The organism is Pseudomonas sp. Marseille-Q1929 (genome assembly GCF_017316265.1).
Taxonomy (GTDB): domain Bacteria; phylum Pseudomonadota; class Gammaproteobacteria; order Pseudomonadales; family Pseudomonadaceae; genus Aquipseudomonas.
The window spans coordinates 115,344-173,014 of record NZ_JAFLWU010000010.1 but is presented as its reverse complement, the minus strand read 5'-3'; the positions used below and the strand labels follow the sequence as shown (position 1 = coordinate 173,014).

30 protein-coding genes and 1 pseudogene (2 of these 31 cut by a window edge) are annotated in these 57,671 nt (G+C 61.9%); 25 read left to right on the top strand and 6 right to left on the bottom strand.

Going from position 1 to position 57,671, the window contains the following annotated elements; all coding sequences use genetic code 11:
• Window positions 1–6,514: the 3' portion of a non-ribosomal peptide synthase/polyketide synthase gene (locus tag J1G37_RS13780; protein WP_207042488.1), read on the top strand. Its footprint begins 4,412 nt before the window's first position; the window shows 6,514 of its 10,926 coding nt (coding positions 4,413–10,926); its start codon lies off the left edge, out of view; the stop codon is at window positions 6,512–6,514.
• Window positions 6,515–6,517: 3 nt separating this feature from the next.
• Window positions 6,518–20,071 carry a non-ribosomal peptide synthase/polyketide synthase gene (locus tag J1G37_RS13775; protein ID WP_207042486.1) on the top strand — a complete coding sequence of 4,518 codons (13,554 nt, stop codon included), beginning with the start codon at window positions 6,518–6,520 and terminating at the stop codon, window positions 20,069–20,071.
• A gap of 232 nt (window positions 20,072–20,303) precedes the next feature.
• Here J1G37_RS13775 and J1G37_RS13770 read toward each other — a convergent pair whose 3' ends face one another.
• Window positions 20,304–22,670, bottom strand: coding sequence for a TonB-dependent siderophore receptor (locus J1G37_RS13770; RefSeq protein WP_277990746.1), 2,367 nt, complete (start codon window positions 22,668–22,670; stop codon window positions 20,304–20,306).
• A 154-nt stretch (window positions 22,671–22,824) separates the two neighbouring features.
• Window positions 22,825–24,477, bottom strand: coding sequence for a cyclic peptide export ABC transporter (locus J1G37_RS13765; protein ID WP_207042482.1), 1,653 nt, complete (start codon window positions 24,475–24,477; stop codon window positions 22,825–22,827).
• Between the two features lie 199 nt (window positions 24,478–24,676).
• Here J1G37_RS13765 and J1G37_RS13760 point away from each other — a divergent pair, with 199 nt between their 5' ends.
• Window positions 24,677–25,501, top strand: a complete 825-nt coding sequence (locus J1G37_RS13760; RefSeq protein WP_207042480.1) for a N(5)-hydroxyornithine transformylase PvdF — start codon at window positions 24,677–24,679, stop codon at window positions 25,499–25,501.
• 139 nt (window positions 25,502–25,640) lie between these two features.
• Here the strand turns inward: J1G37_RS13760 and J1G37_RS13755 are convergent, their stop codons facing one another.
• From J1G37_RS13755 to pvdM, 3 genes are read right to left on the bottom strand one after another with little or no spacing between them, the layout of a single operon-like run.
• Window positions 25,641–26,513: a formylglycine-generating enzyme family protein gene (locus J1G37_RS13755; protein ID WP_207042478.1), complete on the bottom strand. Its 873-nt coding sequence runs from the start codon at window positions 26,511–26,513 to the stop codon at window positions 25,641–25,643.
• Between the two features lie 31 nt (window positions 26,514–26,544).
• Window positions 26,545–27,813 (bottom strand): aminotransferase class V-fold PLP-dependent enzyme, encoded by a 1,269-nt coding sequence (locus J1G37_RS13750; RefSeq protein WP_207042477.1) that lies wholly within the window; start codon window positions 27,811–27,813, stop codon window positions 26,545–26,547.
• A gap of 18 nt (window positions 27,814–27,831) precedes the next feature.
• A complete protein-coding gene (gene pvdM / locus J1G37_RS13745; RefSeq protein ID WP_207042475.1) occupies window positions 27,832–29,181 on the bottom strand; it encodes a pyoverdine-tailoring dipeptidase-like protein PvdM in 1,350 nt (449 codons plus the stop codon).
• A gap of 142 nt (window positions 29,182–29,323) precedes the next feature.
• Here pvdM and J1G37_RS13740 point away from each other — a divergent pair, with 142 nt between their 5' ends.
• From J1G37_RS13740 to J1G37_RS13670, 15 genes and pseudogenes are all read left to right on the top strand, one after another.
• Complete coding sequence (locus J1G37_RS13740) at window positions 29,324–30,955, top strand: PvdJ/PvdD/PvdP-like protein (RefSeq protein WP_207042473.1); 1,632 nt, start codon at window positions 29,324–29,326, stop codon at window positions 30,953–30,955.
• A 468-nt stretch (window positions 30,956–31,423) separates the two neighbouring features.
• A complete protein-coding gene (gene tssB, locus J1G37_RS13735) occupies window positions 31,424–31,921 on the top strand; it encodes a type VI secretion system contractile sheath small subunit (protein WP_017735585.1) in 498 nt (165 codons plus the stop codon).
• 33 nt (window positions 31,922–31,954) lie between these two features.
• Entirely contained in the window at window positions 31,955–33,493 is a 1,539-nt protein-coding gene (tssC, locus tag J1G37_RS13730; RefSeq protein ID WP_207042471.1) for a type VI secretion system contractile sheath large subunit, read from the top strand.
• A gap of 23 nt (window positions 33,494–33,516) precedes the next feature.
• Window positions 33,517–34,865: pseudogene (tssK, locus tag J1G37_RS13725) on the top strand (type VI secretion system baseplate subunit TssK).
• The gene (gene tssL / locus J1G37_RS13720) at window positions 34,862–35,539 is read left to right on the top strand and encodes a type VI secretion system protein TssL, short form (protein ID WP_207042468.1); all 678 of its coding nucleotides are present in this window, start codon (window positions 34,862–34,864) and stop codon (window positions 35,537–35,539) included. The pseudogene tssK and the gene tssL overlap by 4 nt, the downstream one beginning before the upstream one ends.
• A gap of 7 nt (window positions 35,540–35,546) precedes the next feature.
• Window positions 35,547–37,262 (top strand): OmpA family protein, encoded by a 1,716-nt coding sequence (locus J1G37_RS13715; protein ID WP_207042465.1) that lies wholly within the window; start codon window positions 35,547–35,549, stop codon window positions 37,260–37,262.
• A 22-nt stretch (window positions 37,263–37,284) separates the two neighbouring features.
• On the top strand, window positions 37,285–37,776 hold the full coding sequence (locus tag J1G37_RS13710; RefSeq protein WP_207042464.1) for an Hcp family type VI secretion system effector: 492 nt from the start codon (window positions 37,285–37,287) through the stop codon (window positions 37,774–37,776).
• Between the two features lie 101 nt (window positions 37,777–37,877).
• Entirely contained in the window at window positions 37,878–40,508 is a 2,631-nt protein-coding gene (tssH, locus tag J1G37_RS13705; RefSeq protein ID WP_207042463.1) for a type VI secretion system ATPase TssH, read from the top strand.
• 2 nt (window positions 40,509–40,510) lie between these two features.
• Entirely contained in the window at window positions 40,511–42,874 is a 2,364-nt protein-coding gene (vgrG, locus tag J1G37_RS13700) for a type VI secretion system Vgr family protein (protein ID WP_207042455.1), read from the top strand.
• A gap of 31 nt (window positions 42,875–42,905) precedes the next feature.
• A complete protein-coding gene (locus J1G37_RS13695) occupies window positions 42,906–45,548 on the top strand; it encodes a hypothetical protein (RefSeq protein ID WP_207042453.1) in 2,643 nt (880 codons plus the stop codon).
• Entirely contained in the window at window positions 45,545–46,336 is a 792-nt protein-coding gene (locus J1G37_RS13690) for a hypothetical protein (protein ID WP_207042451.1), read from the top strand. Before J1G37_RS13695 ends, J1G37_RS13690 begins: the two co-directional genes overlap by 4 nt.
• 502 nt (window positions 46,337–46,838) lie before the next feature.
• A complete protein-coding gene (locus J1G37_RS13685) occupies window positions 46,839–47,093 on the top strand; it encodes a hypothetical protein (protein ID WP_207042449.1) in 255 nt (84 codons plus the stop codon).
• 38 nt (window positions 47,094–47,131) lie between these two features.
• Window positions 47,132–47,395, top strand: a complete 264-nt coding sequence (locus tag J1G37_RS13680; protein ID WP_207042447.1) for a hypothetical protein — start codon at window positions 47,132–47,134, stop codon at window positions 47,393–47,395.
• Between the two features lie 19 nt (window positions 47,396–47,414).
• Window positions 47,415–47,732 carry a PAAR domain-containing protein gene (locus J1G37_RS13675; protein WP_347402345.1) on the top strand — a complete coding sequence of 106 codons (318 nt, stop codon included), beginning with the start codon at window positions 47,415–47,417 and terminating at the stop codon, window positions 47,730–47,732.
• A gap of 65 nt (window positions 47,733–47,797) precedes the next feature.
• Complete coding sequence (locus J1G37_RS13670; RefSeq protein WP_242551576.1) at window positions 47,798–48,853, top strand: hypothetical protein; 1,056 nt, start codon at window positions 47,798–47,800, stop codon at window positions 48,851–48,853.
• Here J1G37_RS13670 and J1G37_RS29000 read toward each other — a convergent pair.
• Entirely contained in the window at window positions 48,839–49,348 is a 510-nt protein-coding gene (locus J1G37_RS29000) for a hypothetical protein (RefSeq protein WP_242551575.1), read from the bottom strand. The genes J1G37_RS13670 and J1G37_RS29000 overlap by 15 nt on opposite strands.
• Before the next feature lie 327 nt (window positions 49,349–49,675).
• On the opposite strand from J1G37_RS29000, the gene J1G37_RS13665 reads away from it, so the two are divergent.
• The 7 genes in view from J1G37_RS13665 to J1G37_RS13635 are tightly spaced (at most 24 nt apart) and all read left to right on the top strand, a layout consistent with a single transcriptional unit that may run on beyond the window.
• Window positions 49,676–52,177 carry an ImcF-related family protein gene (locus J1G37_RS13665; RefSeq protein ID WP_242551574.1) on the top strand — a complete coding sequence of 834 codons (2,502 nt, stop codon included), beginning with the start codon at window positions 49,676–49,678 and terminating at the stop codon, window positions 52,175–52,177.
• Window positions 52,174–53,739 carry a type VI secretion system protein TssA gene (gene tssA, locus J1G37_RS13660; protein WP_207042438.1) on the top strand — a complete coding sequence of 522 codons (1,566 nt, stop codon included), beginning with the start codon at window positions 52,174–52,176 and terminating at the stop codon, window positions 53,737–53,739. The genes J1G37_RS13665 and tssA overlap by 4 nt, the downstream gene beginning before the upstream one ends.
• Window positions 53,740–53,763: 24 nt before the next feature.
• Window positions 53,764–55,533, top strand: a complete 1,770-nt coding sequence (tssF, locus tag J1G37_RS13655; RefSeq protein ID WP_207042428.1) for a type VI secretion system baseplate subunit TssF — start codon at window positions 53,764–53,766, stop codon at window positions 55,531–55,533.
• Window positions 55,497–56,585 (top strand): type VI secretion system baseplate subunit TssG, encoded by a 1,089-nt coding sequence (gene tssG, locus J1G37_RS13650; RefSeq protein ID WP_207042423.1) that lies wholly within the window; start codon window positions 55,497–55,499, stop codon window positions 56,583–56,585. Before tssF ends, tssG begins: the two co-directional genes overlap by 37 nt.
• On the top strand, window positions 56,566–57,093 hold the full coding sequence (gene tssJ, locus J1G37_RS13645; protein ID WP_207042421.1) for a type VI secretion system lipoprotein TssJ: 528 nt from the start codon (window positions 56,566–56,568) through the stop codon (window positions 57,091–57,093). Before tssG ends, tssJ begins: the two co-directional genes overlap by 20 nt.
• A 3-nt stretch (window positions 57,094–57,096) precedes the next feature.
• The gene (tssE, locus tag J1G37_RS13640) at window positions 57,097–57,507 is read left to right on the top strand and encodes a type VI secretion system baseplate subunit TssE (RefSeq protein WP_207042420.1); all 411 of its coding nucleotides are present in this window, start codon (window positions 57,097–57,099) and stop codon (window positions 57,505–57,507) included.
• 10 nt (window positions 57,508–57,517) lie between these two features.
• On the top strand, window positions 57,518–57,671 hold the start of the coding sequence (locus J1G37_RS13635; protein ID WP_207042419.1) for a type VI secretion system ImpA family N-terminal domain-containing protein. It continues 899 nt past the right edge of the window; only the first 154 of its 1,053 coding nucleotides appear in the window; the start codon lies at window positions 57,518–57,520; its stop codon lies beyond the right edge, outside the window.

The following is a 57,671-nucleotide window of genomic DNA, read 5'->3' as shown; positions in this document are numbered from 1 at the left end:
GGTGTACGGCGGTGAACTGAGCCTGAGCTGGGGCTTCAGCCGCGAGATGTTCCAGGCTTCGACCATTCAACGCCTGGCAGACGACTACCAGCAGGAACTGCTGGCACTGATTGCCCACTGCCTCAACCCGCAACACGGCGGCCTGACCCCGGCCGACGTGCCCCTGGCCCGCCTGACCCAGGCGCAACTGGATGAGTTGGCATTGACCCCCCGTGGTGTGCAGGACCTGTACCCGCTGTCGCCGATGCAGCAGGGCATGCTGTTCCACAGCCTGTACCAGCAAGGCCAGGACGACATCTACGTCAGCCAGCTGTGCGCCGACATCCACGGCCTCGACGTGCCGCGCTTCCAGCGGGCCTGGGAACAGGTGCTGGCCCGGCACGACATGTTGCGTACCGGGTTCCTCTGGCAGGACGCGCAAGCGCAAGCGTTGCAAGCGGTCCATCGTGATGTTGCCTTGCCGTTCGCCGAATACGACTGGCAGGCGCGCCCCGACCAGCAAGCAGCGCTGGACGAACTGAGCGAATCCACCCGCGCCCAGGGTTTTGTGCTGGAACAGGCGCCGCTGCTCAGCCTGAAACTGGTGCGCACCGGCCAAGACCGGTTCCATCTGATCTACACCAACCACCACATCCTGCTGGACGGCTGGAGCCGCGCGCAGTTGTTCGGCGAAGTCTTGCAGCACTATGCCGGCCAGCCGTTGCCGGCGATCCATGGACATTACCGCGACTACATCGGCTGGTTGCAGACGCAGGACGCGTCCCTTGGCGAAGCGTTCTGGAAAGGCCAGTTGGCAACGCTGCACACCCCGACGCAACTGGCGCGCGGCGTCTCGACGGCGCCCGCAGCACCCAAGGGTAGCCAGCATCTGCACCTGAGCCCGGCGCACAGCACCCAGCTCAAAGCCTTCGCGCAGTCGCACAAAGTCACCCTCAACACCCTGGTGCAAGCGGCCTGGCTGCTGTTGCTGCAACGCCACACCGGCCAGGCCACGGTGGCCTTCGGCGCTACCGTTTCCGGGCGTCCGGCCGGTTTGCCGGGGGTGGAGCAACAGGTCGGCCTGTTCATCAACACCTTGCCGGTGATTGCCACGCCGAGCCCGCAACTGTGGGTGGGCGAGTGGTTGCAACAGGTGCAGGCCCTCAACCTCAGCCTGCGCGAACACGAGCACACACCGCTGTTCGACATCCAGCGTTGGGCGGGGGCGGGCGGTGTGGCGTTGTTCGACACGCTGCTGGTGGTGGAAAACTATCCGGTCTCCGAGGCGTTGGCCCATGGTGCGCCGGCGGGGCTTGCGTTCAGCAATGTGCAGAACCTGGAGCAGACGCACTATCCGCTCACCGTGTTGCTCGGCGCGGGGGCGACGCTGGCGTTTGAGTTCAGCTTTGACGTGCAGTTGTTTAGCGAAGATGAGATCTGCCAACTGGCCGAGTCCTTCCAGCACCTGCTGCACGGCCTGAGCCAGCCAGCACCTCAGCGCCTGGGGGATGTGCCCGCGTTGACTGACGCCGTACGCCAACAGGTGCTCTACGCCTGGAACGCCACCGCCCGCGACTACCCATTGCAAGCGTGCGTGCACCAACTGATCGAAGAGCAAGCTGCCCGCACACCGGATGCGCCGGCGCTGGTCTTCGCACAGCAACGCTTGACCTACGCCCAGCTGAACCGCCGTGCCAACCGCCTGGCCCACCGCTTGATCGAAGCCGGCGTGGGCCCGGACGTGCTGGTCGGCCTGGCAGTGGAGCGTTCGATTGAAATGGTCGTGGGCCTGCTCGCCGTGCTCAAGGCCGGTGGCGCCTACGTGCCGCTGGACCCGGAATACCCACGCGAACGCCTGGCCTACATGCTGGAGGACAGCGGGGTCAAACTGCTGCTGACCCAGGCGCATCTACAGGCACAGCTGCCGATTCCACCGACCCTCGAAACCCTGGCGCTGGGTGAATCAACCTTCGAAGGCTACAGCGACATCAATCCGGGCATTGAATTGCACGGCGAAAACCTCGCCTACGTGATCTACACCTCAGGCTCCACCGGCCAGCCCAAAGGCGCCGGCAACCGCCATGCCGCCCTGGCCAACCGCCTGCACTGGATGCAGGAAGCCTACGCGCTGGACGTCAGCGACAGCGTGCTGCAAAAGACCCCGTTCAGCTTCGACGTATCGGTGTGGGAGTTCTTCTGGCCGCTGCTGACCGGCGCACGCCTGGTGGTTGCAGCGCCTGGCGATCACCGCGATCCGGGGAAGCTGGTCGGCCTGATCAACGCCGAACAAATCACTACGTTGCACTTTGTGCCGTCGATGTTGCAGGCGTTCCTGCAAGAGCCGACCGTTGCCACCTGCCACACCTTGCACCGCATTGTGTGCAGCGGTGAAGCCCTGCCGGTGGACGCCCAGCAGCAGGTCTTTGCCAAGCTGCCCCAGGCCGGGCTCTACAACCTCTACGGTCCGACTGAAGCCGCCATCGACGTGACCCACTGGACCTGCGTAGATGAGGGCCGCGATGCGGTGCCGATTGGCCGGCCGATCGCCAACCTCGGTTGCTACATCCTCGACAGCAACTTCGAACCCTCGCCCGTTGGCGTGCTGGGCGAGCTGTACCTCGGTGGCGTCGGCCTGGCGCGCGGGTATCACCGTCGCCCGGCGCTGACGGCCGAGCGTTTTATCGCCCATCCGTTTGTTGCCGGTGAGCGCCTGTACCGCACGGGTGACCTGGCGCGTTACCGTGACGACGGCGTGATCGAATACGCCGGGCGCATCGACCATCAAGTCAAACTGCGTGGCCAACGCATCGAACTGGGGGAAATCGAAGCGCGCCTGCTGGAACACGACGCGGTGCGTGAGAGCGCTGTGCTGGCGGTCGGTGGCCAATACCTGGTGGCGTACGTGGTGCTGCATGACGCCGCTGATGACTGGCGTGAAGTACTGGGCGCGCATCTGGCCGAGCATCTGCCGGACTATATGGTCCCGGCGCAATGGCTGGCGCTTGAGCGTATGCCGCTAAGCCCCAATGGCAAGCTCGACCGCAAGGCCCTGCCGAAAGTCGACGTGCAGGCGCGTGAATACCTCGCGCCTCACACCGAGCGCGAACAACAGGTCGCCGCGATCTGGGCCGAGGTGCTCGGCGTGGCGCAGGTCGGCCTCAACGATCAGTTCTTCGAATTGGGCGGGCATTCCCTGCTGGCGACCCAGGCCGTGTCGCGCATCCGCCACGATCTCGGCCTCGAGGTGGGCTTGAAAGCCCTGTTCGATCAACCTGTGCTCGGCGATTTTGTCCGCGCACTGGGTGAAACACAGGTTCAGATCAGCCAGATCCAACCCATCGAACGCGACCAGCCGCTGGCCCTGTCCTACGCCCAGGAACGCCAGTGGTTCCTCTGGCAACTGGACCCCCACAGCGCCGCCTATCACGTGCCCAGCGCCTTGCGCCTCAAGGGCCCGCTGGATCACGCCGCCTTGCAGCGCGCCTTCGACACCCTGGCCGCGCGTCACGACAGCCTGCGTACCCATTTGCAGCAGGACGCCGACCGCACCGTACAAGTGATCCGCCCGCACGTGGCGATCGAACTCACGGTGGTGGAGGCCGATGAGGCACGCTTGAAATCGTTGGTCGAAGCGCGCATCACCGCGCCGTTCGACCTGCGCCACGGCCCGCTGATGCGCGTCAGCCTGCTGCGTCTGGCGGCGGACGAACATGTGCTCGTGCTGGTGCAGCACCACATCATCTCCGATGGCTGGTCGATGCAGGTGATGGTGGATGAACTGGTGCAGCTCTACGCCGCCTACAGCCAGGGGCAAACCCTGCAACTGCCGGCGCTGGCGATCCAGTACGCCGACTACGCCGTGTGGCAACGCCAGTGGATGGAGGCGGGGGAGAAGGCCCGTCAGCTCGATTACTGGCGCGAACTGCTCGGCGGCGAACAGCCGGTGCTGGAACTGCCGTTCGATCACCAACGCCCGGCGGTGCCAACCCATCGTGGCGCGCGCCTCAATGTACCGCTGCCAGCGCCCTTGCTGGACGGCCTCAAAGCCCTGGCCCAGCGCGAAGGCGTGACGCTGTTCATGTTGTTGCTGGCGTCCTACCAGGTGCTGTTGCACCGCTACAGCGGCCAGCAGGACATTCGCGTCGGCGTGCCCATCGCCAACCGCAACCGGGTCGAGACCGAGCGCCTGATCGGCTTCTTCGTCAACACCCAGGTGCTCAAGGCTGACATCGACGGGCACACCACCGTGCGTGAACTGCTGGCCCAGGTCAAACAGCGCGCCCTTGAAGCCCAGGCCCATCAGGACCTGCCGTTCGAGCAACTGGTGGAAGCCCTGCAACCGGAGCGCAGCCTCAGCCTGAGCCCGCTGTTCCAGGTGGCGTTCAACCACCATATCAGCCTCGCGGGCGGGCATTTGCAGCGCCTGGGCGAGTTGGATATCAGCCCGGTCGCTTGGGATGAAGCGGTCGCTCAGTTCGACCTGACGCTGGACATCGAAGAGTCGGCGGCGCAACTGCGCGCCTCGCTGAGCTACGCCACCGACCTGTTTGATGTCACGACCATCGAACGCATGGCGCGGCATTGGCAGAACCTGTTGCAGGCGATGGTTGCCGATCAGCAGCAAAGCGTGGCGCAGTTGAACCTGCTCGATAGCGACGAGCAGCAGCACATCCTGCAACTGTGGGATCGTAGCGAGTCCGGCTTCTCAAGTGCCCGTTTGGTGCATGAACTGTTTGCTGATCGCGCCCATGAAAACCCCCAGGCCGTGGCGGTCAAGTTCGACTCGCAGACCCTCAGCTACGGCGAGCTGGACCGTCAGGCCAACCGTCTGGCCCACGCGCTGATCGACCGTGGCGTCGGCCCGGAAGTGCGCGTGGCGATTGCCATGCCGCGTTGCGCCGAGAGCCTGGTGGCGTTCCTCGGCGTGATGAAATCCGGCGGCGTGTATGTGCCGCTGGATATCGAATACCCGCGTGATCGCCTGCTGTACATGATGCAAGACAGCCGCGCGAAATTGCTGCTGACCCATAGCAGCGCGTTGCAGCAGCTGCCGATTCCTCAGGGACTTGAGGTGCTGTCGATTGACCACACCGAGGACTACGCCGAGACGGCGCCGGAAGTGGCGTTGGACGGCGATAACCTGGCCTACGTGATCTACACCTCGGGTTCCACCGGCATGCCCAAAGGTGTGGCGGTTTCCCACGGGCCGTTGGTGGCGCACATCATCGCCACGGGTGAGCGTTATGAAACCGGCCCAGCCGATTGCGAACTGCACTTCATGTCCTTCGCCTTCGACGGTTCCCACGAAGGCTGGATGCACCCGCTGATCAATGGCGCCAGCGTGCTGATTCGTGACGATAGCTTGTGGTTGCCGGAATACACCTACGCGCAGATGCATCGGCACAACGTGACCATGGCGGTGTTCCCACCGGTTTATCTGCAACAGCTGGCCGAGCATGCCGAGCGCGACGGCAATCCACCGGCCGTGCGGGTCTACTGCTTCGGCGGCGATGCAGTGGCGCAGGCCAGTTACGACCTGGCCTGGCGTGCGCTCAAACCGACGTACCTGTTCAACGGCTACGGCCCGACGGAAACCGTGGTCACGCCGCTGTTGTGGAAAGCCCGCAAAGGCGATCCCTGCGGCGCAGTGTATGCACCGATTGGCACACTGCTGGGCAATCGCAGCGGCTACGTATTGGATGCCCAACTCAACCTGCAACCCATCGGTGTCGCCGGTGAGTTGTACCTGGGCGGCGAGGGCGTTGCGCGAGGTTACCTGGAACGTCCGGCGCTCACCGCCGAACGCTTCGTGCCCGACCCGTTCGGCGAACCCGGCAGCCGCGTGTACCGCAGTGGCGACCTGACCCGTGGCCGCCCGGACGGCGTGGTGGATTACCTCGGTCGCGTCGATCACCAAGTAAAAATCCGTGGCTTCCGCATCGAGCTGGGGGAAATCGAAGCACGCCTGCGCGAACAAGACAGCGTCGGCGAAACCGTGGTGGTGGCCCAGGACGGCCCGACCGGCAAGCAACTGGTGGCCTACGTGGTCCCGGCCGACGCCAACCTGGCCGACACCGCCGCCTTCCGCGACACCCTGCGCCGCGCCCTGAAAACCCGCCTGCCGGACTACATGGTGCCCGCGCACTTCATGTTCCTCGCGCAGATGCCGCTGACCCCCAACGGCAAGCTCGACCGCAAGGGCTTGCCCGAGCCGGACGCCAGCCAGTTGCAGCAACACTACGTGGCCCCCGAAACCGCGCTGGAACAGCAGATCGCCGCAATCTGGGCCGACGTGCTGCGCCTTGAGCAAGTGGGCCTGAACGACAACTTCTTCGAAGTCGGCGGCCATTCGCTGCTGGCGATCCAGATCACCTCGCGGGTGCAGGCCGAACTCGGCCTGGAAGTGCCGCTGGTGGAAGTGTTCCAGACCGAAACGCTGCGCGCCTACGTGCAGGCGGCAGCCACATTCCGTGCCGGCAGCGCGGAAGACTTTGATGATCTTCGTGACTTTTTGAGCGAACTAGAGGCGATTTGAACCATGCTTTCCAACCCTAATATCGACCTGGTGTCGCGCTTTCTTCGCCTGCCTCTGGAACAACGCCAGCAGTTCTACCAACGTTTGCAAACCCGTGGCATGAGCTTCGGGCAACTGCCGATTGCCCCGGCCCGCGAGGCCGGTGAAGCGCTGCCGCTGTCCTATGCCCAGGAGCGCCAGTGGTTCCTCTGGCAACTGGACCCGCACAGCGCCGCCTACCATATCCCCGGCGTGCTGCGCCTGAGCGGGCGCCTGGATAAAAGCGCCTTGCAGCGCAGCTTCGACAGCCTGCTGGAACGCCATGAAAGCCTGCGCACGCGCCTGCATCTGGACGGCGACAACCGCTCCCAGGTGGTGCTGGCCCACGCCGTCGTCGAGATCGTTGAAAGCGCGGTCAGCGAAGCCGAGCTGCAAGCGCGGGTGCAGGCACTCATTGCCGAGCCCTTCGATTTGCAGCAGGGTCCGCTGCTACGCGTGAACCTGCTCAACCTGGGCGAAGACGAGCAGGTATTGGTGCTGGTGCAGCACCATATCGTCTCCGACGGCTGGTCCATGGGCGTGATGGTGCAGGAATTGATGCAGCTCTACGCCGCCTACAGCCAGGGCCAGGACTGCCAGCTCGGCGCACTGCCGATCCAATACGCCGACTACGCCCTGTGGCAGCGGCGCTGGATGGAAGCGGGGGAGAAGGAGCGCCAACTCGGTTACTGGCGCGCGCAACTCGGCGGCAGCCAGCCGGTGCTGGAATTGCCTCTGGATCATTCGCGCCCAGCCGTGCAGAGCTATCGCGGCGCGCGTCAGGATATGGCGCTGGAACCGGCGCTGGTCGCCGGCCTCAAGGCCCTTGCGCAGCGCGAAGGCGTGACCCTGTTCATGCTGTTGCTGGCGTCGTTCCAGACCCTGCTGTACCGCTACAGCGGGCAGTCGGACATCCGTGTCGGCGTGCCCACCGCCAACCGCAACCGCGCCGAGACCGAGCGCCTGATCGGCTTTTTCGTCAACACCCAGGTGCTCAAGGCCGACCTTGACGGCCAGATGACCTTTCGCCAGTTGCTGGCCCAGGTCAAGGAGCGCACGTTGCAGGCCCAGAGTCACCAGGACCTGCCGTTCGAGCAACTGGTGGAAGCGCTGCAACCGGAACGCAGCCTGAGCCACAACCCGCTGTTCCAGGTGATGTTCAACCACCAGGCGCAAACCCGCAAAAACGCCGGCGCGCAGCAACTGCCGGGGCTGGGCGTGACGTCACTGGAGTGGGCCAGCGAGAGCGCGCAGTTCGACTTGAGCCTGGATACCGAAGAAACCGACAGCGGCCTGTGGGCGTCCTGGACCTTTGCCACCGACCTGTTTGAAGCCGCCACCGTGGCGCGCATGGCAGCGCATTGGCAAACCGTGCTGCACGGGATGGTCGCCAGCGCTGGCAGCCATCTGGCGCAACTGACGCTGTTGGCCGATGCCGAGCAGCGCGACGTGCTGAACGCCTGGAACAGTGGCGGCGCGGCCTTCGAAAGCCCGCTCGGTGTGCACGGCCTGTTTGAAGTGCAAGCCCAACGGCGCCCAGACGCCATTGCCCTGTGCCTCGATGAACAGACGCTGACCTACGCCGAGCTGAATCGCCAGGCCAACCAGTTGGCCCATTACCTGATCGGCCAGGGCGTAGGCCCGGAAGTGATGGTGGGAGTCGCGGTGGAGCGCTCGTTTGCCATGGTGGTCAGCCTGTTGGCGATCCTCAAGGCCGGTGGCGCCTATGTGCCGCTGGACCCGCAATACCCGCGCGAACGCCTGCTGCACATGCTCGAAGACAGCCATGTGCGCCTGGTGTTGTGCCAGTCCACCCAGCAATTGCCGTTGCCCGCCGACGTGGCGCGGCTGGATATCGACAACGCCGCAGACGCCTTGCAGCGTTGTGCCGAGGGCAATCCGCAGGTGTCGGTTGCCCCGCAGAACCTGGCCTATGTGATCTACACCTCGGGCTCCACCGGCAAACCGAAAGGCGTGGCGATCAACCACGCGGCACTGACCGAGTTCTCCAGCATCGCGGCGAGTTATTCGCGGTTGACGGAAGATGATCGTGTCCTGCAATTCGCCACCCTGAACTTTGACGGCTTCGTCGAACAGCTGTACCCGGCACTGACCCATGGCGCCACCGTGGTATTGCGCGGTGCCGAACTGTGGGACAGCGGCCGTTTGTACGCGGAAATCATCCGCCAGGGCATCACCCTGGCCGACTTGCCGACTGCCTATTGGAACCTGTTCCTGCTCGATTGCCTGGCAGCGGGGCCGCGTTCGTACGGGGCGTTGCGCCAGATTCATATCGGCGGCGAAGCGATGCCGCTGGATGGCCCGGCACAGTGGCTCAAGGCAGGACTGGGGCACGTGCGCTTGTTGAACACCTACGGCCCGACCGAAGCCACCGTGGTGTCGAGCGTGCTCGATTGCACCAGCGGCGCAGAAACCATCGGCGCCACCGCCAGCCCGATTGGCCGTTCGTTGCCGGGGCGTGCGCTGTACGTGTTGGACCGCGATTTGAATCTGGCGCCGTTGGGCGCTGTCGGCGAGCTGTACATCGGCAGCCAATGTGGCCTTGCTCGTGCTTACCTGAATCGTCCGTTGCTGACCGCTGAACGTTTCGTCCCCGATCCCTTCGGCGGCGACCGCCTGTATCGCACCGGTGACCTGGCCCGCTACCGAGCCGATGGCGTGATCGAATACGTCGGCCGCGTGGACCATCAAGTAAAAATCCGTGGTTTCCGCATCGAGCTGGGGGAAATCGAGGCACTGTTGCTGGCCCAGGACGGCGTGCGCGAAACCTTGGTGTTGGCGGCCGATAACCAACTGGTCGCCTATCTTGTGGCCGCCGAAACTGACGCCGAAGCGTTGAAAGCCGTGCTGCGCGAACAACTGCCGGACTACATGGTGCCCGCACACCTGATCTTCCTCGACCGCATGCCGCTCAACCCGAACGGCAAGCTGGACCGCCAGGCGCTGCCGAAACCGGACGCCAGCCAAGCGCAACAGGATTGGGTCGCGCCGGTCACCGAACTGGAGCAACAAGTCGCCGCAATCTGGGCCGATATCCTTGGCGCCGAGCGCGTCGGCCTGAGTGACCACTTCTTCGAGATGGGCGGCCATTCCTTGCTGGCCATGCAAGTAGTCTCACGCCTGCGCCACGCCCTGGCGCAGGAAGTACCGTTGAAGCTGGTGTTCGAACAACCCCGGTTGGCCGGTTTTGTGGCGGCAGTGCAGGCGTTGGAAAGCGTCGAACAGGCACCACCGCTGGTGGCGCGCAATCGCCTGCAACCGCTGCTGCTGTCTTACGCCCAGGAGCGCCAGTGGTTCCTCTGGCAACTGGACCCCGCCAGCGCCGCCTACCACATCCCCAGCGCCTTGCACCTCAGCGGCCAGTTGGACAGCGAGGCCTTGCAGTACAGCTTCAACACCCTGATTGCGCGCCACGAAAGCCTGCGCACCTATGTGCAGCAAGAAGGCGAGGGCGCGGTGCAGGTGATAGGTGCGCAGGTCACGCTGCCCATCGAGCTGGCCGATATCGACGAGGCTGACTTGCAGGCGCGGGTCGCTGCCGAAATCGCGCGGCCGTTCAACCTGCAACAGGGCCCGCTGCTGCGTGTGACCTTGCTGCGCCTGGCGGCCGATGAGCATGTGCTGGTGCTAGTGCAGCACCACATCATCTCCGATGGCGGCTCGATGGCCGTGATGGTGGATGAGCTGGTGCAGCTCTACGGCGCCTACAGCAGGGGCGAGGTGGCGCAGTTGCCGGCGATGCCGATCCAATACGCCGACTACGCGCTGTGGCAACGCGAGTGGATGGAGGCCGGCGAAAAGCAACGCCAGTTGAGCTACTGGCGCGACCTGCTGGGCGGCGAGCAACCGGTGCTGGAATTGCCGTTCGATCACCAGCGCCCGGCCCAGCAAAGCCATCGCGGCGCGCGCCTCGACGTGCCGTTGCCGGCGGCGCTGGCGGCCAGTCTCAAAGCTTTGGCCCAGCGCGAAGGCGTGACGATGTTCATGCTGTTGCTGGCCTCGTTCCAGACCTTGCTGCACCGCTACAGCGGCCAGCAGGACATTCGCGTCGGCGTGCCTATCGCCAACCGCAACCGGGTCGAGACCGAGCGCCTGATGGGCTTCTTCGTCAACACCCAGGTGCTCAAGGCCGATATCGACGGGCAAACCACCGTCGCCCAGCTGCTGCAACAGGTCAAGCAACGGGCGCTGGACGCCCAGGCCCATCAGGACCTGCCGTTCGAACAACTGGTGGAAGCGCTGCAACCGGAGCGCAGCTTGAGCCTCAACCCGCTGTTCCAGGTGATGTTCAACTACCAGACCGACGGGCCGCGTGAGCCGTTGGCGCTGGCGCAGCTGAACATTGAAAACCTGGCCTGGGAGCGGCGCACCGCGCACTTCGACCTCGACCTGGACACCCACGACAGTCGCGACGGCCTGTGGGCGTCGCTGGGCTACAGCACCGATCTGTTCGACGCGCCGACCATCGCGCGCATGGCGCGGCATTGGCAGAACCTGTTGCAGGCGATGGTTGCCGATCAGCAGCAGAACGTGGCGCAGTTGAACCTGCTCGATAGCGACGAGCAGCAACACATCCTGCAACTGTGGGATCGCAGCGAGTCCGGCTTCTCAAGTGCCCGTCTGGTGCATGAACTGTTTGCTGACCGCGCCCGTGAAAACTCCCAGGCCGTGGCGGTCAAGTTCGACTCGCAGACCCTCAGCTACGGCGAGCTGGACCGTCAGGCCAACCGCCTGGCCCACGCATTGATTGCCCGTGGCGTCGGGCCGGAAGTGCGCGTGGCGATTGCCATGCCGCGCTGCGCCGAGAGCCTGGTGGCGTTCCTCGGCGTAATGAAGTCTGGTGGCGTGTATGTGCCGCTGGACATCGAATACCCGCGTGATCGCCTGCTGTACATGATGGAAGACAGCCGCGCACGATTGCTGCTGACCCATAGCAGTGCGTTGCAGCAACTGCCGATTCCTCAGGGACTTGAGGTGCTGTCGATTGACCACACCGAGGACTACGCCGAGACGGCGCCGGAAGTGGCGTTGGACGGCGATAACCTGGCCTACGTGATCTACACCTCGGGTTCCACCGGCATGCCCAAAGGTGTGGCGGTTTCCCATGGTCCATTGGTGGCGCACATCATTGCCACGGGTGAACGCTACGAAACCAGCCCAAGCGACTGCGAACTGCATTTCATGTCCTTCGCCTTCGACGGTTCCCACGAAGGCTGGATGCACCCGCTGATCAACGGCGCCAGCGTGCTGATTCGCGATGACAGCCTGTGGCTGCCGGAGTACACCTACGCGCAGATGCATCGGCATAACGTGACCATGGCGGTGTTCCCGCCGGTGTACCTGCAACAACTGGCCGAACACGCCGAGCGCGACGGCAATCCACCGGCCGTGCGGGTTTACTGCTTCGGCGGGGATGCGGTGGCGCAGGCCAGTTACGATCTGGCCTGGCGTGCTTTACGTCCCACCTACCTGTTCAACGGCTACGGCCCGACGGAAACCGTGGTCACACCGTTGCTGTGGAAAGCCCGCAAAGACGATCCTTGCGGCGCCGTCTACGCACCGATTGGCACCTTGCTGGGCAATCGCAGCGGCTACGTGCTGGACTCCCAACTCAACCTGCAACCCATCGGCGTGGCCGGCGAGTTGTACCTGGGCGGCGAGGGCGTTGCGCGGGGTTATCTGGAACGTCCGGCACTCACCGCCGAACGCTTCGTGCCCGATCCTTTCGGCAAACCCGGCAGTCGCGTGTACCGCAGCGGCGACCTGACCCGTGGCCGTCCCGACGGCGTGGTGGATTACCTCGGTCGTGTCGATCACCAAGTGAAAATCCGAGGCTTTCGCATCGAACTGGGGGAAATCGAGGCGCGCCTGCGCGAACAAGACAGCGTCGGCGAAACCGTCGTCGTCGCGCAAGACAGCCCGACCGGCAAGCAACTGGTGGCGTACGTCGTGCCCGCCGATGCGCCGCTGGTCAACGAAACCGAGTTCCGCGAAACCCTGCGTCGTGCCCTGAAAACCCATCTGCCGGACTACATGGTCCCGGCGCACTTCATGTTCCTCGCCAAAATGCCGCTGACCCCCAACGGCAAACTCGACCGCAAGGGCCTGCCGCAACCTGATGCCGCGCAGTCCCAAGGCGTGTGGGTTGAACCCGTCACCGCGTTGCAGCAGCAAGTCGCCGCGATCTGGGCCGATGTGCTCGGCGCCGAACGCATTGGCCTGACCGATCACTTCTTTGAGCTGGGCGGGCATTCCCTGCTGGCCATGCAAGTGATCTCGCGGGTGCGTCAATTGCTGGCGCGGGAAGTTGCCCTGCGCACGCTGTTTGAACAGCCGCAACTGGAAGGTTTCGTCCTGGCCCTGCAGGCCCTGCAAACCGATGAAACGCCGCTGGCGCCGCCGATGCTGGCGGTGGGGCGCGATCAGCCGTTGAGCCTGTCCTACGCCCAGGAACGCCAGTGGTTCCTCTGGCAACTGGAGCCGCAAAGCGCCGCCTATCACGTGCCCAACGCCTTGCGCCTGAGCGGTGAACTGGACCGCGAGGCGTTGCAACGCAGCTTCGACAGCCTGCTGGCGCGCCACGAAACCCTGCGCACCGTGTTTATCAGCGCTGGCGAGCGCACTCTGCAACAGGTGTTGCCGGTGGCCACGCTGCACATCGACAGCGTGATCCTCGACAACCCGAGCGACGCGCAGGTACAAGCGCTGGTGGAAGCCGAAATCGCGCGGCCGTTTGATCTGCGCCAGGGCCCGTTGCTGCGGGTCACGCTGTTGCAATTGAGCGCGCAGGAACATGTGCTGGTGCTGGTGCAGCACCATATCGTCTCGGACGGTTGGTCGATGCAGGTGATGGTTGATGAGCTGGTGCAGTTGTATGCCGCCTTCAGCCAGGGCCGTGACCTGCAGTTGCCGGCCATGCCCCTGCAATACGCCGACTACGCCCTGTGGCAGCGCGCCTGGATGGACGCCGGTGAGAAGCAGCGCCAGCTGAACTACTGGCGCGAGCTGTTGGGCGCCGAGCAACCGGTGTTGGAGCTGCCCCTGGACCATCCGCGCCCGGCCGTGCAGAGCTATCGCGGTGCGCGCCTGGACGTGGCGCTGCAGGCGAATGTGGTCGCCGGTCTCAAGGCCTTGGCGCAGCGCGAAGGCGTGACGCTGTTCATGCTGCTGCTGGCGTCGTTCCAGACCTTGCTGCACCGCTACAGCGGCCAGTCGGACATCCGCGTCGGCGTGCCGATTGCCAACCGCAACCGCGTGGAAACCGAGCGTCTGATCGGCTTCTTCGTCAACACCCAGGTGCTCAAGGCCGACGTCGACGGGCAAATGAGCTTTGCCCAGGTGCTGCAACAAACCAAGCGCCGCGCGCTGGAAGCCCAGGCGCACCAGGACTTGCCGTTTGAACAACTGGTGGAAGCGCTGCAACCGGAACGCAGCCTGAGCCACAACCCGCTGTTCCAGGTGATGTTCAACCACCAGTCCGAGTTGCGTGTGCAGCGTGGCGAACAACTGCCGGGCCTGCGCCTGGAGGGGCTGGAATCCAACAACCATCCGGCGCATTTCGACTTGAGCCTGGACACTCAGGCCTCGGCCGATGGCTTGTTTGCGACGCTGACCTACGCTACCGACCTGTTCACCGACGCGACCATCGCGCGCATGGCGCAGCATTGGCAGCACCTGTTGCACGCCGTGGCTGCTGATGCGCAACAGCGGGTCGCCGAGTTGCCGCTGTTGGCCGGTGTCGAGCAAGTGCTTTGGAACAACGGCGGCGCCGCGTTCCAAAGCCCGCTGGGTGTGCACGGGCTGTTTGAGCAGCAGGCACAACGACGTCCCGACGCGATTGCGCTGTGTCTCGATGAGCAGACGCTGACCTATGCCGAGCTGAATCGGCAGGCTAACCAGTTGGCGCATTACCTGATCGCCCAAGGCGTCGGTCCTGAGGTCTTGGTTGGTGTCGCGGTGGAGCGTTCGTTTGCCATGGTCGTCAGCCTGTTGGCGATCCTCAAGGCAGGCGGTGCCTACGTGCCGCTGGACCCGCAATACCCGCGCGAACGCCTGTTGCACATGCTCGAAGACAGCGGCGTCAGCCTGGTGCTGACCCAGTCCCACGTGCCGATGCCGTTGCCCGCTGGGCTGCGTAGCGTGGCGATTGATCGGGTGGCGCTGTTTGCTGAAGGCAATCCACAGGTAGCAGTTGCACCGCAGAACCTGGCCTATGTGATCTACACCTCGGGCTCCACTGGCAAACCGAAAGGCGTGGCGATCAACCACGCGGCGTTGACGGAGTTTTCCAGCGTCGCGGCGGGTTATTCGCGGTTGAGTGAGGATGATCGTGTCCTGCAATTTGCCACGCTGAACTTTGATGGCTTCGTCGAGCAGCTTTACCCGGCGCTGACCCATGGCGCCACGGTGGTTTTGCGTGGTGCAGAACTGTGGGACAGCGGTCGGTTGTACGCGGAGATTATCCGCCAAGGCATTACCCTGGCGGACTTGCCGACGGCTTACTGGAACCTGTTCCTGCTCGATTGCCTGGCAGCCGGGCCGCGTTCTTACGGGGCCTTGCGTCAGATCCATATCGGTGGCGAAGCGATGCCGCTGGATGGCCCGGCGCAGTGGCTCAAGGCGGGTCTTGGCCATGTGCGTTTGTTGAATACCTACGGCCCGACCGAAGCTACGGTGGTGTCGAGCGTATTGGATTGCACCAGCGGCGCAGAAACCATCGGCGCCACCGCCAGCCCGATTGGCCGTTCGTTGCCGGGGCGTGCGCTGTACGTGCTGGACCGCGATTTGAATCTGGCGCCGTTGGGTGCCGTTGGCGAGCTGTACATAGGTAGTCAGTGCGGCCTCGCTCGCGCTTACCTGAACCGTCCGTTGCTGACTGCTGAACGCTTCGTCCCCGACCCCTTCGGCGGCGACCGTCTGTATCGCACCGGCGACCTCGCGCGCTACCGCGCCGATGGCGTGATCGAATACGTTGGCCGCGTGGACCATCAGGTGAAAATCCGTGGCTTCCGCATCGAGCTGGGGGAAATCGAGGCGCTGTTGCTGGCCCAGGAAGGCGTGCGCGAAACCCTGGTGTTGGCGGCTGACAATCAATTGGTCGCTTATCTTGTGGCCGCTGAAACTGACGCCGAAGCCCTGAAAGCCGTGCTGCGCGAGCAACTGCCGGACTACATGGTGCCCGCGCACCTGATCTTCCTCGACCGCATGCCGCTCAACCCGAATGGCAAGCTGGACCGCCAGGCGCTGCCAAAACCGGACGCCAGCCATGCGCAACAAGCGTGGGTCGCGCCGGTTACGGAGCTGGAACAACAAGTCGCCGCGATCTGGGCCGATATCCTCGGCACCGAACGCGTCGGCCTGAGCGACCACTTCTTCGAGATGGGCGGCCACTCGTTGCTGGCCATGCAAGTGATCTCGCGCCTGCGCAACCTGCTCGGTCGCGAGGTGCCTCTGCGCAGCCTGTTTGAACAGCCGCGCCTGCACGGGTTTGTCGCCAGCGTGCTGGCCGACGCGGTGAACGCGCAGCCGCTGGCGCCGCCGATGCTGGTAGTGGGGCGCGGGCAGCCGTTGCCGCTGTCCTATGCCCAGGAGCGCCAGTGGTTCCTCTGGCAGCTTGACCCGCACAGCGCCGCTTACCATATCCCTGGCACCCTGCGCCTGAAAGGGCGCCTCGACACGGCTGCATTGCAGCGCAGTTTCGACACCCTGGTGGCCCGTCATGAAAGCCTGCGCACCCATGTGCAACAGGACGGCGAGCGCGCGGTGCAGGTGATCGCCGCGCATGCCGACGTCCAGATCCTGCGACTTGATGCCGATGAGGCGGGCTTGCTGGCGCTGGTGGAGGCACAGATCGCCGAACCGTTCGACCTGCAACACGGCCCGCTGATGCGCGTGAGCCTGCTGCGTCTGGCCGAGGATGAGCATGTGTTGGTGCTGGTGCAGCACCATATCGTCTCCGATGGCGCGTCGATGCAGGTGATGGTCGATGAGCTGGTGCAACTGTATGCCGCCTACAGCCAGGGCCAGGCCCTGCAACTGCCGGACATGGCGCTGCAATACGCCGACTACGCGAGCTGGCAGCGCGGCTGGATGGAGGCTGGGGAAAAACACCGCCAGCTCGACTACTGGCGCGAGCGCCTGGGCGGTGAGCAACCGGTGCTGGAATTGCCGTTGGACCATGCGCGCCCGACCCTGCAAAGCCATCGTGGCGCGAGCCTCGACATCAGCGTGCCGCCGGCCTTGCTGGCGAAGCTGCGGCAAGTGGCGCAGCGTGAAGAAGTCACGCTGTTCATGCTGCTGCTGGCGTCGTTCCAGACCTTGCTGCACCGCTACAGCGGCCAGCAGGACATCCGCGTCGGCGTGCCGGTTGCCAACCGTAACCGTGAGGAAACCGAGCGCCTGATCGGCTTCTTCGTCAACACCCAGGTGCTCAAGGCCGACATCGACGGGCAACTGACCGTCAGCCAACTGCTGCAACAGGTCAAGCAACGGGCGCTGGAAGCCCAGGCGCACCAGGATTTGCCGTTCGAACAGTTGGTCGAGGCGTTGCACCCCGAGCGCAACCTGAGCTTCAACCCGTTGTTCCAGGTGATGTTCAACTACCAGACCGACAGCGCTGACCAACTGCAACAACTGCCGGGCCTGCACGTCGGCGGCTTGGAGTGGGAGACCCGCACCGCGCAGTTCGACCTGAGCCTCAGCACCCAGGAATCCAGTGACGCGTTGTTTGCCTCGCTGATCTACGCCACTGACCTGTTCGACGCGGCCACCCCGGCGCGTATGGCGCGCCACTGGCTGAACCTGCTGGAAGGCATGGCCGGCGATGCACAGCAGCACATCGGCCAGTTGCCGTTGCTGGACGAGAGCGAGCAACAGGTGTTGGTCCACGATTGGAACGCCACTGCACAGACGTATCCGTTGCAACGCGGTGTACACCAGCTGATGGAAGAGCAGGTCGCCCGCACCCCGGATGCGCCGGCGCTGGCGTTTGGCGAAACCCGTCTGAGCTACGCCGAACTGAACCGCCGCGCCAACCGCCTGGCCCATCGCTTGATTGAAGCGGGCGTGGGGCCGGATGTGCTGGTGGGTGTGGCCGTGGAGCGGTCCATCGAAATGGTCGTCGGCTTGCTGGCGATCCTCAAGGCGGGCGGTGCCTATGTGCCGCTGGACCCGGAATACCCGCGTGAACGCCTGGCCTACATGCTCGAAGACAGCGGCGTGAAGCTGTTGCTGACCCAGGCGCATCTGCTGGAGCAACTGCCGATTCCGGCGGGGCTGCACAGCCTGGTGTTGGGGGAGTCGTGGTTCGACGGTTATGGCGAACATAACCCGGGCATCGTGATCGATCCGGAAAACCTCGCCTATGTGATCTACACCTCCGGCTCCACCGGCCAACCCAAGGGCGCGGGCAACCGTCATTCGGCATTGACCAACCGCCTGTGCTGGATGCAGCAAGCCTATGGCTTGGATGGGCGGGACACGGTGCTGCAAAAGACCCCGTTCAGCTTTGACGTGTCGGTGTGGGAGTTCTTCTGGCCGTTGATGACCGGCGCACGCCTGGTGGTGGCCGCGCCGGGTGATCATCGCGATCCGGCCAAACTGGTCAGCCTGATCAACGCGGAGCACGTCACTACGTTGCACTTTGTGCCGTCGATGTTGCAGGCCTTCCTGCAAGACCCCGCCGTGTCCACCTGCCACAGCCTGCAACGCATTGTGTGCAGTGGCGAAGCGTTGCCGGTGGATGCCCAGCAGCAGGTCTTCGCGAAACTGCCCGCTGCCGGCCTGTACAACCTGTACGGCCCGACTGAAGCGGCGATCGACGTGACCCATTGGACCTGCGTCGATGAAGGCAGCGACACCGTGCCCATCGGCGAACCCATCGCCAACCTGCGCACCCATGTGCTGGATGCGCAGCTGCAGCCGGTGCCGGTCGGTGTGGCCGGCGAGTTGTACCTGGGTGGCGAAGGCCTGGCACGCAGTTATCACCGGCGTCCGGCGTTGACGGCCGAGCGTTTTGTGCCGTGCCCGTTCCACAGCGGCGCGCGTTTGTACCGCACCGGCGACCGTGTGCGCCAGCGTGCCGACGGGGTGATCGAATACCTTGGGCGCCTCGATCATCAGGTCAAGTTGCGCGGCCTGCGTATTGAGCTGGGTGAAATCGAAGCGCGTTTGCTGGAGCACCCTTTGGTGCGCGAGGCCACGGTGCTGGTGGTCGATCACAAACAGCTGGTGGGCTATGTGGTGCTGCACGCGGCTGACGCCGAGTGGCGCACGCACGTCAGCGCGCACCTGGCCAAGCACTTGCCGGATTACATGGTGCCCGCGCAATGGGTGGTGCTGGAGCAGATGCCGTTGAGTCCCAATGGCAAGCTGGACCGCAAGGCGCTGCCCAAGCCGGATGCCGCTGGCCAAGGCCGTGAATTCGCGGCGCCGCAAACGGCGTTGCAGCAACAGATTGCGCGGATTTGGGCTGAGGTGTTGGAGGTTGAGCGCGTCGGTGTGCACGATAACTTCTTTGAGTTGGGTGGCCATTCGTTGTTGGTGTTGCTGCTCAAAGAGCGGATCAACCGTCTCTGCGGCGCCGCGCTGGCGGTCAACCAGTTGATGCTCAACCCCACGGTGGCCGGGCAAGCCCGTTGCATCGAAGGTGATGCGCCCAGTTCATTGATCGTGCCGCTCAACAGTCAGACTCAAGGCACGCCGCTGTACCTGTTCCACCCAAGTTTCGGCTCGGTGCATTGCTACAAGCCGATTGCCTTGGCGTTGCGTGAGCAACGGCCGGTGTTCGGCATCATCTGCCGGGCCTTGGTGGAAGAGGACGGCACGGTGCCGGGCTGGACGCAGATGGTCGCGGACTATGCGCAGCAACTGCTGGACGCGCAGCCGCAGGGGGCTTTCCGGTTGGCGGGGTGGTCGCTGGGTGGCAACCTGGCGATGGAAGTGGCTTACCTGCTGGAGCAGGCCGGTCGTACGGTGGAGTTTGTCGGCTGGATCGACGCGCCACCGCCGGCGCGGTTTACCGCGTTCTGGGAGCAGGGCGCTGCACAATCGCAGCCGGAGCCGAGTGCGGTTGAGCGCCGGGCGCAGATGCTGGAAGTGATGTTCCCGGCGTATGCCGAGCAGATCCAGGCGCAGTGGCAGCAGGCTCAGCAGGCAGATCGCGATGAAGAGCAGCAGTGGCAGCACCTGTGTGAGTGGGCGGATCGGGCATTGGGCGCAAGCTTCCAGGCGCTCAAGGCCGAGCTGCAAAGCGGCGGAGAAACCGAGCGTTCGTGGGTGATCAAGCAGATCCTCGATGAGCGTTTGCAGGCTACCGACTTCCGGCCGATCAAGGCACCGGTCAGTTGCTGGTGGGCGGCGCGCAGCGAAGCGGGGATGCACCAGGCGTTGATTGAAAGTGGCTTGCGCGAGGTGATCGGGCAGGTGGGGATCGAGCGTTCGGTGGTGATTGACACCACTCATCACCGGATTGTCGATAATGCCGAATTCATCAAGAGCCTGGTGGCGGCGCTGGCTTGAATATGACGGGTCAGGCGACATCCTTTGTCGCCTGACCCGCCGCCTTCGTAGCCTCACTAAAGCTCGACAACTCCCACATTATTGATCTGTGAATACCATCAAGTGTGGGAGCTGGCTTGCCTGCGATAGCGCCTGCGCCGACGACATCCTTGTTACCTGACTCACCCTGTTTTTGCAGGCACAAAAAAAGCCCCGTATCTCGCGATACGGGGCTTTTGTTTTGTCGCCGGGTTTAGAAGTTGTAGCGGGTAGTAACCATGAAGTTGCGCGGGTCGCCAGGGTAGGCGGAGTCATAGAAACCGATGTTGGTGTAGTAGTTCTTGTCGAACACGTTGTTGACGTTGACGCTGGCCGACAGGTTCTTGGTGATCTGGTAGCGGGCCATCAGGTCAACCAGCCAGTACGGGTCTTGGGTGAGGATTTCGGAGCGTCGCAGGCCAGAGTTGCGGATCGACTTCCAGCCTTCGCTCTGCCAGCGTGCGCCACCGCCGATGGTCAGCTTGTCCAGCGGGCCGGTGAGTTTGTAGGTGGTGTAGAGGTTGACCTGGTCTTCCGGCTCCCAGGTGGAGATCTTGTTACCGCTGTCGTCGCGCGCCACCTTGTGGGTGTAGCCCGCCTGCAACTGCCAGCCGGTGGCGATTTCGCCGGAGATTTCCGCTTCGTAGCCCTTGGTCTTGGACTTGATGCCGTAGTACGGCGAGTCGTTGATCAGGCTGGCCCCTTCCGAGGTATCCAGTTCCGGGCGGTTGGTCTCGTGCACTTCGAAGTAGGCGAGGCTGGTGTTCAGGGCACCGTTGAAGAACTCACCCTTGATGCCGACTTCGTAGTTTTTGCCTTCGTCCGGTTCGAGCATCTGGTCGTTGCGGTCGCGGTAGTCGGTCTGCGGCTGGAAGATCTCGGTGTAGCTGGTGTAAGCGGTGAAGTTGTCGTTCAGGTCGTAGGTCAGGCCGGCATACGGCACGACTTTGCCGCTTTCCGTGGAGCGGCTGGTGCCGGTGACCTGGTAGTTGGCCAGGCGTGCGCCGAGCAGCAGGTGCATTTCGTCGGTCAGGCTGAAACGGCTGGTGACGTAGCTGCCGGTCTGTCGGCTGGTTTGGTCGAGGACGCGGGTGAGGGACCACGCCGGTTCCGGGATGTTGCCGTTCCAGTTGTAGAAGTCCGCAGAGTTGGTGCCCGGCGCAAAGGTCGCGTCGTAGCTCTTGCCTTTCCATTTGCTGATCGAGATCGACTGGCCCACCACCAGTTCGTGTTCGCGGCCAAACAGTTCAAACGGCCCGGTGGCGTAACCGTCCAGGCTGTCGCTGGTGGTTTCGCCCACGTGTTTGCGCGCATACAGCGAACTTTCGCTGCCTCGATCCTGGGACAGGGCGGCCAGCGGCGCGTGGTAGCCGTTGATCTGGTGGTTGTACTGGCCCTTGGCGACCCAGCCATTGCTGAAGTTGTGTTCCAGGGTGGCGAAGGCGGTGCGGGTGTACTGCGCCCACGAACCCCATTTCGGCCCGTTGTTGAACGAGCGCGGCAAGTCCAGCTCTTTGCCCTCGGCGTCGAAGATCATGCGGCTGCCAGTCCAGCTGGAACCTTTGGGGTCGCTGTCCTGGTAGTCGGCGCCGACGGTCAGTAGGGTGTCTTCGTCGAGGTCGGCTTCAAGAATCCCGTAGAACACACTGGTCTTGCGCGTGTAGTGGTCGAGGAACGAGTGCTTGTCGTTGTAGGCCGCGACCGCACGCGCACGGATGTTGCCGGATTCGGTCAACGGGCCGCTGACGTCGATCTGCGAGCGGTAGTTGTCCCAGGAACCGGCGCCCAGCTCGATGTTGCCCTGGAACTCGGCCGTTGGTTTCTTGCGGATCAGGTTGAGCGTGCCGCCCACGCCGCCGGCGCCAGTGAGCAGGCCGGTGGCACCCTTGAGCACTTCGACGCGGTCGTAGAGGGCCATGTCGGTGAGGGTCTGGCCGGCAGAGTACTGGGCGTCACGCAGGGTCGGGATGCCATCGTACTGGAAGGTGTTGATGGAGAAGCCGCGCGAGTAGTAGTTAGTGCGCTCGCTGTCATAGGTCGACACGGTAATGCCAGGGGTATGGCGCATCACGTCGTCAATCGAGTTGAGGGCGAAGTCGTCCATGGCCTGGCGGGTGACCACGGAGATCGATTGCGGCGTCTCCCGTGGGGTCAGTACCAGGCGCGTGGCGGTGGCGATGGTGCCAGGCGTGTAGGAACCGGTGCCTTCGGTCACGGTGCCCAACTGGTTGGCGGTCACCTGGGTCGCGCCCAGTTCCATGCCGGAAGCGGCATGGGCGCTGATGCTGATGGTGTTGCCTTGCAGGCCGTAACCGACGCCAGTGCCTTTGAGCAGGGTGGTGATGGCGCGATCCGGGTCGAGCTTGCCCTTGACGGCGTTGCTGCGTTTGCCTTCCACGTCTGTCGGGCTGTACAGCACTTGCAGGTTGGTCTGGCGACCAAATTCTTGCAGTGCGCTACCCAGGGACTGGGCCGGCACGTCGATCTCAAGTTCCTGTGCCTGCACATAGCCAGCAATCGGCAACGACACGGCCAGGGCCAGCGCGCTGGGCAACAGGTTGAAGTGCAGGGCCCGGCGCATGGATAGCGCTTTGCTCAGGGGGCTCAGACCGAGTCGTACTGACATGAATGCTTTCTCTTCTATGTTTTAGTGGGCAGATTATAGATGTTTATTGAGTTAGATTCTCATTACCACTAGTGAGACGTTCCTACTTGTAGAAACCGGAAAACTTTTTTCACGCCGGCTCCATTTCGTGCACGACCTTGCCCGCGCGCAGGCGTACCAACTGGTCGGCGATGTCGAAATAGCGGTCGTCGTGGCTGATCACGATGATGGTCTTGCCCAGGCGCTTGAGGTCCGGCAGCAGCTCGGTGTAGAAAATCTTGCGGAAGGCTGGGTCCTGGTCGGCGGCCCATTCGTCAAACACCAGCACCGGGCGTTCTTCAAGCCAGGCGTTGACCAGGGCCAGGCGCTTACGCTGGCCGGTGGACAGGTCGGTGGTGCTGAACACGCCGTCCTTGACGCTGACCTTGTGCGCAATTTCCAGGCGCTCCAGGTACTTGGTCGCACTGTCCAGCGACTGCGTGGCGCTGCCCTGCACCAGGTCATCGAACAGGTAGTAGTCGGCAAACACCGTGGTGAACAACTGGCGATAGTCGTCGCGCACCGGGTCGGTCACGGTTTCGCCATTGAGGCGGATTTCTCCGGCCTGGGGTTGGTACAAACCCAGCAGCAGCTTGATCAGGGTGGTCTTGCCGCAGCCGTTTTCGCCGACGATAAACACGATGTCGCCCTGCTTGATGCTCAGGTTGATCGGCCCCAGGTGGAACGGCTCGCTGCCTTCCACTGGCGGCGGGCTGTAGCTCACGCCGCGCAGTTCCAGGCTGTGCACCTGCGGGTGGGGGGCTTCGCTGGCGTCCATCAGCAAGTGCGGTTCCGGCGATGAGAACCGGTCGGCCAGCTCGGTGATGCGCGCAAAGGCGATGCGCGCCTTGCCGATGATCGGCAGGTAACCCACCACGTGTTCCAGTGGGCCTTTCATGTACAGCAGCACCAGCACGAAACCGGTGATCACCGCCGGGTCCGGGTTGGGGCTGTAGGCTTGCAGCGCCAGGGCCAGGCCGATGACCACGAAGAACAGCATCGAGCCAAAGGTCTTGGCGACGATATAGATGTTTACCGAACGCACCTGGATATCGCTGATCCGGTCGGCGGTTTCCTGGATGCGGTGGGTGTTCATGCGGTAGCGCCGTGGCCGGTGGATACGCAGCTCCTTGGCCCCCGAGGCGATTGCCGAGTAGTAGCGTTGCAGTTCGTCCTCGAGGTCGCGGGCTTCGTCAAAGCCACGGATGCCCTTGGCCCCGGCGATGAACTGCACGCTGCAACCAATGGCGATGGCGACAATCATCAGCAGGAACATCGGCACCGACAGATACGCCAGGTAACCCAGGCAGCCGAGGGTTACGGTGGTGGCGATGGCCAGCGGGGTGAAGGCGAAGGAAAAATCGCTGATGGTATCGACGTCGTGGGTCAGCACCGGAATCAGGCGGTGCGAGCGATAACGTTCGATCTGTTCAATCGGCGCCGACAGCACCTTTTCCCCCAGCTCCTTGCGCAACGCCGCGATGATGCGCTGGCCGACATAGTTGGTGCCGATGTCGGACACGATTGAACTGGTCAGGGCCAGCACGCAGAGGGCGGCAAACGTCAGCACCACGCCCTGGGTCATGCCGGTGGAGGAGTGCAGGGCGTTGTTGATGGTGGCCAGCAAGAAGGTGATGGCCAGGCCACCCGCCATGCCCAGGGCGACGGACACCGTCACCAGGGTTCGAAAGGGTCTGAGCAATGCGAGCAGACCATTGAAGGCGCCGCGCTTGGGGTCGGTCATAAATACTTCCCGGAGAGTGAATAGAGGGGCTGGGCACACAGACCCTTACCCATGACAAACGAAGCATCGGGGCGAGTATTTAGCGCGGCGTGCCCGGCGGTGGCCGGCGTGGATAAATTGGCGGCGGGCTGGTTCGTTCTTGTGGTGTAGGCGCACGCGTACCGACGCAGCGCGCAGTCCATCCAGCGAGAGCGAAACAATGACGAAAAAGAATCTGGTGTACGTGTGGTCCCTGAGAAACGCCGCCGCCGACAAGGCCGGGCAGCCGGTGGCCTATAAGGACCACGAGCGTTACATGAAGTCGGTGCTGGAGTTTCTCGCGGGTTCGCTGAACGACACGCCGCTGGGCGAGGCCTACAACCTGGTCGGCGTGGTGTACGACGATGACGAGCAGAACCCACGGGACCAGCAACTGGTCAAGGATTACGGGTTTGCCTACCAACCTGGCCGCCAGTGGCTGTACCCGGCGGATCTGCGGGTGCAGGGCAATCTGGTCAACGACCTGTTGCTGAGCGTGCCGTCCACCTATCGCCGCTTGCCACGGGGCAGCGCGGAACACATCGCCGGCAAGCAAGACTTCGAACGCCGCCTGCATGACACGCTGGTGGAATTGAAGGCTGACATCGTGGTGCTCGATGGCCTGCTGGTGATCCTCGATGAGCTGGTGCGACCGGGTGCGCCATTTGCGCGGCGCATCATGAATATCCACCCGGGTATTACCCGCATCGAATCGCCTTACGAGCGTCGCGGCGCGTATGCCACGTGGAATGCGCTGTACGGCGCGCGCGGGCTGACCGTGACGGATTGGGCGACCAAGGCCACCACGCCGTCGGAGCCGCTGTACCTCACCGGCGCATCGTTTCATTACGTGGATAACGGCATTGATTCGGGGGAGGTGTTTCACGACGTGTTGAAGACGGAGATTTCGCCTGAGGACACGATTCTTGAATTGCGCTGGAATAACTTCAATAACAGCCTGTTCCCGGCGTTGCATGAAGGTTTGGAGCGGTTGGCAAAAATCTAAAGCGCACACAGTTCAAAATGTGGGAGCTGGCTTGCCTGCGATAGCGGACTATCAGTTATTGATGTGCAAACTGACCCACCGCTATCGCAGGCAAGCCAGCTCCCACAAAAGCCAGCCCCACATTCGGATATTCAGTGGCTCAAAGCTCGCGCACTACACGAAAACCTATCCAATCCCCTCGCGTCTGCGGGTAGATATTGTTGCGGTTGCCCGAACGCGAAAACACCGGCGCCTCGCCCCAGTCATTACCGCGAATAATGTAGGCCTCGCACGTCTGCTCCGACCAGGCGCTGCCATCGGTCGGCGCGCCCACATAGTTCTCGTGGTAGCAGTCGGCAACCCGCTCATAGACATTGCCGTGCATGTCATACATGCCAAACCCATTCGGCGCGTAGCTGCCTACCGGCGAGGAATAGCTGTAGCCGTCCGCCGGGCCGTAGGTGTTGGCGTGCTCGGCGATGCTGTAACCCTTGCCCGCGTCAAACGGGAACGGGAAGGGCCCCTTGGTTCCGGCCCGCGCGGCGTATTCGCGCTGGGCTTCGCTGACCATGTGGTACTGCTGGCCGGTCTTTTTCGACAGCCAGCTGACGTACTGCTTGATGTCGTCCATGTCCATGCACACCGCCGGCTGGCGCGGCCCTTGCGGGTAGCGCGGTTTGCTGGCGATGCATTCGCGGCCGGGGCGGGTGTCGCCGTTGGCGATCTTCACGCCGGTCTGGCGCACGTAGCTGTCCCACTCGCCAGCGGTGATATGGAAGCGGCTCATGGCGAAGGGCTTGGCGAAGGTCACGTCATGCATCGGGCCTTCGTCGGGTTCGCGGCCGACTTCGTCCTCGGGCGTACCCATGGTGAAAGTGCCGGCGGGCAGCACGACCATTTCCGGGCAGTCCTTGCAGTCCTTGAACACCTTGCCCGGCTGCGGTGTAGCGGCCTGGGCCAGGCCCGGCAACAGGGCACCGCACAGGGTCGCCAGCGTCAGGGCGGCCAGGGGTTTGAGTCGGGATGGAGTCATAGGGGCCTCTCGTCAAAGGGAAAAATGGGCGTCACAGGCGCGGGCTCAACAGGGCCATGAAGCGCTGGATCTCGTCGGAGGAATTGAGCAGGCCAGGCGCGGTGCGGATCACCGGGCCGGCATCGCGGTTCACCGCATCGATGACCACGCGCTGTTTCACCATGTAATCGGCGATGTCGTTGCTGTCCCGGTCCTTGACTCGGAAGAAGGTAAAACCGGCCGACAATTCAGGGCTGCGCGGCGTGACCAGTTCAATCTGCGGGTGGGCCAGCAGGTGCTCTTTCAATTCAGTGTTAAGGGCATGGATGCGCGCCTGCACCTGCGCCTTGCCCAATTGCAGGTGCAGCTTGAACGCCTCATCCGCCGCCCAGCGATGTTCGAACGCATGGAAGCCGCCGGGAGTCATGGTGGTGGCGAAGTTGGTGTCTTCGGAGAAGGTCGGCACCATCGGCGTGACGTATTTGTTCTGGCTGTCGCGGGCGCAGACCAGCCCGGTGCCGCGCGGGCCGAACATCCATTTGTGGGTGCCGGCGATAAAAAAGTCGCAGTGCATGTCCGGGAAATCGAGGTTTTCCACGCCAAAGCCGTGCACACCATCGACCACGTAAAGGATGCGGTCGTTGTCGTCGCGGTGGCGGTTGTGTTCATTGACCAGTTGGCCGATCTCGCCGATGGGCAGCTTTACGCCACTGCCGGACTGCACCCAGGTCATGCCCAGCACGCGGGTGTTGGGGCGGATATTGCGCTGGATCGTGCCGAGTACTTCGTCGGCCGAGATGCGGTTGGCGCTCTCGAACAGCTGGAACCGGCGCACTTGGGTGCCTTGCCTGCGCACGCGAAAATCCAGCACGTTCTGGGTCGCGTAATGCTCGTGCACGGTGGTGAGGATTTCCTGGTCGGCGCGCAACTGGATGCCGCCATAGATCATCGCCAGGCCCTCGGACGTACTGCCGGTGAGGGCGATCTGCGCGGGTGCCGCCTTTAAATAACGGCCGGCCCACTCACGCACCTGGCCTTCGCGTTTCCAGGTTTCCTCCAGGCCCCAATCCATCGCTAACCCGGGGTTGCGGTCGATCTGCTGGCGGTAGCGTTCAATCGCATCACGCACTGGTTTGGGGTGCGATGCCACCAGGAAATTCGAAAAGTGCAGGTAGCTCGGGTCCTGGTTGAACAGTTGCTTGAGGTCCGTCCATGGATGCTTTGTCGCAGGCGCGGCAGTGGCGGCCAGCGCCTCGGGCAGCAGCGGCAGGCTGGCGGCAAAGAGGCCGGCCTGCTTGAGAAACGTACGGCGGTCGGTCATGGACTTGCTTCTAGGTGATTAGCGATTGGCCAAGGGCTTGGCGGCTTTTTGTACCTGGTCCCAGACCCGCAGGAAGTTGCCTCCCCACAGCTTGGCAATATCGGCTTCGGAGTAGCCGCGCTGGATCAGCTCAGCGGTGACGTTGCGCACCTCGCCGACGTTTTCCCAGCCATCGATGCCGCCGCCGTCGTTGAAGTCCGACGCGATGCCGACGTGATCGATGCCGATCTTGCGCACGGTGTAGTCGATGGCGTCGCCCCAATCCTTGAGGCTGGCCTTGGGTTCTTCCTCGAGGATGCCGTACAGCCCCTGGGCGTACTGGCCGAATTTCTGCTCGGGCCAGGCGGCGATGATTGCGTCGCCGGGCATCAAGGCCATCGCCAGGTTGGGCAGCGGCGGCAAGTCGAAACGCACGCGCAGGGTGTTGAGCTTGTCCTGGGTCGGCTGGCTCAACGGGCGCAGGTACGCCGGGAAGCCGACGACTTGCACCACGCCGCCGCTGTGCTTGATCAGTTGCAGTTCCTTGTCGCTGAGGTTGCGCGGAATATCCACCGACGCCCGTGGCGCCGAGTGCGACGCGACCATCGGCGTGCGGCTCAGTTGCGCCACTTGTTCCAGGGCCTTGGTCGACATCTGCGACACATCGATGATCACCCCCAGGTCATTGAGGCGGTGCACGGCTTGCTGGCCAATCGGCGACAGGCCTTCAAGGGCATCGGTGGAATCATTGAAAAACGGCAGCGGCCGCGACGAATCGGACCAGGCGTTGTTGCCGATATAGCTGAAGCCGAACATGCGCATGCCGCGCGCCGCCCAGAAATCCAGCTGGTTCAAGTCATTGCCCAGCGGATAGGCGTTGAGCATGCTGATAAAGATCGCGAACTTGCCTTCGCCATGCAGGCGGCGGAAGTCGTCCGGGGTGTAGGCGATGCCCACCTGGTTGGGAAAGTCGCGGACCATGCCGGAAATGATCTTGTAGCGCACCTCCTGCTCGTGGCGGGCCTCTTCGACAAAACCCTCGGTGGGCTTGTGTGGCGCGTTGTCGCCGTTCCAGATTTCCGGCCAGCCGAAGATCGTCAGCGCCGCGCCCGACAAACGCCCGCGTGCCGCCTTGGCCAGGTCGAACTGGCCGCTGCCATCCTTGTCGGCCTCGCTGCCGACGCCGCCGAAATCCAGGGGCACGGTGATATGGCTGTCGAACGACAACAGGCGATCCTGCATCTCATTGGCCTGCTTGATAACCTCCAACGGGTAGCCGGCGTTGCCCCTGAACCAGTGATCCCAGGCCAGGAACCCGGCCCCGGCGCCGATGGCCAGTGCCAGCGGCAAGCCGATATACAGCGCCTTTTTCGAACGTGGTTTTGTCATTGCCATCTCAGTCAGTTGAGGCCTTTGCTATCAGGGAAGAACGAGCGCTGGGCGCAAAAATTTAGGCGCCTGGGGGCGCGCGGTAAATTTCCCCGGCCAGCAAACGTTCTAGCTCTGATTAAGCCGTTTCCTAAGGTAGACAATGACCATCTCTCGACGTGGGTTCATCGCAGGCCTGGCCCTGACCGGCGCGGCCGTGCCGGCGGCCTTTTATGCCCATCGCGAGCTGACGCGTGAAGAAGAGTTCCCGATCACCCCCGGCGAAGCCACGGTGGACCTGGCCGACACCGCCGGCCAGCACCTGGCGAACAGCTTGCGCGGGGTCTGGAGCCTGCGCCTGGAAGGCCGCGATGCCGGCCTCCAGGGCCTGCCGCTGCAAGGCCTGGAACTGCTGCTGGACATCGCCCCGCGTGGCCGTGGCCTGCGCGGTTACCTCGACACCGCCGCCAACCTGCGCGCGGCCGGTGAACCGCGCTATCGCATCCTCGGCGACCTGCTCACGGGGGAGGGCGCCACGCTCTATTGGCGCCTGATCGACCGCGACGCCCCCGGCGGCGTGCCCGCCTATGAATTCAAGATGACCCTCGACGAAGTCTGGGGCGTGTTCGGCAACGCCGGCAGCGGCACCCTCAGCGGGCAGATCCTCAACCTTGATCGTCCGCTGGCCCTGACCGAGCGCGACCACCGTTTCGTCGCGCACAAACAACTGTTCCCCGAAGCGCGCGAGCGCATTGGCCTTAATCCGCCGCTGCTGGCCTGGCTGATCTCCGCCGAACACCGCTTGTTTCACCAGCTCTGGCACGCCACCCGTGACCAATGGCACAAGCTCTCCGAAGAAAAGCGCGACGCCCTGCGTGGCATCGGCTGGCAACCCGGCCCGCGTGGCCAGGAGCGTGATGCACGGGGCAAACGCAAGGACCGCAACGGCTCGGGCATCGACTTCTTTTTTATGCACCGCCATATGCTCGGCACGGCGCGCTCGATGCAAGACTTGCCTTCCTGGCCGCAGTTTCCCGAGCCGCAGCCGGCGCTGGAGCGTGATCGCCTGGGCTTTGTGCGTTACTTCGACAACCACGACGGCTTCGCCTTGCCCCCCACCTGGTCGGCGTCGGGGGACGACGATTACACCCAGTGGGTCAGCGACATCAAGGCGGCCGAGACCTACCACAGCAATTTCCAGGTGTGGGAATCCCAATACCGCGACCCGCGCTACCTGGCCAAATTGACCCTGGGTCAACTCGGTTCCGAAATGGAACTGGGCTTGCACGACTGGCTGCACATGCGCTGGGCCTCGGTGCCCCGCGACCCGTCCAACGGCGGCCCGGTGCCGTTCGCCCGCGACCCCGCGGACTTTGCCGCGCGGTGGTATGCGGCGGAAAACGACTTTCTCGGCGACCCGTTTTCGTCCCATGTGAACCCGGTGTTCTGGCATTTCCACGGCTGGATCGACGACCGCGTCGAAGACTGGTTCCGTGCCCATGAACGCTTCAATCCGGGCGAAGTCAGCCGCCTTGAGGTCAACGGCGTGGCGTGGTTTGCGCCGGGGCGCTGGGTGGAAGTCGGCGACCCGTGGCTGGGCCCGGATACCCATGGTTGCAGCACCACGCCAGGGTTGCAGATGGGACGGTCGATGGAGATGGACCCGGAGACCATGAAACTGGCGTTGCGCATCACCTTTGGCACGGAGGATGACGTGCTGCAAGGGTTGTTCAAGCGGGTGCCGCAACGGCCCTGGTATGCGCGGCATTTGAAGGTGAAGCGGCCAGAGGCCTGATTGCGCTGCGCCCAACTACAACTTTTACGATGTCAATGAACCGCAGTGGGGCGTTAATGTGCTCACTGCGGTATCGGTCGTGTATCGCCTTTTGAACGGCGGCCGGTCGTGCTCTTCCCCTTCTGGTATTTGTAGGACTCACGCCTGCTGATGCTAGGAAAGATCTGTCTATACCCAAATTTAATAATCGAATAGTAGTTTGTTGTCTGGGTGAAAGCTCTTTGTCTGACAGCTATTTCTTTTTTTGTTGTTTATCGATAAATGAAAAGTTGAAATAAAGTTTATCTGGGTGCTTTGTAGGAAGCATCCTCAAAGCTCTGGCGAAAGTTCCCGTGCGTGGTTCAGGGGCTGGTAAAAAATATCCGGGATACTTCATTCTTGCAGCGACAGACATCGGTGCGGCAGGGGCAGACTATAAAGTCCCTCTTCGGCTGATTTATTAGTTCGCCATACGGCAAGGATGGGGTTATGACGCTCGATAGTTTTCAAAATGAAGTACCCAAGGCACGGGTCAATATCAAGCTGGACTTACATACCGGCGGCGCCCAGAAAAAAGTTGAGTTGCCCTTGAAGTTGATGGTGATGGGCGACTACAGCAACGGCAAGGAACAACGTCCGCTGTCGGAGCGGGGCAAGATCAATATCAATAAGAACAACGTTGACAGTGTCCTCGGCGAATTCTCGCCCGGGCTCAAACTGGTGGTGGAAAACACCTTGCCGGATGAGGCAGCCGACACCGCCGTCGAGTTGAGCTTCCAGCGCCTCAAGGACTTCGAGCCGGAGCAGGTCGCGCGGCAGGTCCCGCAGTTGCGTGCGCTCCTGGCGATGCGCAATCTGTTGCGCGATCTGAAATCCAACTTGTTGGATAACGTGACCTTTCGCCATGAGTTGGAACGCATCCTCAAGGACGATGCACTCAGTGATGAACTTCGGGCTGAATTGGCCGCCCTGGCACCGAGCCGTTAATTCACTTCTATGGGTCTAAAGGGAGATTTGACTATGTCCGTAGAACATTCAGGTTCTCAAAGCCACGGCAATGCCGTGATGTCGGAAAATAGTGGCGGCGTATACGCCGCACTGTTCAGTAAGATCAACTTGAGTCCCGTGATGGAGTTGGGTGGGCTTGAGGTGTTTCAAAATACCGAAGCGCTTTCCGAAGTATCTGTTGATGAACGGGTTACTGCGGCGATTAATGTATTTATGCAGTTGCTGAAACAGTCCGCCCATAAAGTCGAGCGCTTGGATAAGGTGCTGTTGGATGAACATATTGCCGCGCTGGACAGGCAAATAAGCCGTCAGCTCGATGCAATCATGCACCACCCGGACTTTCAACGCGTTGAATCTACCTGGCGAGGGGTGAAATCGCTGATCGACCAGACGGATTTCCGCCAGAACGTGCGCATAGAACTGTTGGATATCAGCAAAGAGCATCTGGTGCAGGACTTTGAAGACGCACCGGAAATTGCCCAGAGTGGCCTCTACCTGCATACCTACACCCAGGAGTACGACACGCCGGGCGGCGAGCCCATCGCTGCCGCCATCTCCAACTATGAATTCGACCGCAGCCCCCAGGACATCGCCCTGCTGCGCAATATTTCGAAAGTGGCGGCCGCTGCTCATATGCCCTTTGTGGGGGCTGTGGGGCCGGCATTCTTTGGCAAGGCGTCCATGGAAGAAGTGGCCGCGATCAAGGACATCGGCAATTACTTCGACCGTGCCGAATACATCAAGTGGAAGTCATTCCGTGACAGTGATGACGCGCGCTACATCGGCCTGACGATGCCGCGTGTGCTGGGGCGGCTGCCCTATGGTCCTGACACCGCTCCCGTGCGCAGTTTCAACTACATCGAAAGCGTCAAGGGGCCGGATCACCACAAGTACCTGTGGACCAACGCCTCCTTCGCGTTCGCCGCCAATATGGTCAAGAGCTTCATCGCCAATGGCTGGTGTGTGCAGATCCGTGGGCCGCAGTCCGGTGGAGCAGTGACGGAGTTGCCCATTCACTTGTACGACCTGGGCACTGGCAACCAGGTGAAGATTCCTTCAGAGGTGATGATCCCGGAAACCCGCGAGTTCGAATTTGCCAACCTTGGGTTTATCCCGCTTTCCTACTACAAGAATCGCGATTATGCGTGCTTCTTTTCTGCCAACTCCGCCCAGAAAGCCGCCTTGTACGACACCGCCGATGCCACGGCAAACAGCCGCATCAACGCGCGGCTGCCGTACATTTTTTTGCTGTCGCGCATCGCCCACTACCTGAAGTTGATCCAGCGCGAAAACATCGGCACCACAAAAGACCGGCGCCTGCTGGAACTGGAGCTCAATAAATGGATTGGCGGGCTTGTCACCGAAATGACCGACCCCGGCGATGACCTGCAGGCTTCGCACCCGCTGCGCGAGGCGAAGGTGACGGTGGAGGACATTGAAGACAACCCGGGCTTCTTCCGCGTCAAGTTGTACGCCGTGCCGCATTTTCAGGTGGAGGGCATGGACGTGAACCTCTCGCTGGTTTCGCAAATGCCCAAGGCCAAGGCCTGAGTCAATCGTAGGGAAACGATGCCATGAAGATCGATCGTCCACTGTGGGCCAGCGGCGTATTGCTGTCGGCGCAGCAATTCCAGCAACAGGCACGCTGGGAGGCCTGGGCCCACGAACAGCTCGCTCAGCTGAGCCTGGTGCACCCTTGGGGTGTCCAGGCGGTGGGGTTTGACCCGGACGCCTTGCGCCTGGGCAAACTCAAGGCCAGCCAATTGTGCGTACGGCTGCCTGACGGCACGTGGGTCGATACCGACGCTGTGGACCGCCTGCCGCCTGCCCTGGAGTTGGCACCGTTGTCGGCGGATCAAGCAGTGCTCGTGCACCTGGCGTTGCCGCTGGAACAGGCCAATGGCAACAACTGCCAGTTTGACAGTGGCAACCCCGACCGGCCGACCCGTTATCGCCAGGACTGGCGTGAAGTCCAGGATCTCTACGCCGATGAGAAGCAGTCCATCGGCGTGCTGGAGCACACCCTGAGCCTGCGCCTGCACAGTGATGACAACGCCGATTACGTCACCTGTCCCGTTGCACGCCTGGCCCCCGACGGGCAGGGCACCTGGGGCCTTACCCGGTCTATGTGCCGCCGCTGCTGAGCTTTGCGGCGCATCCAGGCTTGCTGCGCCAGTTGGACAACCTGTTGACGCAATTGGCCGCCAAACGGCTACGGCTCATGGGCATGCGACGTGAGAGCAACCAACGCATGGCCGACTTTGCCGTGGCCGACGTTTCGTTGTTCTGGCTGCTCAATGCGCTGAATACCTATCAGCCGGTCCTGGCCGATCTGCGGGACTTTCCCGCCAGGCACCCCGAGCAGGTCTACGGGGAACTGATCAAGCTCGCAGGCAGCCTGCTGACGTTTTCGTTGGAACACGATATCGACAAGGTGCCGGCCTACCGTCACGGCGAGCTGGAAGCGGTGTTCGCGCCGTTGATGAACACCATTTCGTTGTTGCTGGAAGCCAGCCTGCCGTCACGGGTGGTTGCCCTGGAGCTGGAGGTGCACGGCGCCAATCGTTGGCAGGTCAAATTGAACGACCCGCGCCTGCGCGAGCGTGACGGCGCCGATTTCTACCTGTCGGTGCGCAGCCGCCTGCCGGCTGCGCAGTTGCAAGAGCAGTTCCCGCAGCTGTGCAAGGTCGGCACGCCGGACGACGTCGATTACCTGATCAACGCGGCACTCGACGGTGTGCCCTTGCTGGCGCTCGCTCATGTGCCGGCGGCGATTCCACTGCGGCTGGAAAACCAGTATTTCGCGCTCAATTTCGCGCATCCGAAAGGGCAGGCGGTATTGGCCGAAGGGGTGTGTGCGTTCTACGTCCCCAGCACATTGGTCGAGGTCAAACTCGAACTGTTTGCGGTGTTGCGCACATGAGCCGGGCCAATTCGAACGGGCGCAGTGTGTTGCCTGTGGACACCGATGAGCTGTTGCAGGACACCTATCTACTGGTGGTCGAGTTGCGCCAGGGCGCTTGCGCCGAGGGGCAACCGCAGTTGTGGCCGCTTTGCGTCGAGCAGGTCGAACGGGTGCGGCAGCGTCTCGCAGCGGTGGGCATGGCGCCGCGCGCCATCGACTACATCTCCCACGCGCAATGCGCGTTGCTGGACGAGACGGTGCTTACCTTTGTGCAAAAAGACGATCAGGCCGCGTGGGCGAAACCGCTCCAGGCCGAGTTTTTCAACCACCATCAGGCGGGCGAATTCTTATACGAGGACATGCAGGCCGTATTAGGCGAACCCGCGCCTGATCGGCAGGTGCTGACGGTTTTCCAGCGCGTGCTGATGCTCGGGTTCCAAGGCCGTTACCGTGACCCGAACGACCCCGAACGCGAGCGCCTGTTGAACGCGCTCAATGCCCATGTCGCGCCCTTGAGGCCCAGCCAGGGCCTGATTACCCAGGCGCGTGGTGGCGTGGGCGCGGGGCTGGGCTGGCTGCAATCGCCGTTGCTGCATGTGCTCGCTGCCGCCGTGGTGTTGGCGGCGATGTGGTGGGGGTTGAATCAACTGCTGAGCGATACGGTGGTTTCGCTCTTGCCTGATCAAGCGTGAGGGCCAGATGAGCATCACTTCTCACCGAGTGCTCGTGTTGTGGGCTGGGGGATTGCTCCTGGCGCTGCTGGCCATCGTTCCACTCACCGTCTGGGCGCGCACCACCGGGGTATTGCTCGGGCTGGGTGGCATCGGCTTGGCCTGGGTCGCCGTGAACCGCAGGGCAGCCGCATTGCGCGCATCCGTGCAGCTTGACGATACGGCCGCCTTGCCAGCAGCGTCCTTCCCGCATCCGGTGCTGCTGGTCTGTGGTGATGGGCTCGATGCACTGTTCGGCCCAGCCTGCGCCGATCGGTTGGTCTTGCGGGTGATCCCGTCGGGTTGTTATGTGCGCGTGCCAAGCCTGGAACAATTGCCGGCGATCAGCGACGCCATCCTCGCATTGCGTCCCGGTTGGGGGGCTCAACTGTGCGTGATGTTTGTCGTCAACCCCAGTGCCCATGGTGACAGCGCTGCGTTGCTGGGCCGGGTGCGAACCTTTGGCTACCAGGCTGCCCTGGTACGCAAGCGAGGGATCGCGCTGCCGCTGTTGCTGGTGAGTTACCTGCAAACCGTGCAAGGCGCTGATCCGTGGTTCAGTTGGGAGCGGGGTGAGGCCCAGCCTTGCGCCCGGGATAACAACCAGTGCGCCACGCTGGACGAGTGGCAGCAGCAAGCCGTTGATACGCCCACCCGCGCCGCACGACTGCACGCCTGCGTTCAACTGAACAGTGTCGCGCAGTGGCTGCACGAGGGGGTGTTGCCCAGCCTCGGTCAGCACGACACGGATGCAGCCTGTGTGTGTGCGATCAAAATGCTCCCGGCGCTTACCCATGGGGTGGAAGGGAACCTGTGGTATCAATGGCTTGCACAGAAGGTGGCGCTGGTCGACAGCCGGGTGAGCGATGCGAGCGCGGCATTGCCCTTTCCTGATGAATTGCTCAGCGTGTTCAAACGCAGCCCCGCGTACACGTCGCTGCAACGGGCAAGCGTGGTGGCGGTGTGGTTAGGGGTGATCGCCAGCGCCGTTGCCCTGGCCAGCTCCGCTTGGCAGAACACGCTCTTGCTACGCCAGGTCAGCGATGACCTGCGCCGCTATACCTCGATCCCGCCACCGACACACCGTGAACAACGCGCGTTCCTGCTCCGTGAAGACGCCATCACCGCACTGCGTCATGCGGCCCGGCGCCTGGACACCTACTACCGACAGGGCGAGCCCCTGGCCTTGGGGCTGGGCCTGTATCGCGGCGAGCATTTGCGCGCGCCTTTGCTGGCCGTGCTGGCTACACATGTCGAGCCACCCCTGACTGCCTTGCCCACGGGGCCGGCCCGCGTGGTGCGGCTGGACAGTCTTTCGCTGTTCGCCAGCGGCAGCGCCCGGCTCAAGCCGGGTTCGACCAAGGTCCTGATCGACGCACTGGTCGGCATCAAGGCGCAACCAGGACTGCTGATTGTGATCGCCGGGCACACGGATGCCACCGGCGATGCGCAGAACAATCTTCGCCTGTCCTACGCCCGCGCCGCTGCCGTCCATGGCTGGATGCAGCAAATGGGCGGGCTCCCCGACAGCTGCTTTGCGGTGCAGGGTTTCGGCGCCAGCCAGCCGATTGCAAGCAACGACACTGACGCGGGGCGAGCAGCCAACCGCCGCGTCGATATCCGTCTGGTGCCTTCGGCGGGGGCGTGTTCGCACCCGACGCAGGCACCCGACAGGCAACCCCCTGTCGCCTATCGCGACGTTTGATTCCCAAGAAAAGGAGCTTCACATGGCTATTCCCGTTTACCTCTGGCTACAAGACGACGGCGGTGCACACATCAAGGGTTCGGTGGATGTGCAAAAGCGCGAGGGCAGTATCGAAGTGATCGCCCAGGACCACAGCCTGTACATCCCGACGGACAACAACACCGGCAAGTTGACCGGTACGCGGGTGCATACCCCGTTCCTGTTCTGCAAGGAAATCGATGCTTCCAGCCCGTACCTCTACAAAGCGGTCACCACCGGGCAAACCCTCAAGAGTGCCGAGTTCAAGTGGTACCGCATCGACGATGCGGGGCAGGAGGTCGAGTACTTCATCACCAAGCTGGAGCAAGTCAAGGTGGTGAAGGTCGCGCCGAAAATGCATGACGTCAAAGACCCCGGCAAGGAGAAACACAACCACCTTGAGCAGATCGAGTTGCGCTACGAGAAGGTCACCTGGACCTACAAGGACGGCAACATCATTCACTCCGATGCCTGGAGCGAACGCCAAAGCGCTTGATGGCGGTGATCGGTTGGGCGTGCTTGCGCGGGCGCTCAACCGAACACATCACGCTTCAAGACGGATGACACAACCAGCCCCTTGGCGAGGACGTATTTTGTATGGCTCATCACTCCACCCGTTTGCTGCGACGACTCAATCCCTACTGTGCCCAGGCGTTGAGTGCGGCAGCCTCGTTGTGCCACGGCAGTGCGCACGCGCAGATCACCATCGAGCACTGGCTGCTCAAGCTGCTGGGCCAGGGGGAGGGCGACCTGACCGTCATCGCGCGGCGTTACGAATGGGATATGGACGCGCTGTGGCATGGCTTGCTTGAACACCTCGACAGCCTGCCACGCAGCATGCAGGGCAAGCCGCAGTTGTCCGAGCCTTTACAGCAATTGATCAGGAATGCCTGGCTGCGCGCCTCGCTCGACGACAACAACGACAGCCTGCGCTCGGCGCACCTGCTGGGGGCCTTGATGGAAACGCCCAGCCTGTTGGCATGCGAAGCCGCATGGCCATTGCTCAGTCTCAGTCAGGCGCAACTGCAGTGCTTGATGGTGCTGCTGGACCAAACGTCTGAGGAGCGCCCCGAGTTGAAGGGTGTCACTGAACCGCTAGCCATTGAGCCGCCGCAAAGTACCGCGGGGCAGGCAACGCTCGACCGGTTCACCCAAGACCTCACCGCCAAGGCTGCACAAGGCAAGATCGACCCGGTGTTTGGCCGTGACGAAGAAATCCGCCAGGTCATCGACATCCTGAGCCGGCGGCGGAAAAACAACCCGCTGCTGGTGGGCGAACCCGGGGTTGGCAAAACGGCCTTGGTGGAAGGCCTGGCCTTGAACATAGCCCAGGGGCGCGTGCCTGACAGCCTCAAATCAGTCTGCGTACGCACCCTGGACCTGGGCTTGTTGCAAGCAGGCGCCGGTGTCAAAGGTGAGTTCGAGCAACGCCTGAAAAACGTCATCGATGCCGTGCAACAGTCCGAGATCCCCGTGCTGTTGTTTATTGACGAGGCCCATACCCTGATCGGCGCCGGCAACCAGGCCGGCGGTGCCGACGCAGCCAATCTGCTCAAGCCGGCCTTGGCCCGTGGCGAATTGCGCACCATCGCCGCGACCACCTGGAGTGAATACAAGCAGTACTTCGAGCGCGACGCGGCCCTCGAAAGACGCTTCCAAATGGTCAAGGTCGATGAGCCGGACGACGCCAACGCCAGCCTGATGCTGCGCGGCCTGAAGTTGCGCTACGCCAGCCATCATGGCGTGCATATCCAGGACGCGGCGGTGCAGGCTGCGGTGAGCCTGTCGCGGCGCTACCTGACTGGGCGTCAACTGCCGGACAAGGCGGTGGACCTGCTGGATACCGCCAGCGCCCGTGTGCGCATGAGCCTGGACTGTGAGCCGCAAGCGCTTGTGCGTCTGCACGCCCGTTGCATGGCATTGGAGTTGGAGCGCCAGGCACTGGAGCAAGACCAGGCCCTAAGTGGCGAGAGCGTCGATGAACGCCTGGCATTGATTGACGCGCAGTCTGCTGATTTGCAACGTGAGTACACCGCACTGGAACAGCAACACCGCCAAGAACTCGCCCTGATCAAGCAACTGCTTGAAGCGCGCCAAGCGCAGCCGTTGCAGCGGGACACATGTGCGCAGTTGCAACAACAACTGCACAGTATTCAAGGCGCTCAGCCGTTGCTGTCATTGGATGTCGATGTGCGCAGCGTGGCGCACGTCGTTGCCGATTGGACCGGGGTTCCGCTGGGCAGCCTGCTCAAGGACGAACAAACCCACCTCTTGGCGCTGGAACAACAATTGGCGCAACGCGTGATCGGCCAGGCCCCAGCGCTCAACGCACTGGCACAACGGCTGCGCGCGGCCAAGACCGTGCTGACCCAGGAGCATGCGCCGCTGGGGGTATTCCTGTTGGTGGGCACCAGCGGCGTGGGTAAAACCGAAACCGCCCTGGCCCTCGCCGACAGCCTGTTCGGCGGTGAAAAATCACTGATCACCCTCAACTTTTCCGAGTATCAGGAAGCCCACACCGTCAGCCAACTCAAAGGCTCGCCGCCCGGTTACGTCGGCTACGGCAAGGGCGGTGTCCTGACCGAAGCCGTGCGGCAGCGGCCCTACAGTGTCGTGCTGCTGGACGAAGTCGAAAAGGCCCACCGCGACGTGCTCAACCTGTTCTATCAAGTGTTTGATCGCGGCTTCATGCGCGATGGCGAAGGGCGCGAGATCGACTTTCGCAACACCGTCATCCTCATGACCTCCAACCTCGGCAGCGATTTGCTGCACAACTGCTTGCACGCCCAACCCGACGCCCCCGACAGCGTGCTGCACGAACAACTGCGGCCAATCCTGCGGGAGCACTTCCAGCCGGCGTTGCTCGCACGGTTCCAGACCTTGATCTATCGCCCGCTGCAAGCCGACGCCCTCAAACGCATCGTAGCGCTCAAGCTGGCCCAGGTGGCCAAGCGTCTGCGCGTGCACTACGACCTCGACTGCCGGCTCGGCGACTCACTCAACGACGCCCTGGTTGCCGCCTGCCTGCTGCCGGACACGGGGGCACGCAACATCGACAGCCTGCTCAACGAGCAGATCCTGCCCGTACTCAGCCAGCAACTGCTGGAAAGGCGGGCGGCGCAACAGCGCTGCCAAAGCGTATGCCTGGAATACAGCGAAGCAGACGGCATCAGCCTGAGCTTCACCGATGGCGATCCCGAATCTCAAACCGCCGTCATGGAGGCCTGAAGATGAGTGTTTTCTTCGATCACAGCCGGCACACAGTGTGGGTGAGCAAGGTTGCAGCGCAGCTTGACGTCTTGGCCTTTGAAGGCAATGAACAGCTCAGCCAGCCATTCACTTACTGCGTTGAATTCACCAGCCCCGACCTCGACCTCGCCGCCGACTCCATGCTTGGCAAAACGGCCAGCTTCAGCCTGCACGCCCCACCACAAACGCTGCCGTTGTTGAACGTCACCCCACCCAAGATCAAACCGTTGCGCACCCTGCACGGCGTGGTCACCCACTTCGCGCGCCAGTCCGGCTCCAACGACCAGGCCACCTACACACTCACCCTACAACCCCGAATCGCCCTGCTTGAACGCGGCCGCCAGTTCCGTATCTACCAACACCAATCCGTGCCCGAAATCGTCGAACACATCCTGCGCACCCGCCACGGTTTTGAAGGCCAGGACTTCCTGTTCAACCTCAAGCGCGACTACCCCCGGCGCGAACACGTCATGCAATACGGCGAAAGCGATCTGGCCTTCATCAGCCGATTGCTGGCCGATGTGGGCATCTGGTATCGCTTCACCAGCGACGAACGCCTGCGCATCGATGTCGTTGAGTTTTTCGATAGCCAGCGCGGTTATCAGTTCGACGTTGAGCTGCCACATCGCCCGCAATCCGGGCTCGGCAGCAGCGGGCAGGACGGTGTGTGGGCGTTGCAATCCAGCCACCAGGTCGTAGAGCAACACGTCAGCGTGCGCGCCTACCACCATCGTGACGCCAGCGCCCAGCTCAACGGCGAGATCGACCACAGCCGTGGCGCCACCACCACCTACGGCGATGCCTACCACTACGCCGAACCCTTCACGGTCCTCGGCAATAGGCTGGATGAAAACGAAGACTTGCCAAGTGAAAGCGGCTACTTCTACGCACGCCTGCGCCACGAGCAGTACCTGAACCAGCAAACGCTTTTGAGTGGAATCAGCAGCAGCGCCACCCTTGCGCCGGGGCAGGTCCTCAAGATCAGCGGCGGCGCGCTCCAGGCCTTCAAGCCCGGCGCAGTCATTACCCGCCTGACCACCAAGGCCGCGCGCGACAGCAGCTTCGAAGCCACATTCGAAGCGATTCCCTATTCAGAAACCGTCTGCTTTCGCCCAGCCCCAACAGACAAACCGCAAATCTCCGGCACCGTCCCGGCCCGCGTCACCAGCCCCCAGGCGAACGACCCCTACGCCCATATCGACCTCGAAGGCCGCTACCGCGTGAGCTTCCGGTTCGACCGCGATACCTGGAAACCCGGCGAAGAAAGTCTCTGGCTACGCCTGGCACGCCCCTACGCCGGCGACACCCACGGCCTGCACCTGCCCCTGATCCCCGGCACCGAAGTCGCCATCGCCTTCGAACAAGGCGACCCGGACCGCCCCTACATCGCCCACGCCCTGCATGACAGCCAGCATGTGGACCACGTGACCCTGCGCAACTACAAACGCAACGTGCTGCGCACCCCGGCCAACAATAAGTTGCGCATGGACGACACGCGGGGGCAGGAGCACGTCAAGTTGAGTACGGAGCACAGTGGCAAGAGCCAGTTGAATTTGGGGCATTTGGTGGATGGCCAGCGCCAACCGCGAGGGCAGGGTGCGGAGTTGCGCACTGACGGGCATGCAGCGGTGCGTGCTGGCAACGGCATTTTCATCAGTGCCGATGGCCAGCCCAAGGCGCAGGGGCAGATGCTGGAAATGAGCGCGGCGGTGGCGCGTCTGCAGCAAGCAGGTGAGCAGTTGGAGGGATTGTCTGCTGATGCCAGCGCCGCGAGTGCCGACCCCGCCGATGTGCAAGCGCAATTGAACTTGCTCAAGCAAGACCTGGAACAACTGCAATCGTCCGTGTTGCTGCTCAGCGCCCCCGAAGGTGTCGCCCTGACCAGTGGGCAGCACTTGCAGCTGGCTGCGCAGCACAACCTGATGGTCAACGCCGGAGCCGAGGCGGATATCAGTGTGCTCAAACGGCTGTTTATCGGGGTGGGGCAGGGCGTCAGTCTGTTTGTGCGCAAGGTGGGTATCAAGTTGATTGCCAACGCAGGCCCTGTGCGTGTTCAGGCACAGAACGACAGGCTGGAACTGATCGCGCGTCATGGAATAGACATCACCAGCACAGATGACGAAATCCGTATCACTGCCAAGAAGAAAATCACTCTGAATGCTGGCGGCAGTTACATCACCCTGAATCAAAGCAGCATCGAATCCGGCACTCGAGGCGACTTCAATATCAAGGCTGCGGACTTCCAGTTTCTGGAGCCTGCTCGGCAGTCGCTGGACATACCTCAGCCCCCTCAACTGACCGAGCATAAATCCGTGTCCTCCGGGCTTACGGGTTTCTCTGGCTGATCCCTTTGCGAAACCAGGAGTGAACCACCTTATGGCCAACTTGTTTTCCCGGTTTTTCGAGCTCTTCAACCCCGCTCGAAACACACCGATTTACTTGCCCGACTTGCCCACTGCAGAGAGTCGCTCTACTCAGTCAGATGCGCGCTCGTCAACACCGTTGCCACTGAAGAACTGGAGCCATCCCTTCAAGGATAAAACCCATCCGATTCTTCAATTGACCCAACTGGCCAAGGCCGCAGCGGGTTACTACCCCGTGGGCCGCAACGGTTTGTGGCACGGCGGCGTGCATTTCGACGGCGGCACCGCAGGAACTCTGGATCAATCCGGGGTGCATTGCCTGGCCGATGGTGAGGTCGTGGCTTATCGTATCGATCAGCACTCGCCCACCACGACCTACTTCTTTGAAAAACTGACCGTACAAAAGCCGTTTTCACGCAACTTCGTGTTGGTTCGCCACTGCCTTGAAGCACCAAAAATCGAGGGTAACCCAGATACCCCACCAAACCTGGTCTTCTACAGCCTATATATGCACTTGCGCGACTGGGCGGTGTACCAGACGGATTCAGCTATCGCGCGGCCAGGGTTCTGGCCCGAAGCGCAGACGCGCCGGGTCAAGGTCACGGTAAGTGATGTCCATGCCGATTATCCCGGTCAGCAAGGTCTGAATGTTTACGGCCAGACTCGGCGTGGCAAGGCGCTGGCCATGCTGCTTCGGGGCGCGGAGGTGATGGTCGGCGGCGAGGGGGAATACCGTAAGTTGGAGGGCAGCGATGGGCCTGAGGTGCTGAAAGACGCGGAGGGTCGCCTGCAAGGTTATGTTGCCCATGAGTATCTGGTTCCGTTTGGTGGGGGAGAGTATCGGGTCAAAGCCAGTTCACTGAATGTCCGGGCCGAAGCGAGTGCCAATAGCCGCGTCCTGATGCGCTTGCCCCAGGGCACGGAAGTCTGTGTCAGCGGTGAGGGCACCTTCCGCAAATTGGAGCGTGTGAATCAGTATGTTCACTTCGATTCCTTGGAGGGGGCACGCGAACCAGTAGCGGATCGCATCACCGTCCTTGACCCGCCTGTCGCCATCAAGGCCGCCGATTTGGTGGGGCACATCGGCCTGTATCAAGACTGTGCAGCCGATTACCCAGAAGAAAAACTGCATCTGGAAGTGTTCAGCAGTGATGATGTTGAAACGTTCATCGACGATTGCCGCGTCTGGGCCGGGCGATTGCCAACGACCTGCAAAACCGGGCTGAAACTTGCCAAGGGCAGCGTTGTGGTGGCGCATCAAGCGTCTTTCAGCGCAACCCAACCACCGACCCTGAACGCGGCCAGCACCGCGAGCGATGCCGATTTATGGGTGCCCAAAACCCTACTGAACGGGCTCCCTGCCGAGAAAAAAATCCAGGTAGCGGCGATGCCGGGTCGCAAGGCTTGCAACTGGTATCGGCTGGAAGGCCTGCTTCACGACGCAGACCGTAACCTGCTGGACGGTTGGGTTCGCGAAGAGGTCGGCGTCACCCCATGGGTCAGTCCCTGGTCATGGGACGGCTTCGAGGTGATCTTCAACTACGACACGCCTCGCCAGTCCCTTTCCTCCTTTCTCCGGGTGGCAAACCGTTTAAACCCTGAGCAAATCGAACGTCATGGTGCCTTGGCAGACATGGCGGATAGCGGCCCGCTCAAGACGCGGCTCTACGACATCATCGACCGCAACCGTGATGGGAGCATGGGCGCCGAAGAGTTGCAGGCCGCGATGGTGTTACCAGCGCATGCACAGTCACTGGCACAACTGATCATCTTTTATGAAAGCGAGTGGCGCCATACCCCGAGTAGGTGGGATGGGCTGGACGAGATATTGGGTCATAACGGCTCGACACCGCAGTTGAATTGGGTGGCGGAGAAGGGGCGGATCAATGCGATGAGTTGGTGGGATGAAGTCGCGGCTGGGGTTGGGCTGCCGGGGCATGGGCAGGTTTATCATTTGCATCCGGTGGGGTTGCTGGGGAAGTTCTACACAGACAGACGAAGAATCACAGTAGACCTATTAGAGAGGATAACTGGTAAGTCCGGCGGTTGGTTCTCCGGAAAAGGCGGAGGTCGTACGTTTGCTGAAGTATTTAAAGAAAAGTATCCGCGAATATATAACTACGATAAAGCCAAGTTTGTTAGTGAGCTGAATGAGGCGCTTGAACGTTACGGGATTGTAACGGCGCATCAGCAGGCACACTTTGTTTCGCAATGTTTTCATGAGTCTGCTGCCTTCGAAACGACAGTTGAGTTTGGTTCCGGGATGCAGTATGACCCTGGGCGGCATGCTGGCGCAGTGGCTAACGGAAATACAAAGGTTGGTGATGGGCCGAAGTACAAAGGTAGAGGGTTGATTCAGTTGACGTGGAAGAATAACTATGCGGCCTACTCTAGTTACAGAGGGGTTGATTTCGTAGAGGGCCCGGAAGCGCTAGCTGAAAGTATGTTCAATGCAATAGACGTGTCGTGCTGGTATTGGCGATATAGCGGAGCTGTTAGCAAGAAGCATGATGCGCGGGGTGATATTAATATTTTGATAAATCATGAGCCTGATAACGTTCAGCTTATAACTCGCGCAGTGAATGGCGGTGACAACGGGCTGCATGAGCGTGTGAAAATATATGAGGCTATTCGGAAAGAGTGGAGGCTGTTATGAAGCCGGTTGTAACGTATGCATTTAGAGTTTGCGGAGCCGTATGTTTTTATGTTTTTTCATGTGCAAGCTATGGACGAGTAGAGTTGCCAGTCATTGACGTGATTAGCCCTGTGCCGCTCTTGTTGTCTGTTTCCGAAAAGGGAGAAACGTTTGCAGTGTCCCCATCAAAAAAATTCATGCGCGATATTTTTGAGATGTACGAGGATGTGTATGTTGAAGACCTAACGGGTGATGGTGTGGCGGAGGTGTTTTTTCGTCTGGAAAGCCGAGGTGTTAATGCCTGCTACAAGGTGTTGACTTATATGGAGCGGGATAGATCTCTAGGTGAGTTATTATTTTCTGGGGGTGAGTTGTGCAATTACAGGGTTGAGAATGGCCGCGTTATTAGCGCTTATAAAAATGGCGCTGTATGGGTTGAGGATGCCTATTTTTTCCGAGATGGAAAGTTTTTTATTGAACGCTCGGACAGCTGTGTTGGGTGCGGAGAGGTGACGCGCAGAGCTTACCGGCATGATAGTTCCTTTTTCAGCTTCTTAGTGTCTGACAATATGGATTTCGAGGGGAGAGTTCCATTTGTCGCTGAAGTGAAGTCGCAGAGGGCGTGGATTTTTTCCTCACCAGAGGCTGCGGTGCCAACTGATAGATATTTGAAGGTGGGAGATAAAGTTACTTTTTTGAATGTTGAGAGTGTACGCGGGCAGGAATGGGTTGAATTCAGGTTTTCAGAAGATTCCAGCCCTGAGGGGTGGTTGAAATGTAGCGATGTTGGTGGGTGTGATTTTGGTTGATTTAATGCCGTGAGGTTGGAGTGCTGGGTTCGCTGTAGATATTAATCCACAGCTTTTTAGAGTGCTATTTCAATTGGTTTGTAGGCTGTTTTGTGTTTTTGAGATTCAGGAAGCATGATGTCGGTAGTGGAGTGCTCGAAAGTTTTTAAGGTGCTCCAGTTGCAGTTGGCGCTTGATCTGTAAAAGTGGGGTTGGCTGGTCTGTCTGAGCGATAGTAATAAGAGAGAGGTGTTGCGCAGGTTTTCTTTCGTTGCTGAAGGCGTGAGCGTAAAAGATGTTGAAACTTCTATTGTTTTTCTTTTTCTGTGCTTGGGCGCTTCCTGCAATTGGGGGTGAGCACTTATGTGCTGGCATTGGCAGTGGGCTTGCATATCGACCAGTAGAGTTTAACGGAGTTGTTGCATGCTTTGTATACGTGGAAATGCCACAGGAGAAATAAGGACAGCTGTCGCGAGACCCAGATGGTATTGCAATTTACTGAGTGTCTAAATCTGAGGCGCGGATGCTTGTTTATGATCTTCCATATGCCGGGACAAAGGGAGTGATCAATGATGTGTTTGCTTTTTCTGTTGCTGATGCAAGTGAGAAGGTTCTGTTTGTAGTTCATAGCGTTGAGGCGCCGATGTCTTGGGATGCTGTAAGCGATATTCACGATGTGGCTGTGATTAGGGCTCAAGCCGGACGACTTGTTAAAGATGAAAAACTTTCTCGTTTTTTTTTGGGGGCTTGGGCGGGAACTTGCTTGATATGCATGTGAAAGGTGGTTGCGTATACCCCTATAAGGAAAGGAGGGCGGTGGCTGGTGCTGTGCGCTCTCTGTTGTTTGATTTTATATGTGCGTCTGTCTCGGTAGTTGGTGTGGTTCAAGAAAAAGCGTTTCTATATGGGGGTGATGTGGAACCCTCCGTGCAAGATCCTAAAGGCATGTACTTGATAAAAGGGGACAAGGTGATGCTTGAAGACTCAACGGCAGGCTGGTGCAAGGTTTCGTATTTAGGGGGCGGGATGGAAATCAAGCGATGGATGCAATGCAAGTCAGTGATTTTCGGTAAAAGCTAAGTGTCCAGCGATGTAATCGATGGTTATTGCTTGGTCTAGTCAACTCTCTAATTTCTATTGGTCGGAAGTATCCATGAAAAACATCATCCGCATCGGCGATAAAACAACCAGTGGGGGCACAGTCCTATTAGGCTCTACCACGATGATTTTCAGAGGCCTAGGCGCGGCGCGGCAAGGCGATGTCGTAAGTTGCCCAATCCCTGGTCATGGCCAAACGGTGATTGCCGAGGGCCATCCTGCGTTTCGTGACCGCGGTCTTCCAGTGGCCTTCGATGGACATCGATGTGCTTGCGGCTGCGCCTTGATTTCGTCACTGCCTGCTGTGAGTGCGCGTTAGTCATGCCAGTCAGGTTGGATCAAGTACCTGCACAGGCTTCCAGACCCGTTCGTCCGGGGAGATGGTTGTGGTTTGCAGGATTACCGCTGTTTCTGCTCTTGCTTGGTGTGGGTGGGGTGTCTTTATTCGGCGCTCAACTTCTGCATCAGCGCCCGATCAATTTTTTGGGGTTGGCAGTGGGTGTTCCACTGCTTGGTTGGTGTCTGTTGGGATTTGGACGTGTCTTCTTGTACGTGGGTCAACAACAAGTCGCCGATGGTTGGGATATGGCGCGTGAAGAGGATCTTGCTCACAAGCTCCGGCGTGGTCGGTGTGCTCAATGGGTGTTGGCTGCAAGTCATCACTTCGTCGCGGGTAGCATCGAAGACGCTTCAGGCCTGAGGCTGCAAAAGGCGCTGACGCAAGTACTTGCTGACCTCGCACCGGTTCTGGAGCAGGTGCCTGGGGAGGTGCCATTGGCTGTGCTATTCGAAGTCGAGAGTGCTTTGCCGCAAGTCGTATCGCGACAAGCATGGCGACAAGCGTGGAGTCTTTCCGGAATTCGGCAGTCGGTGGTTTCCGTTCAGGGGAGCGGGTTGGATGCCTTGGACTATTGGCTGGATCATCGCATTGCAGATCAGGCGCTGCTCTTTGTGGTATCGATTCAGTTCATGCCGCAACAGCCGGAAGGCAAGGCAGAAGTGGCGGCTGGGATCTTGTTCGCCAATCGCAGGACGTACCAAGCATTGCCCTGTAAGGCCTGCCTGCATCGACCGGAACAAGCGCGTGAGGCAAACGCCGATGCTTTGTTTTATGCCGCGCGCCAAGCACTGGAGTGGGTGCCGTTGAATGCGCAATCCATCGAGCAGATTTGGCGAGCGGGGGTTGATACGGAGGGGGGGACGCAGTTGTTTTCGGTATTGGAAAAAATGCCGATTCAGGCAACACACAAGCAAAGGATTAACGACCTGGATACCTCTCAGGGTAATCCAGGCAGGGCATCAGCTTGGCTGGCGATTGCGGCAGCAACGCAGGCCATTGAGTGCGGTGTCGGATCGCAGTTCATCTTTAGTGGTGACGGCAACGGAGCGCAAGGGCTCTGGTGCACGGTCTTGACACCGATGGGATCATTTTCGAAGTAGGACTTTCGGATGCAGTTTCGACGGATTGTTTGGTTGGTGGTTGTATTGGCCGCACTGCTGTTGGTCGGTGCGGTATTGGGCATGTTGATATGGCGTTATCCGGAGATAGTCGGGATGCGGCCCGGTAGTGTTGGGCAAACCACCGGTTTGTGGCTGAGCGCGGCTATGACTTTTCTCTTGATGGCGTTCTTGATGGCTTACCATTTTCTGGGCCATCAGTTGGGGCGCTCGGTTTATCGGCGACAGGCGGCAGACGACTTGCCCGAGCCCGAACAAGCTGCGGTCGCTCAGCGCCTTGACGCGCAGAGTGCGCAGTGTGTCGACCGGTTGAAAAAGCACTTGCAGGCTCGTTATGGTTTTTTCTGGCGTCGAAGGGTACGTCTGATGTTGGTTGTGGGTGAGCCCGACCACATTGAAGCTATCGCCCCCAATCTTGGCGTGCAACGTTGGCTGGAAGGCCAGGATACCGTCCTGTTGTGGGGCGGTCGTGCTCAAGCAGAATTGCAAAAGTCGTTCCCTCTGCATTGGACTGGGTTGAGCCGCTGGTGCGCGTTGGACGGGGTCATCTGGGCACTAGACCACGTGCTTTGTGCTGAAGACGTTTTGATGAGCGTAGGTGCCCAACAGTTGCAGCAATTGGCTCGTAGTTTGAATTGGCAGTTGCCGTTGCATTTTTGGCAGGTTCGTAATAGCCACTGGCTTGAGGATGTGCGCACCTTACAAGCGGTGGGGTGTCTGCTGCCGATACCCCTTGATGTCCAGGTGTTGCAGGGCTGTTTGGAAGACTTGCTGTCGCCCTTGCGCCGCGCAGGATTGGCAAACATGCACGATGATATGAACCACGATTTTTTATTGCGCCTTTCCCGCGACCTGCAGGTGGAAGGAGTTACCCGTTGGTGCCAAACGCTCGCACCGCTGTTAGACAAATTCTCCCAGGGTACACCGCTACGCGGGCTATGGTTCAGCCAACCGATCCCGCCTATCGAAAACTGCCCTAAACACGTCTGGCCCGCTCCTCCAGCCTGGCAAGGCATTGTCAACGACAAACCGGCAAAACGCCGCCTGGGTTGGAGCGCTACCCGAATCACCTACACCCTGACCCTATCCCTGACCCTACTGTGGACCGCAGGCCTACTCCTGTCCTTCACCCACAACCGCACGCAGATCACCCGCGCACAAACCGTTCTCCACACCCTGCAAAACACCCCCCAAGGCGACGCCCAACTGCTAGCCCTCAACGATCTGGTCCACGAACTAGCCCGCCTGGACTACCGCGCCGCCCATGGCACGCCTTGGTATCAACGTTTCGGCCTCGATCAAAATCAACCACTGCTGGAAACCCTCTGGCCTCACTACGTCGAAGCCAACAACCGCCTGATCCGCGATCCCTTGGCCGCCACCCTGCACCAGCAACTCACTGCGCTGCTCAAACCGGCACCGGACAAAAAGGACGCCTACGCCCAACTCAAGGCCTACCTGATGATGGCGCGCCCCGAAAAAACCGACGCCACATTCTTGCTCAAAACCCTCAACGCACTTGACCCCGCACGCCTAGGCACACCACCCAGCCTGCGCCCGTTCTATGCCGAGCACCTGCCCGCCAATCCATCCTGGCGTATCCCGCTCGACCCGCGGCTGGTCGCGCAAGTCCGGCAGCTTTTGCTGCTCCAGCTGGGCCAACGCAATGCCGAGACGAGCCTCTACCAGCAAGTCCTCGATGATGCCGCCCATCACTATCCCGCATTGGGCCTGCACCAACTGGTGGGCGACACCGATGCCTTCGCGCTGTTCGCCACCGACGCCAGCGTGCCCGGCGTTTTCACCCGCCAGGCCTGGGAAGGGCAGGTGCGCGATGCCATCGACAGGGTCGCCGAGGCACGGCGTGAGGAGATCGACTGGGTGCTCAGTGACCACCCCGCTGACCTCGACACTCGATTGAGCCCGGCGCAACTGCGCGAGCGTCTCACCGAGCGTTACTTCCAGGACTACGCCAGCGCCTGGCTGGACATGCTCAACAGCCTGCGCTGGCAGGCGGCGGATAGTCTTGATGAGGTGATCGACCAACTGACGCTGATGAGCGATGTGCGTCAGTCGCCGCTGATTGCGTTGATGAACACCCTCGCTTACCAGGGGCAGGCGGGCGCGCGAACCCAGGCGTTGGCTGACTCATTGGTGAAGTCCGCACAAAAGCTGATCGGGCAGGACAACGCGCCGCGGATCGACCAAATGGCCGATGTCCCCAGCAGCCCGCTGGACGCCACCTTCGGCCCGCTCCTGGCGCTGCTCGACAAGCGCAACGACGACGGCTTGAGCCTGCAAAGCTTCCTCACCCGCGTGACCCGGGTACGCCTGAAACTGCAACAAGTCAGCACTGCATCTGATCCGCTGGAAATGACCCAAACGTTGGCACAAAGCGTGTTTCAGGGCCGCAGCATCGACCTCACCGACACCCAGTCCTACGGCAGCCTGCTGGCCGCCAGCCTTGGTGCGCAGTGGGGCGGTGTGGCGCAAACCTTGTTTGTGCAGCCGCTTGAGCAGGCCTGGCAGCGTGTGCTGCAACCCTCGGCTGCCGGGCTCAACAGTCAATGGCAACGCTCCATCGTCAATCATTGGGACAGCGCCTTTGCCAGCCGCTATCCGTTTGCGGCCACTGCCAGCGACGCGTCCTTGCCCATGCTCGGCCAGATGATCCGCGCCGATTCCGGGCGCATCGAACAGTTCTTGCAGCAGCAATTGAGCGGCGTATTACGTAAAGAGGGCAACCGCTGGCTGGCCGATTCGCGCCACAGCCAGGGCCTGCGTTTCAACCCGCAGTTCCTCAGTGCGATCAACCAACTCAGCGATCTGGCCGACGTGCTCTACACCGACGGCGGCATGGGCCTGCGCTTTGAGCTGCAAGGCAAACCGGTGCGCGATGTGGTGCAAACCCGCTTCATCCTCAATGGCGAGACACATGATTATTTCAACCAAAAGCAAAGCTGGCAGCGCTTCAATTGGCCTGGGCACGGTGACTATCCCGGCGCCAGCCTGAGCTGGACCAGTGTGCACACCGGCGAGCGTTTGTTTGGTGACTACCCCGGCACCTGGGGCCTGCTGCGCCTGTTGGAAAAAGCCCAGGTCACGCCGCTGGACGATGCCGACAGCCGCTACCGCGTGGTGCTCAAGGCGCCGGATGGCTTGAATCTGGTCTGGCATCTGCGCACCGAACTGCAGGCAGGGCCATTGGTACTGCTCAAGCTGCGAGGGTTCAAATTGCCCCGGCAGATCTTTCTCGGCGAGCAAGGGATGGACACGCCCTATGCGCAAAACGGGAGCGTGCCATGAACCTGCGAAGCCTGATCGAACGCTGCCTGGGTGAGCGTGATGCGTTGTCCATCGCTCAGGCCGAGGCGGGCCATTGGCAACCTTGGTTGTTGCCGATCAACGCCGGCTGCGCCGTTGGCGAAGACCCGGCCTATAACGACGACTTCCAACGCATGCGCGAAGAGGTCAACAAGCTCTCGGGGGCGGATGCCGAACAGGTTGCCGAGCTGGCGCAGAACTTGTTGCTCCACCACTGCAAGGACCTGCGCGTGGCCACGTACTACTTGTGGGCGCGCTTGCAGCAGGGCGGCGAAGCAGGGCTCGCCGACGGTCTCTGTTTGCTGGCGGCACTGGTGGAACGTTTCGGTACCGAGGTGCTGCCCACGCGCGCCAACAGCCGCAAGCTGGCACTGGAATGGCTGGCCAGCGCCAAGGTGCTGGACACGCTGTTGCTGTACCCGGAAGTGGTCAAGGCCGAGGCCAGCCGTACCGCCGCGGCGTTGGCCTGGCTGGAGCGGGGCGTGAGTGCGTGGCCGCAGGCGCAGCGGCCGATGCTGGGCCCGCTCTATGCGGCGTTGACCGCCCGCCTGGCGCAGTCCGGTGGCATGGACGCACTGGTGCCGCAGAACAGCGCCAGCCCGGCGGCGCCCGCGCCGATGATCCGGTCTGGCCGAGACCTGCTAGACAGCGGCCGCGCCTTGGCGGGTTACCTGCGCGAGCAACCCCAGGGCTGGCTGGCCGCCCACCGCCTGATGAAAAGCCTGCGCTGGGACACAGTGCATCAAGCGCCCCCGCAAGAGTCCAATGGCAACACCCGCCTGGCGCCGCCGCGGGGGGACTATCGTGCCCAGCTCAAGCGCCTGTACCTGCAACAGGGCTGGAGCGAGCTGCTCGATCAGGTCGAGCGGATCTACGCCGAGGGCGTGAACCATTTCTGGCTCGACCTGCAATGGTACCTGTACCAGGCCCTGAGCCGGCAACCGCCGCCCCAGGATGGCTGGGCGGAGATTGCCAAGCGTGACCTGGGCATGTTCCTTGAGCGCCTGCCGGGGTTGGAAGACCTGCGCTGGAGCGACGCCAGCCCGTTCGCCGATGAGACCACCCGCGAGTGGATCGCCCAGCACGTCTGCGGCAATCGCCCCCAGGCCTGGCTTCCGGTTGCACCCGTCGCGCCAACGACGGACGCCGCCGACATCCTGCTGCTGGAGAGCGAAGCACTGACCCAGGCTGACAGCGACGGCGTGGACCAGGCCCTGGCTTGGCTGGCGGCGCGTCCTGGCGTCAACACCGGGCGCCAGCGCTGGTTGCTGCGGCTGTTGATGGCGCGTGTCGCCGAGCAACACGGCAAGGGCGACCTGGCCATCCACCTGCTGGGCGAACTGGATGCCACCGCGCAACGCCAGGCCCTGGCCGAGTGGGAGCCCGAGCTGCAGTTCGAGGTCAAGGCGCGGCTGCTCAAACTGCTGCGCATCAAAGCCCAGCGCAACGACGCCGACAAACCCGGCCTGGCCCGCCGGATGGAAGCCTTGCTGGCGGCGCTGGTGGTCATCGACCCGGTACGCGCCGCCGTGCTGTGTGGCTGAACGTCAACAATCAGGAGGATAGCGATGGACATGGACAATCTGACACTGCGCTACTTCGACGCCGAGATGCGCTACCTGCGCGAGGCAGGCAAGGAGTTCGCCGACGCGTTTCCCGACCGGGCGGCGCAGCTCAACCTGGATCGGCCGGGCGCGCAGGACCCTTACGTGGAGCGCCTGTTCGAAGGCTTCGCGTTCTTGATGGGGCGCCTGCGGGAAAAGCTCGACGACGATCTTCCAGAACTGACCGAAGGCCTGGTCAGCCTGTTGTGGCCGCATTACCTGCGCACAATTCCGTCGTTGTCGGTGATCGAACTGGTGCCCGAACTGGAACAGATGAAGCGCAGTGAGTCCATCGCCCAGGGCTTTGAAGTCCTGTCGCAGCCGATCGGACCGCAACGTACCCGTTGTCGCTACACCACCACCCAGGACCTGACCCTGCGGCCGCTGGCCCTGACGGCAGTCGGGCGCGGCTACGACGCCGACGGCCGCTCACGCCTGCGCCTGCGGTTTGCCTGTGGGCCGCAAAGCGACTGGAGCCAGATCGACCTGAGCTGCCTGCCGTTGTACCTCAACGCCGACGCGCCGCTGGCCAGCGCGCTGCATCAGGCGCTGACCCTCAATGTCCAAGGGTTGTATGTGCGTTGGCCGGGCCAGACCGAACGTCAACCGCTGGCGGGGCATTTCAGCCCCAAGGGTTTTGCCGATGAGGACCGGTTGTGGCCCAAGGGCGACAGCGCCTTCAGCGGTTACCAGTTGTTGTTGGAGTACTTCGCCTTTCGCGAGAAGTTCATGTTCGTGACCCTGTGCGGGCTGGAGCAACTGCAGATCGCCCCGGACATTGCCTGGTTCGAGCTTGAAGTGGTGTTGCGCGAGCCTTGGCCAGCGACGTTCGAGCTGAACAGCGAACATATCCGCCTGCACGCCGTGCCGGTGATCAATCTGTTTACGCTGGAAGCGGACCCGCTGACCCTGGCGCCGCTGCAAACCGACTACCTGCTGCGTCCCATGCGAATCCAGGACGGCCACACGGAAATCTATTCGGTGGATCGGGTCACCGTCTCGGAAAACGCCGAGCGCGAGGACTACGTGCCGTTCACCAGCTTTCGGCACAAGGGCGGCATGTTGCGCGACGAAGCGCCCGAGCGGTATTTCCATGCGCGCCTCAAGCGTGCGCCCAATGGCCTGCACGACACCTGGCTGATCCTCGGCGGCGAGGGCTTCGACAAGGACCGTTTGCTGGCCCACAAAAGCCTGTCGTTGCGCCTTACCGGCACCCACGGCCAACTGCCCCGCAAGGCCCTGCAAAGCACCTTGCTCGACACCGTGGTGCAATCCACCCAGGCCGGCGTGCGCGTGCACAACCTGTGTGCGCCGACCATGCCCTGCTACCCGCCGAACCGCGACCGGTTCCACTGGCGGGTGCTCAGCCACCTGGGTTCGAACTTCCTGCCGATGCTCGACAACGCCGAAGTGCTGCGTGGCACGCTGGCGCTCTATGACTGGACGGGCAGCGAGCTGAATCGACGACGCCTGGCGGCAATTGCCGAGGTCCGCCATCACCTGGTGCAGCGCTTTGAAAAGGGCTTCCTGCTACGCGGCGTGGATATCGAAATCGTCTTGGATGCCAACGGCTTTTCAGGGGAGGGCGACATCAGCCTGTTTGGCGAAATGCTCAACCGCTTTTTTGCGCTCTACGCGGATGTGCACCTGTACACCCAGCTCACGCTGGTCCTGCAACCCACCGGAAAGTGCCTGCGATGGAACGAGAACCACAATCAACGTATTCCCGGCTGACCGCCAGCGGTTTGCTGCAGCTGCTGCGCGGGCCGGTGGCCGAAGCCAACCTGTACCGGTTTTGCCAGTTGCTGGAGCAGGCCTTGCCCGGCCATCCGCCCCTGGGCAGTACGACGCATCCGGGCGATGACGCGGTGCGCTTTCGGCCCGACCCCGGCATGGGTTTTCCCGGCGGCGAGTTGCGGGGGATTGAAACCGCTACCGAAGGCCCGGCCACGGTGCGCACCCGCCTGCTCGGCTTGTACGGAGTGGATTCGCCCCTGCCGGGCACCTATCTGGATGACATTGCCCAACGCCGTGAAGGGCATGAGGCGCTGGAAGCCTTCCTGGATATGTTCAACCACCGCATCTTCACCCAGTTCTATCGGATCTGGCGCAAGTACTCCTACCCGGCCACCTTTGAAGCGGGTGGCGTTGACGCGACCTCACAGTGCCTGCTGGGGCTTATCGGCCTGGGCATTCCCGGCACCGCCGAACAGATCGGCACGCCGCTCTCGCGTTTCCTGGCCTTGCTCAGCGTGATGCGCCTGCCCACGCGCAATGCCGAAGGCATCCGTGCGTTGGTCAAGTTGCTGGCCCCCAACACCCGGGTGCACGTCACCGCGCATTGGCCCCAGGACATCGTGCTGGCGTGGCCCGCAAGTCTTTGCCCGCAGCGCCCGGTGCGCCTGACCCAGCAAGCCCCCCTGGGCCGTGTTGGCCGCGATGCCAACAGCCAGTTGCGGCTGGAGCTCAACTGCGACGACCCGCAGGAAGCGCGTGACTGGTTGCCTGCGGGCCCGTTGCACAAGGATCTGCTGGTGCTGCTGCGCGTCTACCTGGGGTGGCGCTGTACGGCGAAGCTGCAACTGACCCTGCCACTGCGCAGCTTGCCGGTACCGGTGCTGGGGCACGCGCCAATCCGGCTGGGCATGACCGCTGTGCTGGGCCTGGGCGCCGATGCCTGGCAAGCGCCAGAGCAGCAGCGCCTGACCATCAATATGGGCCGCTACCAGGGCCTGTCGATAAACCCTTGCAAGCGGGAGACTCAGCATGTCGCGTACTCTTTTTAGCCTGATGATGCTTGCGCTACCCCTTGGTGGCTGTGGGCTGGTCCAGACCGTGGCCGACGGCACGGCCGCCACCACCCAGGCGATTTTCTACAAGCAGGTGAAAACCCTGCACCTGGATTTCACTGCACGCACGATCTTGAACACCGACGGCGGTGACATGAATGCCTTGTCGGTGCCGACCCTGGTGCGGGTGTACCAATTGCGTGACGACACCGCCGTGGCGCAAGCGACCTACGACCGCCTGCTGGGCGATGACGCGCAACTGCTGGCAGGCGCGTTGCTGGACAAACGCACGGTGGTGGTCAAGCCCGAAGCGGGTGCGCCGCTCAGCGTGCCCATGGACAAGGAGGCACAGTTCGTCACGGTGGTGGCGCTGTTTCGCAGCCCGGATACCCGCACAAACAGCTGGCGCCTGACACTGGCCCGCGCCGACCTGGACCCTGACCGGCCACGGGTGATCGAACTGGCGGATAACCGCTTGACCCTGCGCCCCTTGGCGGAGGACTGAGCCATGGGCGAAGCCAACCCTTCGCTGTACGAGTTGCTGTTGCAGAATTTTGCCGGTGAGTTGCCCCTGCATCACGCCAGCGAAGCCGACCAGTACAGCCTGTCCGTCCTGGACAACCTGCAACGCATCCTCAACAGCCGCGCAGGTGCGCTCAGCCATTTGCCCGACTACGGCCTGCCGGACATGGGCCTGATCCTGCAAGGCCTGCCCGCCACGGCCCACAGCCTGATGGGGATCATGCACGACACCTTGCTCAAGTATGAACCGCGCCTGGCGGCGCTCGCCATTGAGTTGCTGCCCCAGGTGCTGCCGGGGCATCTTGAATACGCCATGGAGCTGCAATTGAAGGACGGACAGCACATGAGTGTCGGCACCACCCTGGCGCCAGCGGGCAACGTCACGCTCAACCGATAGGGAAGGTCGAATGACGGCACTGTTTGAAATGCATATCCAGGTCGGTGGCGACCCACGCCACTGCGCTGAATTCACGGCCTTGCACAGCGAGATGGCGAAGCTCGGCCATCCTGCCCGGCCGGATGTGGACTGGGCAAAAGTCGAGCAAGGCTGCCTGGCGCTGT

Coding starts and splice junctions, on each gene's coding strand:
- tssH (WP_207042463.1), top strand. CDS start 37,878: ATGGCTCATCACTCCACCCGTTTGCTGCGACGACTCAATCCCTACTGT.
- J1G37_RS13760 (WP_207042480.1), top strand. CDS start 24,677: ATGACGAAAAAGAATCTGGTGTACGTGTGGTCCCTGAGAAACGCCGCC.
- J1G37_RS13770 (WP_277990746.1), bottom strand. CDS start 22,670: ATGCGCCGGGCCCTGCACTTCAACCTGTTGCCCAGCGCGCTGGCCCTG.
- tssL (WP_207042468.1), top strand. CDS start 34,862: ATGAGCCGGGCCAATTCGAACGGGCGCAGTGTGTTGCCTGTGGACACC.
- tssF (WP_207042428.1), top strand. CDS start 53,764: ATGGACATGGACAATCTGACACTGCGCTACTTCGACGCCGAGATGCGC.
- tssJ (WP_207042421.1), top strand. CDS start 56,566: ATGTCGCGTACTCTTTTTAGCCTGATGATGCTTGCGCTACCCCTTGGT.
- pvdM (WP_207042475.1), bottom strand. CDS start 29,181: ATGACAAAACCACGTTCGAAAAAGGCGCTGTATATCGGCTTGCCGCTG.
- vgrG (WP_207042455.1), top strand. CDS start 40,511: ATGAGTGTTTTCTTCGATCACAGCCGGCACACAGTGTGGGTGAGCAAG.
- J1G37_RS13740 (WP_207042473.1), top strand. CDS start 29,324: ATGACCATCTCTCGACGTGGGTTCATCGCAGGCCTGGCCCTGACCGGC.
- J1G37_RS13715 (WP_207042465.1), top strand. CDS start 35,547: ATGAGCATCACTTCTCACCGAGTGCTCGTGTTGTGGGCTGGGGGATTG.
- tssE (WP_207042420.1), top strand. CDS start 57,097: ATGGGCGAAGCCAACCCTTCGCTGTACGAGTTGCTGTTGCAGAATTTT.
- J1G37_RS13675 (WP_347402345.1), top strand. CDS start 47,415: ATGGTTATTGCTTGGTCTAGTCAACTCTCTAATTTCTATTGGTCGGAA.
- J1G37_RS13775 (WP_207042486.1), top strand. CDS start 6,518: ATGCTTTCCAACCCTAATATCGACCTGGTGTCGCGCTTTCTTCGCCTG.
- J1G37_RS13685 (WP_207042449.1), top strand. CDS start 46,839: ATGCTTGTTTATGATCTTCCATATGCCGGGACAAAGGGAGTGATCAAT.
- J1G37_RS13765 (WP_207042482.1), bottom strand. CDS start 24,477: ATGACCGACCCCAAGCGCGGCGCCTTCAATGGTCTGCTCGCATTGCTC.
- J1G37_RS13665 (WP_242551574.1), top strand. CDS start 49,676: ATGCACGATGATATGAACCACGATTTTTTATTGCGCCTTTCCCGCGAC.
- tssA (WP_207042438.1), top strand. CDS start 52,174: ATGAACCTGCGAAGCCTGATCGAACGCTGCCTGGGTGAGCGTGATGCG.
- tssB (WP_017735585.1), top strand. CDS start 31,424: ATGACGCTCGATAGTTTTCAAAATGAAGTACCCAAGGCACGGGTCAAT.
- J1G37_RS13750 (WP_207042477.1), bottom strand. CDS start 27,813: ATGACCGACCGCCGTACGTTTCTCAAGCAGGCCGGCCTCTTTGCCGCC.
- J1G37_RS13695 (WP_207042453.1), top strand. CDS start 42,906: ATGGCCAACTTGTTTTCCCGGTTTTTCGAGCTCTTCAACCCCGCTCGA.
- tssG (WP_207042423.1), top strand. CDS start 55,497: ATGGAACGAGAACCACAATCAACGTATTCCCGGCTGACCGCCAGCGGT.
- J1G37_RS13710 (WP_207042464.1), top strand. CDS start 37,285: ATGGCTATTCCCGTTTACCTCTGGCTACAAGACGACGGCGGTGCACAC.
- tssC (WP_207042471.1), top strand. CDS start 31,955: ATGTCCGTAGAACATTCAGGTTCTCAAAGCCACGGCAATGCCGTGATG.
- J1G37_RS13755 (WP_207042478.1), bottom strand. CDS start 26,513: ATGACTCCATCCCGACTCAAACCCCTGGCCGCCCTGACGCTGGCGACC.
- J1G37_RS13690 (WP_207042451.1), top strand. CDS start 45,545: ATGAAGCCGGTTGTAACGTATGCATTTAGAGTTTGCGGAGCCGTATGT.